The following is a 55,966-nucleotide window of genomic DNA, read 5'->3' as shown; positions in this document are numbered from 1 at the left end:
TCCGGAATCGACAGGATCGAGCTGGCGGGATTTGCGGGCGTAAACGCCGGAAATGTCATGAGCTTCATCTCTGACGCGACCGACGGAGCGATGTTCGATACCGAAGGCACCCGCATCACCTTTTTCGGGTTGGCTGCGACGGCACTGAGTGCAGACGACTTCGTGTTTCTTTGAGTGGGGGATTTGATGATGACAAGGATTTCTACGGTAGCGGTGGCGTTGTCCTGTGTCGCGCTTGTGGCGGGATGCGGCGGAGGCGGCAGCAGCGGCGGCGCGGTGGGCAGCACGGCGACGTCGGGCGGTACGGTAACCACACCGGTCAGCAGCCCGACTCCGGGCACGCCGCCAGCCACGGCCACCTACCAGACCCTGAGCAGCACGGCAGTGGCCACCAGCACACTGGAGGGCGTGGCCTTCCGGTCGGACGGGACAACGACAGGCACCGACATTGTATCGACGCCCGGCACTTTGGCGCATGCGTCGGGACGGACGGAGCTCTCCGTGGGCAGCTACCAGTTCGTCGATCCGGACGGAGTGGATTCGAACGGTCGCCTGAGCAATGGCAGTTCGACCCTACAGCAGGTCGCGACGGCGGGCACGTATGAATACGTGGCGGTGTACGATCATTCCTATGTGGACAACGGCACGGCCTACGACACCGTCGGCGTCTTGGGCGTTGCCACCAGGGCGGCGGACATGCCTACGGCTGGAGGCACCGCTCAGGCGACCTACACGGGAGACGCCGCGGCGCTGGTGGTGACCGGCTCGGATCAATACGAGATGACCGGCGGTGTCAGCAACGTATCCGCGAATTTCGGTAGTGGTACGGTAGATGTGACCATGAATGGCTTTGGTGCGACGCGACACACCGGAGCGGGGTCTGCTGTCGCGCCGATCGACACCATTTCGGTCACTGGCATGACGATCGCGGGCAACGAATTTTCCGGTGGCACAGTGACCACAAGCAATGGCGGTGCGGGTGTTGCGATTACCGGGGCCGGGACGACCTCGGCCGCGCAGGGGAATTTCTACGGCTACGACGCGGCCATTGCCGCTCCGGACGAAGTGGGCGGTGCGGTCCTGCAGCGTGGCAGCTCGGGCTTGGTTTACGGGGGCTTTGTTGCGGATTGACCCGGCGTCCCGCAGCAGGGTGAGAGCCTTGCGGCAGCTCGCGGGACAGGTGGTGATCGGCGGATTGGTCGGGGTGGCGTTTATGGTTGTCGCCACCCGGGCCATCGCGCAGGACGCGGTTGAGGCCGACGCCCAGACGCAGATGTCCCGCCTTATCAGTCTGGGTCAGATCGAGGCCGCGCGGGCCGTTCTGGATTCGCAATCCCCGGACCGCGCGGAGCGGCTTTTCTTCGATGCGCGTGTCCTGAAGGCGCAAAACCGTCTGCCAGAGGCCATTGCCACCTTTCGGCAGGTGTTGCTGGCCGATCCCGACCATCTGAACGCGCGCCGAGAGCTGGCGCACAGCCTGTTGCTTGACAGGCAGTTCGCGGCGTCGCGCCACCAGTTCCGCACGCTTATGGACATTGATGGCAACACGGCCATGAAGGACGGCTATCGTCGGTTCCTGGACACCATCGACCGTGAACGGCCTTTCGGACTGAGTGGGTGGGTGGCGCTTTTGCCCTCCACGAATATCAATCGCGGAACCACGGAAACGACCTTCGATGTGGCGCTTGGCCGGTTCATCATTTCTTCGGAGTCGCGGGCGACATCGGGCACCGGGGTTGAACTGGGCATGGCGGGTTTTGCACGACACGCGGTCGGCGGCGGCGCGCGCGTGTCGCTGGACTGGTCGCTGGCGGGAAGGCGCTACAGGAAAACTGCCTTCGATTCGACGTCCGGGACGCTTGGGCTGTCCCTTGGGCGCGCCGATGCCGGAGGGGCATGGGTCGCGGGGGTCACGTTGCGGAAAACCGCGCGGGCAGATGACAGCGGGCACCGTGCGGTGGGTCTGCGTTTCGGAGCCTATCACAATGTCACGCCGGACATGAGGATCGGACTGGTTGCTTTGCACGAGAGCCGGTCTTTCCCGGAGCGGGCCTATCAGGACGGGACATTCGATCAGGTTCATCTCAATTGGGACAAATGGCTGCGTCCGAGCCTGGCAATCCATGCGTCCGTTGCGTTGGAGCGGGAGACACCGCAGGCGCGTCACCTGCGCTACGATGGCGGCTTCCTGTCGTTCGGGGCGACGCGCAGCTTCGAAGGTGGTCTGAGCGCCCGGATCGAGTCCCGCTTCGGGCTTCGTGATTTTGTCGGAGATTATCCATTGATGACCGACCCGCGCCGGGACAGGTATTCGGCGGTGAGCATCAGCGTCCAGCACAACCGCTTTGAGGTTCGGGGGTTTGCTCCGCGCCTGAGCTGTACGCATACCCGCAACAGGTCGAACATATCGTTCAACGACTATGTCGCCACGGAGTGTGCGGCAGCGCTGTCGCGGAGTTTCTGAATGGAGAGAGTCACGGTGGCGCGATTTTTGTCCCGCGGGTAATCTGCGGACCGAGGGCAGGCAATCCTGAAAGAGTTGGAAACTGAGAGACTTGGAGCGGGTAGCGGGAATCGAACCCGCGCGTTCAGCTTGGGAAGCTGACAGGCTACCATTACATCATACCCGCCGCTCAGGCCACTGATCTATGACGAAGTCCGACCGGGGTCAATCGGTGTTTGCAGGGGAACGTGAGATGGATCTGAAGTTTACGCTCGATGGTGTTCGGAGCCGGTTCCTCGGCTGAGGCAGAAGGTACGGGCGACCAGATCACACGGATGCTACGCTGCCGGGGCCCTTGGACCAGACAAGTGGCCTGACCGAACCGCCGCGATGCTGGGTGGGAGGTGGTGCGCCATCATCTGACGCACCTGTTTCATGCCCCGGAGGTCAGCCCCCTGATGTCATCCCTTGCGGCGGCGTCTGCGGCCGCCATCGTCGCCGCCCCCTGTGGCCGCGTTGAAGCTGACGTCGGGGAGGGTGACATGGGTCAGGAGGTTCGGGAACGGGTCCGTGGCGTGGGGAATCGCGTTGGCGTTGACGAAGTGTTCCTGGAACTTCGGCTCGATGGCGGTTTCGACCTTGGTGATCTGTTTCACCATGGTCTCGATCTCGCGCCGGGCGGCGAGCGAGCACAGCGCGATGCGCGCGCCGTGGCCTGCGGCGTTGCCTGCCGAGGTCACGTTTTCCAGCGGCACGTCGGGGATCATGCCCAACACCACGGCGTGCAGCGGCGAGATATGCGCGCCGAAGGCCCCGGCCAGCGTGACATGGTTGATGGTGTCGACGCCGCGGGCATCCATCAGCAGGCGCGCCCCGGCATAAAGCGCGGATTTCGCCAGTTGGATGGCGCGGATGTCGCCCTGTGTCACGGTGATGCGCGGGCCGCCCTCGGCGGTGCCGTCGTGGATCAGGTATTCATGCGTGCGGCCGGTGGACAGGCAGCGGTCTGTCCCGGTCTGCTCGGCCGAGCCGATCAGGCCCTTGGGGTCGAGAAGGCCCGCGAGGCGCATCTCGGCCACGGCCTCGATGATGCCGGAGCCACAGATGCCGGTGATGCCGGTCTGTGCCGTCTTGGCGGCAAAGTCCGGGTCGTCGGACCAGAGGTCGCAGCCGATGACGCGGAAGCGCGGCTCCTTGGTGGCGGGGTCGATGCGGATGGCCTCGATCGCGCCGGGGGCGGCGCGCTGGCCTGACGAGATCTGCGCGCCCTCGAAGGCGGGACCGGTGGGGGAGGAACAGGCCAGCACGCGCTGGGTATCGCCGAGGAGGATCTCGGCGTTGGTGCCCACGTCGACGACGAGGGTCAGTTCCTCGGCCTTGCCCGGTTGCTCGGCCAGCGCCACGGCGGCGGCGTCGGCGCCCACGTGGCCCGCGATGCAGGGCAGCACGTAGATCTGCGCCGCAGGGGGCAGGGTGGTCAGGGACAGGTCGCGCGCGGTCAGGTTCAGCGCATCCGAGGTGGTCAGCGCAAAGGGGGCTTGGCCCAGCTCGACCGGGTCGATGCCCAGCAGCAGGTGGTGCATCACCGGGTTGCAGACAAAGACAGTCTCGAGGATCAGGCTGGCGTCGATCTGCGCCTCTTCGGCCAGGTTTGCCGCCAGAGTGTCGATGGCCTCGCGGACGGCGCGGGTCATCTCAACTTCGCCGCCGGGGTTCATCATGGCGTAGGAGACGCGGGACATGAGGTCCTCGCCGAAGCGGATCTGCGGGTTCATGATGCCCGCGGATGCGCGCACCGCGCCGGTGTCGAGGTCGGTGAGATGCGCCGCGATGGTGGTGGAGCCGAGGTCGATGGCGAGGCCGAAGAAGCCGCTCTCGTGCAGGCCGGGCCAGAGGGCGACGATCTGCGGCACGGCGTCAGAGGCGGTGCGGTGCAGGGCGACGGTGATCTTCCAAGCGCCTTTGCGCAGGACCTTTTGCAGGGTCGGCAGCAGGGCGGGCGAGAGGGTGACCTGCGGGATATCCCACTGCCCGGCCAGCGCGGCGGCAAGGCGTTGCAGGTCGCCGGTGGGGTCGTGCATGTCCGGCTCGGCCACCTCGACGTAATACAGGCGGGTGGCGGGGTCCATGGTGATGGGCTTGTCCGAGGCGGCCTTGCGCACCACCTGGCGGTGCACCTGGCTTTCGGGCGGCACGTCGATCACCACGTCGGACTGAACGGTGGCCTGGCACCCCAGACGGCGGCCCGGTTTAAGCCCGCGAATGCGGTCGTAGCGGTCCTCGACGGCGTTACGCTCGCCCACGGCACCATCGGCCACGGTGACGCCATGCTTGGGGAAGTCGCCGTAGGAGGGCTGAACCTGGCACTTGGAACAGATGCCGCGCCCGCCACAGACCGAATCGAGGTCGACCCCAAGTTGGCGCGCCGCCGTCAGCACGGGGGTGCCCACGGGGAAACGGCCACGTTTGCCGGAGGGAGTAAAGATGACGAGCGGGTCTTGCGACATTGGGGGACTCCTGAACGCGTTGAGGCGGACCATAGCGTCTGCGGCGGCGAGGAAAAGGCGGGAACGCGGCATGAAGCGACGGGAACGCGGCATGGCCCTGCCAAGGCAATGTCCCGACAGGGCCATGAAATCGCGCCAAACCGGTGCCAGAGCGAGGAAAACGGTTCAGAAGGATCCCGAGACGATGAGCGATATGGACGCAAACGCGCCGCTACAGGCGGATTGGAAATTCGGTATGTTCCGGATCGTGGCATTCATCGAAGGGATCACGACCCTGGCGCTCTTTCTGATCGCCATGCCGATTAAATACGCCCTTGGCGATCCGCTGTGGGTATCCGTTGTCGGGCCGATCCACGGCTATGCCTTCGTGGCCTACGTGATGATGGTGCCGCTGGCGCTCTCGGGGCGCGGCTGGACGGGGCGGGACATCGCGCGCGTGTTCCTTGCGGCACTCATCCCCTTCGGAACCTTCGCAAACGACCCGTGGCTCAAGCGCCGACACGCAGATCAGGTCTGACGCGAGGCCCGCAACCCCGGACCCAACGTCCCCCTTTTCCCTTCATCTTGATAAAAATACCGCGGAGGTTCGGAGGCAGAGCCTCCGGAGCGGCCCTTGGCCGCTTTGCGCGCGGCCCGCAGGGCCGCGCGCGGGTCGTTTTGGCGACGCCAAAACGAAACCCCTCACGACTGTTCCAGCCAGCGCAAAATCTCTCCGCGATTGCCGTCGAGGTCCGGCGCCGGACCGCGCGAGGTCGGATCGGGGGCGTCGGTCATCTTGATCGGGTTGCCGGCAGCCTTGTAGGCCTGCCGTCCGTTTTTATCGAGGATGTCCACCACCATGTTCCGGGCGAGGATCTGCGGGTCCTTCAGCACCTGGTCGATGCTCTGGATCGGGCCGGTGGGGATGCCGGCGGCAGTCAGCTTGGCGATCCAATGGGCGCAGGTGCCATCCAGCGTGACGGCCTCGATCAGGCGTTTCAGCAGGCGGGCGTTCTTGCAGCGCTCGGGGTTGGTGGCAAAGCGCGGATCGTCGGACAGCGGCAGGTTCAGGCAGATGCAGAGCTTCTCGAACAGCTTGTCGTTGCCCGCCGCGATCACGAACAGCCCGTCCGAGGCGTGGAAGGTCTCGAAGGGGGTGATCGAGGGATGGCGTGCGCCAGACGGTCCGGGGGCCTTGCCCGTCACCGTGGTCAGCGCCACGGCGTGTTCCAGCACGGCGAGGATACTGTCCAGCATGGCCACGTCGATCTTGCGCCCTTTGCCGGTGCGGTCGCGGTCCAGCAGGGCGGCGAGGATGCCTTCGGTCAGGAACATGCCCGCGATGATGTCACCGATGGAGGCGCCGACGCGCACCGGTTCGCGGTCCTTCTCGCCGGTGATCGACATGACCCCGCCGCGCGCCTGCACGACCATGTCATAGGCGGGGCGCTTCGAATCCGGGCCGGTGTGGCCAAAGCCCGAGACCGCGCCGTAAACAAGGCGGGGAAAGCGCGCATGCAGGTCTTCCCAACCGTAGCCGAGCCGTTCCATGACGCCCGGGCGGTAGTTTTCCACCACCACGTCGGCGCGTTCCAGCAGCCGCTCGAAGATGGCGCGGTCGCCGTCTTCCTTCAGGTTGAGCGCGATGGATTTCTTGCCGTGGTTGATGGCGGCGAAATAGGCGGATTTGCCATCCTTGAACGGCGGAAAGGCGCGGGTGTCGTCGCCGGTCTTTGGCGGCTCGATCTTGATGACTGTGGCGCCGAGGTCCGAAAGCGTCATGGTGCAGAATGGCCCGGCCAGCACGTGGGTGAGGTCGAGGATTGTATAACCTTTCAGGGGGGCGGTCATCGGGGCGGCTCCTTCGGCTCTTGCTGCTCTGCAACCAGAAGACCGTGACAGGCGTGTGACGGCAAGTGCAAACGGCAGGGGTGCGCTGCGTTGCGGCGAAGTGTGGCCGACGCAGGCGGTGCCTGGCAGAACAGGGCGCATAAGGACCATCTTTACCGGACCCGATGCAGGCTGCGGGCAGTGCTGCAACCAGAAAGGGCATGGCATGACAATATCCTCGATCTCCGGCGCGGGCATGATGGCGGGCAACCGAAGCACTCCGGTGACGTCGACGCCGAACAGGCTCGATTCCGATTTCATCGCGGCTTTCGATGCCTCGGAAGCCCTGAAAGGACTGGATACCGATGGCGATGGCACGGTCAGCGAGGCGGAGTTCGCCTTTTACCAGGCACAGAAGGCCGCGCGGGGCCAATATGTGCCCGGAGAGGGGCCCGCGTCGCGCAGCACGGAAACGGTGCAAGTACAGGTGGCGCGGCAGACGGTTGACGTGCTTTTGAAACGCATATGACCGGGCGCGGGCAGGGCGGCGCGAATAACGGCTTTCCATTCCCGGCCATGCGTGAGAAAGGGACGTGCCAACCGATCCCTCTGCACAGGAGTGCCCTCCATGGAGATTCGCGAGGCCCTGACCTTCGATGACGTCCTGCTTGTTCCCGCTGCATCCAGCGTCTTGCCGTCCACGGCAGACACCCGGACGCGGGTGACGAAATCCATCTCGCTGAACATTCCGCTGCTGTCCTCGGCGATGGACACGGTGACCGAGAGCCGCATGGCGATCACCATGGCGCAGGCGGGCGGCATGGGCGTGATCCACAAGAACCTGACCGTCGAGGAGCAGGCGCGCGAAGTGCGCCGGGTGAAGCGGTTCGAATCCGGGATCGTCTACAACCCGGTGACGCTGACGGCGGATCAGACGCTGGCGGATGCCAAGGCGCTGACCGAGCGGTATGGCTTCAGCGGCTTCCCGGTGGTGGACGAGAACCGCAAGGTCGTGGGGATCGTGACCAACCGCGACATGCGCTTTGCCCAGCGGGACGACACGCCGGTGCGGGTGATGATGACGTCGGAGAACCTTGCGATCCTGACCGAACCTGCGGACCGCGAGGAGGCGATCAGCCTGATGCGCGCGCGCCGGATCGAGAAGTTGCTGGTGACGGACAAGGCGGGCAAGCTGACCGGCCTGCTGACGCTGAAGGACACCGAGAAGGCCGTGCTGAACCCCACCGCCTGCAAGGACCAGCTGGGCCGCCTGCGGGTGGCGGCGGCGACGGGCGTGGGCGATGCGGGCTTTGAGCGTTCGGCGGCCTTGGTCGAGGCCGGGGTGGACATCCTCGTGGTCGACACGGCGCATGGCCATTCCGCCGGTGTCTTGCAGGCGGTGACGCGGGCCAAGGCGCTGTCGAACGAGATCCAGATCATCGCGGGCAACGTGGCGACGGGCGACGCCACCAAGGCGCTGATCGACGCGGGCGCCGATGCGGTAAAGGTTGGCATCGGGCCGGGCTCGATCTGCACGACGCGCATGGTCGCGGGCGTTGGGGTGCCGCAGCTGACGGCGATCATGGATTGCGCCCGTGCGGCGGGCGATGTGCCGATCATCGCGGACGGCGGTATCAAGTTCTCGGGCGACTTCGCCAAGGCCATCGCGGCGGGGGCGTCCTGCGCCATGGTCGGCTCGATGATCGCGGGCACGGATGAATCCCCGGGCGAGGTGATCCTGTACCAGGGCCGCTCGTTCAAGGCCTATCGCGGCATGGGCTCGCTGGGCGCCATGGCGCGCGGCTCGGCGGATCGCTATTTCCAGAAGGACGCGGCCTCGGACAAGCTGGTGCCCGAGGGCATCGAGGGGCAGGTGCCCTACAAGGGTCCGGCGGGCACGGTGGTGCATCAGCTGGTCGGCGGTCTGCGCGCGGCCATGGGCTATACCGGCAACGCGACGGTCGAAGAGATGCGCAGGAATTGCACCTTCGTGAAGATTACCGGAGCGGGCCTGTCGGAAAGCCACGTGCACGACGTGCAGATCACCCGCGAAAGCCCGAACTACCGGATCGGGTAACGCCCGACGCACGGCATTGAGCCGGGTCCTGCCATGGCGCGGGGCCCGGCTTTTTCTTTGGCTGTGGCCGGGCGGGCTGTACCGGGGCCGAGGCCCAAGCTATTGATCCCGATAAGGGGACTGCAAAGGAGAGGCGTGGCCCATGACGGAGGGTGTGGATCGTTACAGCATCGGCGGGGTGGAGGTCATCTGCCTGACTGACGGCGGGACGGTGTTCGGCGAGGAGGTCTTTGCCACGCTGGACGCCGACGCGCGGGCTGCGCGGCTGGACAAGGCAGGGCTGGACGGGATCCGGTCCGAGTTCAACGCCTATGTGTTGCGTCACGCCGGCGGGATCGACCTCGTGGATACGGGCTGCGGCGCGCATTTCGGGGCAAAGGCCGGGCATCTGGCAAGTCTGCTGGCGCACCTCGGGATCGCCGAGGGCGACGTCGGTCGTGTGATCTACACGCACCTGCACCGCGACCATGTGGGTGGATCGATGCGGGAGGGCGCCCTTGTCTATCCGCGCGCCGAGGTGCTTCTGCACGCGGCCGAGGCGGCGCATTGGACCGAAGGCTTGGGCGCCGAGATGCTGGCGGCCTCGGAACGGGTCACGACGCTGAAGGATGGCGCGGACCTGGGCCATGGGATCGCCCTGTGGCATTTGCCCGGGCATACGCCGGGGCATTGCGGGCTGCGCATCGGCAATCTGGCCCTGGTTGGGGACATCGTGCATTCCGAAGCCCTGCAATTGCCCGAACCGGGGCTGTCGCCGGTGTATGATACGGATGGCGCGCAGGCGGCCACGACCCGGCGGGGCGCCTTGGAGCGGATCGCGCGCGAGGGGCTGGTCTGGTCGGGCTCGCATATGCTGGGGCCGCTGAAATTCGCGCGTCTGGCGGCGGTGGGCGAGGGCTTTGCCCGGGTGACGCTGTGACCCCGGCGGCGCGGGTACAGACCGCGATCGAGATCCTGGATCGCGTGCGCGCGGGAGAGGCGGCCGAGAAGGCGCTGACCTCATGGGCGCGGCGGTCCCGGTTTGCCGGGGCAAAGGACCGGGCGGCCATCCGGGACCATGTCTTTGACGCGCTCCGGATGTGGCGGTCGGCGGCGGCGGCGGGGGGCGGTGAAAGCGGGCGGCTGCGGATGCTGGGCCTGTTGCGCCTTCAGGGCATCGACGCGGACACGCTGTTCACCGGGCAAGGCCACGCCCCCGCGGGTCTGAGCGAGGCCGAGCGTGCCGGTGGGCAGACGCCCGAAGGGGCGGAGGCGCTGGACTTGCCGGACTGGATCGCGGACCGGTTCCGTCAGGATCTGGGCGATGGGGCCGAGCCGGCGGCGCTGGCCTTGCGCGCGCGGGCCCCGGTCTTTGTGCGGGCCAACCTGCTGAAGACCACGCGCGACAAGACACAGGCCCGTCTGGCCGAAGAGGGCGTGACCGCCGTCCCGCATCCGCTGGCCGAGACCGCGCTGGAGATCACCGAAGGCGCGCGGGGCTTGACGCGGACCGGTGCTTTTGAGGCGGGGTGGATCGAGTTGCAGGACGCGGCCAGCCAGGCGGTGGTCGAGATGATACCGCTGGAGGGGGCGCGGCGCATTTTGGATTATTGCGCGGGTGGCGGCGGCAAGACGCTGGCGCTGGCGGCGCGGGCGCCGGGTGCGGCGCTGTTTGCGCATGATGCAGACCCACGCCGCATGTCCGACCTTGGCGAGCGGGCGGCGCGCGCCGAGGCGAAGGTGACGCAGGTTGCAAAGCCGGACGGGGTCTTTGACGTGGTGATGGCGGATGTGCCCTGCAGCGGCAGCGGCGCGTGGCGGCGCGCGCCCGAGGGCAAGTGGCGGCTGACCCCGGAGCGGCTGGATGAACTGACCGCGATCCAGTCGGAAATCCTTGACCGTTGCGCGGGACTGGTGGCTCCTGGAGGGTGTCTGGCCTTTGCGACCTGTTCCGTGCTGGCGGCAGAGAACGAGGATCGCGTCGCTGGTTTCCTTGCGGCGCACCCCGGTTGGCGCCTTGGGACGTCGCGGCGGTTTTTGCCGTCCGATGGCGGCGACGGGTTCTTTGTGGCCTGTTTTCTGTCAGATGCCGATTGATGAAAACAACCCTGAGTGGTATTCAGGTCTTGCGGCTTGAGAACAGTTAACGCCTCTTTAACCCTCCCGGATTGAGATGGAAGCCGAGCGAATCGACGGATTCGGGAGGGCCGGAGGATGGTAGGATCGAGGCAGTTTTGAATAAGCAACAAGGGCTGAGCCCGGTACTGGGTGCCGGGGTTCTGATCGTCCTGGCGGGTGCGGCTCTCTGGGTGTCCTACAGCGCCACGACCCAGCAGGTGCAGGTCGCGGCGCTGGCCGCGACGGGCGCGCTGACGGCGGTTGCGGTGGTGTGGTTGCTGTTGGATCTGGCGCTGGGGCGCAGGCAGGCCTACCGCCTGACGCGGCTGTCCGAGTTCATCGAGTCCGAGCCGGCCTTTTGTTTCGTGTGCAACGAGGCGGGCGAGGTGCTGTATGCCAATGCCGCCGCCCGCGCCCGGTTCCAGCCGGGACAGGCCGAAGCGCTGGCCAATGTCCTGCGCGACATCTTTGCCAGCACCGAGGGCATCCTGTACCGTCTTTTGCAAAAGGCGCTGAGCCAAGGTTCTGCGGTCGAGGATGTCACAAGCCATTCCGAGGGCTTCCGGATCTTCGTCCAGCCGTTCTCGCACGATCTGGTGCTGTGGCGGTTCGAGACCGAGGCGCAGCGCGGCGCGGCCCCCACCCGCGCCGACCTCCCGGTGATGTCGCTGGGGCGCAACGGCGCGGTCCTCTACATGAACCCTGCGGCGCGCGACCTGATCGGCGCGCGGGTGAAACGTCTGGAGGATGTGTTCTCTGACCTGCCGCTGCGGCCCGGTGGCGTGCATCAGCTGCGCGGTGCCGACGGCGACCGGCGGGTGCTGGTCCATGCCACGGACATCGGCGCCGGGCGGATGGAGGTGGTGATCTCTCCGATCGTCGAGGAGATGGAGGAGCCGGATCACGTCGGCAGCTTTGACGGTCTGCCGGTGCCGCTGCTGAAGGTCGCGACGGATGGGATGATCCTGCGCGCCAACCCCGAGGCCCGGCGGATGCTGGACCTTGATGCGGGCGCTCCGGGTCACATCGCCGAGCATATGGAGGGCCTTGGCCGCGCGATCAAGGACTGGCTGCAGGAGGCCGCGGACGGGCGTGGCCTGCATCGGTCGGAGTTCCTGCGCCTGACCCGCGCCGACCGCGAGATCTTTGTCCAGGTGACGCTCAACCGTGTGGTGGAGGACGGCGAGAAGTGCCTGATCGCGGTGCTGAACGACGCCACCGAACTGAAGACGCTGGAGGCGCAATTCGTCCAGAGCCAGAAGATGCAGGCCATCGGCCAGCTTGCGGGCGGCGTGGCGCATGACTTCAACAACCTGCTGACGGCGATTTCCGGCCATTGCGACCTGCTGTTGCTGCGCCACGATCAGGGCGATCCGGATTACGGCGACCTGGTGCAGATCAACCAGAACGCCAACCGTGCGGCGGCTTTGGTGGGGCAGTTGCTGGCCTTCTCGCGCAAGCAGACGATGCAGCCCGAGGTGCTGGACCTGCGCGACACCCTGTCTGACCTCGCGCATCTGCTGAACCGGCTGGTGGGCGAGCGCGTGCGCCTGACGCTGCGCCATGACCCGGTCTTGCCGCCCGTGCGCGGCGACCGGCGGCAGCTGGAGCAGGTCATGATGAACCTCGTGGTCAACGCGCGGGACGCCATGCCCGAGGGCGGCGAAATCCTGGTGGAGACCGAAAGCCGCGTTTTGCGCGAACCATTGAAGCGGGATCGGGCCATCGTCGCTCCGGGGACCTACGTGTCGGTCCGGGTGATCGACGAGGGCGTCGGTATCCCGGCGGACAAGCTGCAAAAGGTCTTCGAGCCGTTCTTCACGACCAAGCGCCCCGGCGAGGGGACGGGTCTGGGCCTGTCGACGGTCTACGGCATCGTGAAGCAGACCGGCGGGTTCATCTTTGTCGATTCTGTGGTCGGGCAGGGCACGTGTTTCACCCTGCTCCTGCCGGCGCACGAGGCCGCGCCGGAGGTCACGCAGCCTCCCGTTGCCATCGAGAAGGACAACAAGATTCCGCAGAAGGGGTCGGGCGTGGTGCTGCTGGTGGAGGACGAGGCCCCGGTCCGCGCCTTTGCCGCCCGTGCGCTTCGCCTGCGTGGCTACACGGTGATCGAGGCAGAGACCGCCGAGGACGCCCTGAAGACGCTGGATGACGAGGCACTGGCGGTGGATATCTTCGTCACGGATGTTGTCATGCCGGGCATGGATGGGCCCACCTGGGTCCGCAAGGCGCGGGAGACCCGACCGGATACGCGCGTGGTCTTTGTGTCGGGATATGCCGAGGATGCCTTTGGCGAGGGGGCGGAGGCGATCCCGAACTCGGTCTTCCTTCCGAAACCGTTCTCGCTGTCGGAACTGACCGAAACGGTGCACGAACAGTTGAACTGAGGGGAGAAGGGCTTTCGACGAAAGCCCTTCTGGCGCCAGGATCTTTCGGTCGAAAGATCCTGGCCGCGCCCGGTCAGGTGGCGCGGTTCCAGATGTCGAAGTCGTCCGCGCACTTGCGGCGCAGCTTGTCCTCTGTTTCGGCGGACAGCTCGGTGTCGCGGCGGGGCGAGACGTTTTCACGCGGCAGGTCGATGGCGGTCCCGAGGCGATCTTCGAGGAAGGCGATCAGCCCGGACTGGTTCTCGTATTTGAAGAGATGCGTGACCGCCACGCCATTGGGTCGCGGTTCGACGAATTTTGCCTGGCTGCCGACATTGGCGAAGGGCGGGCGGTCGCCGGTGGCATAGGCCTGGCAGAAATCGTCGAAGGACATGCCGCGGGTCGAGGTGGGTTTGCCCTCGAGAAAGCCGCGCTGGCGGTAGCGATACCAGGAGCCAAGCCAGGAAATCGGCTCGCGGATCACAGCCAGCAGTTCCATGTCCTCGCCGCCGACCTTTTCGAACATCGGCCGGAAGAAGCGGTTGTAGCGGTACACCGGGGCGTGTTTCAGCTCGGGCGGGTCGTTGACCACCATGCTCGCCATCGGTCCCAGGGCCTTTTCATAGGCGGAGGTGCCCGTCTTCGGCACGGCCAGCATCACGAGACGGCTCTTCCAGAACACCAGCATTTTCTTAGAAGCCCCTCTAATTCCTCAACCTTCTTTTAACCAACCTGCGCGACAGTCGGAAAGGAAAGATTTGACTTGAAGTGTTCTTGTTTTGGTCTCATTAATAATTTGAGAACAAGAGGCGAACAAAAGTGCCAATTGCCGCGCAAAGGCGCGTGTGGGATAAGGAGCCAACTGGAATGGCAACGGCAGATCTTCTGAGCATGGATAACAAGAAAAACGCAGACAAGCAGAAGGCGCTCGAAAGCGCGCTGGCCCAGATCGAACGGCAGTTCGGCAAGGGGTCCATCATGAAGCTTGGCGGCGACAACGCGATGAAGGACATCGAGGCGACGTCGACCGGGTCCCTGGGGCTGGATATTGCGCTGGGGATCGGGGGCCTGCCGAAGGGTCGCATCATCGAGATTTACGGCCCGGAATCTTCGGGCAAGACGACGCTGACCCTGCATGTGGTGGCCGAGGAACAGAAAAAGGGCGGCGTCTGCGCCTTTGTCGACGCGGAACACGCGCTGGACCCGCAGTATGCCAAGAAGCTGGGCGTCGATCTGGACGAGTTGCTGATCTCGCAGCCCGACACTGGTGAACAGGCTTTGGAGATCGTCGATACGCTGGTGCGGTCGGGTGCGGTGAGCCTCGTTGTGGTCGACTCGGTGGCGGCGCTGACGCCGAAATCGGAACTCGAAGGCGACATGGGCGACAGCAACGTCGGCGTTCAGGCCCGTCTGATGTCACAGGCCATGCGCAAGCTGACCGGCTCGATCAGCCGGTCGAACTGCATGGTGATCTTCATCAACCAGATCCGCATGAAGATCGGCGTCATGTTCGGTTCGCCCGAGACCACGACCGGCGGTAACGCGTTGAAATTCTACAGCTCCGTTCGTCTGGACATCCGCCGGATCGGGTCGATCAAGGATCGCGACGAGGTGGTCGGCAACCAGACCCGCGTGAAGGTGGTGAAGAACAAGGTCGCGCCGCCGTTCAAGCAGGTGGAATTCGACATCATGTATGGCGAGGGCATCTCGAAGATGGGCGAATTGCTCGATCTGGGGGTGAAGGCCGGCGTGGTGGACAAGTCCGGCGCGTGGTTCTCTTACGGGGACGAGCGCATCGGGCAGGGCCGCGAGAACGCCAAGAACTACCTGCGCGAAAACACCCGTGTTGCGCTGGAGATCGAGGACAAGATCCGCGCCGCGCACGGTCTGGACTTCCACATGCCCGAGGATGACCCGGATATGGTGGATGACGAGGATTGATCCTGTCAGATCATTGAGACAGAACATGAAAAAGGCGTCCCCCGGGGCGCCTTTTCCGTGTTCTGTGGTCTGGCTATGGGCGCAGGCCGAATGGGGAATTGCCCCCATGCCGCGCAGATCGTCCTGTCGGTAGGGTCGTGTCATGGCCCTTAAGGGGTGACTTTGAACCCATCGACCGAAAGGAATTGAAAATGAAAACCTTTGTCTTCTCGACCCTTATCGCGCTGGCTTCTGCCGTGCTGACCCCGGCGTCCGCAGCGGCGGATTACATCGAGATGGCCAGCGTGGGCGGCCTGGCCTTCGGCAGCAATGGCTCGGTTCCGGCGGGGGCGCGTCCGGCGGGGCGTGAAAATGACGGGCGCGCGCTGTTCAGCTGCACGGGCATGTTCAACGGCGCGTTTCATCCCGGCAAGATCCGTCAGGGGCTGCCGGGCTGTCACATCGGTTATGGCGGCAAGGAAGTCATCGTGAACCCCTATTTCGTGACGACCAACGGGGGCGACGCCTGGGTGGCGCCGCGTCAGGTGGGGGATGTGCCGCCGGGGGCCGTGATCGGGGGCGGAGAGAATGGCAGTCCGCTGTATGTCTGTCGCGCCTATGTCAAGGGCGGCGTCCATCCGGGCAAGATCGGCGCGACAACCCGCTGGAATTGCAACGCGGGCCTGGGCGGCAAGGAGTATCCGGTGAAGGACTACGAGGTACTGGTCCGCTGAGGGGCGCACGAGAAAAGAAGGCGACCGTCACCGACGTAAAAGATCGTGGCGTAGAAGCTGCCTTCGACCCAGTAGACGCGGTCGTTCAGCTTTTGCAGCACGTAGTCCTGGGTCATGTTCTTGGAGAACAGGTTTTCGACCTTCTGGCCCGGCTCCAGCGCGGTTTCTGCGCTCTCGGCGACATAGGGGGCGTTGACGGTGGAGGGGACCTCGGCCTGCGCCGTCAGTGGCAGGGCCAGCGCTGCGGCAAGGGCAATGGGGGCGGTCATGGTACGGGGTGTCATAGGCTTTCCTTCCTTGGTTCAGCGGGTGTCTGCCTCCGCTTGAGCCAGAGATGGCGCGTCTGGATTGCCAAGAAAATGGCGATAACCGTGGAACACATTCCACGCTATGTTCCGAAACGGATGCGGACACGATTGGCTAACCGGCTTGCGGCCAAATCGAATGCGCTGGCGGCGCTTATGGACACGCGGCTCCCCAGTGGATACATGTCCTGCCAATTCATTCGCCCCAAAGAGGCCCCCGCACATGGCAAGCCTGAACGACATCCGTTCCACCTTTCTCAACTACTTCGAGCGCCAAGGGCACCAGGTGGTGCAATCCAGCCCGCTGGTCCCGCGCAACGACCCGACGCTGATGTTCGTCAACTCCGGCATGGTGCAGTTCAAGAACTGCTTCACCGGGGTGGAAAAGCGCGACTATGTCCGCGCGACGACGGCGCAGAAATGCGTGCGCGCCGGGGGCAAGCACAACGACCTCGACAATGTGGGGTACACCGCGCGTCACCACACGTTCTTTGAAATGCTGGGGAATTTCTCCTTCGGGGATTACTTCAAGCACGAGGCAATCCCCTTTGCCTGGGAGCTGATCACCAAGGATTTCGGCATCGATCCCAAGCGGCTGTCGACAACTGTGTATCACACCGACGACGAGGCGTTCGAGATCTGGAAGAAGGTCGGCGTGCCCGAGGACCGGATCATCCGGATCGCGACATCGGACAACTTCTGGCAGATGGGTCCGACCGGGCCCTGCGGTCCCTGCACCGAGATCTTTTACGATCATGGCGACCACATCTGGGGCGGCCCGCCGGGATCGCCCGAGGAGGACGGCGACCGCTTCATCGAGATCTGGAACGTGGTCTTCATGCAGAACGAGCAGTTCGAGGACGGCTCGATGAAGGCGCTGGACATGCAGTCGATCGACACCGGCATGGGGCTGGAGCGGATCGGCGCGCTGTTGCAGGGCAAGCATGACAACTACGACACCGACCTGATGCGCGCGCTGATCGAGGCCTCGGCCCATGCGTCGTCCGTCGATCCCGATGGGCCGGGCAAGATGCACCACCGGGTGATCGCGGACCACCTGCGGTCCACGTCTTTCCTGATCGCCGATGGCGTGATGCCTTCGAACGATGGGCGCGGCTACGTACTGCGGCGGATCATGCGGCGCGCGATGCGTCATGCGCATCTGCTGGGCGCGCAGGACCCGATGATGCACAAGCTGGTCCCGGCGCTGGTGCGCCAGATGGGCGAGGCCTACCCCGAATTGCAGCGCGGTCAGAAGATGATCGAAGAGACGCTGCTGAACGAGGAAACCCGGTTCAAGCAGACGCTGGACCGGGGGCTGAAGCTGCTCGACGACGAGCTGGACGGGCTGGACGAGGGCGCGCAGCTGCCCGGCGCCACCGCGTTCAAGCTGTATGACACCTATGGTTTCCCGCTCGACCTGACGCAGGATGCGCTGCGCGAGAAGGGCCGCGAGGTGGACACCGACGGCTTTGACGCGGCCATGGCAGAGCAGAAGGCCCGTGCGCGCGCCGCGTGGTCCGGGTCGGGCGAGGCGGCGGACAATGCCGTCTGGTTCGACATTGCTGAAAAGCACGGCGCGACGGATTTCCTCGGCTATGACACCGAGAAGGCCGAGGGCCAGGTGCAGGCGCTGGTCAAGGACGGCGCGCTGGTGGATGCGCTGGCCGAGGGCGACAAGGGCTGGGTGGTGCTGAACCAGACGCCCTTCTACGGTGAAAGCGGCGGCCAGGTGGGCGACACCGGAATGCTGCGGCGGCTGGAGAACGAGCGCGAGAGCGCCACTGTGGAAGACACGCAGAAAATGGGTGGCGGCAAGGTCTTTGCCCATCTTGTTCACGTGGACAAGGGCGGGATCAAACGCGGCGACGCCATGGCGCTGGAGGTCGATCACGGCCGCCGTTCGGCCATTCGTGCCAACCACTCGGCCACGCACCTGCTGCACGAGGCCCTGCGCGAGGCGCTGGGGGATCACGTGGCGCAGCGCGGATCGCTGAACGCGCCGGACCGTCTGCGCTTCGACTTTTCGCACAACAAGGCGATGAGCGCCGAGGAACTGGCCAAGGTCAGCGCCGACGTGAACACCTACATCCGCCAGAACACCCCGGTGACGACGCGGATCATGACCCCGGACGACGCACGGGCCATCGGTGCGCAGGCGCTGTTCGGCGAGAAATACGGCGACGAGGTGCGCGTCGTGTCGATGGGTGCCAAGGCGGGCTCTGGCAAGGGCACGGACGGGGCGACCTATTCGCTGGAACTGTGCGGCGGTACGCATGTGCGCCAGACCGGCGACATCGGCGCGTTTGTCTGCCTTGGTGACTCGGCGTCCTCCTCCGGCGTGCGCCGGATCGAGGCGCTGACGGGGCAGGTGGCGCTGGACTACCTCGCCGAGCAGGGGCAGCTTCTGGCACAGGTCGCGGGTGAGCTGAAGGCCCCCGTGGCCGAGGTGCCGACCCGTGTGAAGACGCTCATGGACGAGCGCCGCAAGCTGGAGAACGAGGTGGCCTCGCTGCGACGCGAGCTGGCCATGGCCGGTGGCGGGCAGGGTGCTGCCCCCGAGGCCGAAGAGATCAACGGGGTCAAGTTCCTGGCGCAGGTGCTGACCGGTGTGACCGGCAAGGACCTGCCGCCGCTGATCGACGAGCACAAGACCCGAATGGGATCGGGGGCGGTGCTGCTGATCGCGGACACCGGTGACAAGGCCGCCGTGGCCGCAGGCGTCACCGACGACCTCAAGGGCACGGTGTCCGCCGTGGACCTGGTGAAGGCCGCTGTGCCGGAACTGGGCGGCAAGGGCGGCGGTGGCCGTCCCGACATGGCGCAGGGCGGCGGGGCCTCGGCCCAGAACGCCGAGGCGGCCATCGCAGCCGCACGTAAGGTCATCTCGGGCTGACACAGACAGCGGGTTGACCAGACCCGCCTCTGACCTGCATGAAGAAGGCCCCGGACATCGCTCCGGGGCCTTTTACGTTGGAGGACCCATGCCCGCACTCTGGATCGCCCATGTCACCGTGACGGACCCCGAAGCCTACGGCAAATACGCCGAGCTTGCGGGACCGGCCATCGCGGCACACGGAGGCCAGTTCATCGCCCGTGCGGGCCGCTACGTACAGCTGGAGGGCAAGGAGCGCCCCCGCAACGTCGTGGCGCGCTTCCCCTCGGTCGAGGCGGCGGTGGAGTGTTACAATTCCGATGCTTACCAGGCGGCGCTGAACCATGCGCGCGGGGCCTCGGAACGCGAGTTGATGGTGGTCGAAATCACCGACTGACAGGCGGGATTTACCTGTCCTGTGTACTGCGGGGCGACGCAAGCGGCGCCCTGACCCTTGGCCGATGTAGTACCGGCCAAACTGTGTGCCGCCATTAGCGGTAGTTATCCCCAAGTTGAAGAGAGCATTCGGCACCTTCCCGCGCGTTGAAACCGGGGGATCAGCAAGCCTTCGCCATCGGCGGAAACCGGCCTTTGCGCCGTCTTCGAGCCGTGTCTGATTCGAGTCAAACCGCGCCGATTGTCCGGTTATCCACAACAACGTTTTCTTAGCGTGGAATTGTTCCCGTTTCCGAAAATCAAATTCGCCGCACAAACCCGTGGAACCGTTGCAAAAATATGGCACTCGGGCCACAGAATCCTAATTTTCCGCTAGAATCCGGGGGGGTAGGCGGTTTTTGGCCCGGCAAGTACGGAATTCCTGTCGCGTCACCTGAAATTTGTTGGCTAAGGTTCTCTCACCTACAATTTTTCTTGGGAGAAAGATCATGAAAAAAGTTCTTGCTGGCGCCGCTGTTCTCGCAGCTCTCGCAGCTCCGGCCTTCGCTTGGGAAGGTCAAGTCGTGGCGTGCTACGACAAAGTCTGGGTTCCGGCCAAGTACAACACCTCCAAGACCCTGATCATGGCCGCTCACACCGAGTGGGAGCACGCCGCAAACGGTCAGATGGTCCAGATGCACTACCCGGCCGTCTACAAGGAAAACCGTACCCTGGCGACCCCGGGTCACTACGTTGCCGTGAAGACCGCGTGCAAGTAATCCTCGGCTGAGGTGACATTTCGGAAGGGCGCGGGGGCTGCCAACCCGCGCCCTTCTTCCGTTTCAGGGGCTGCATCTTGCGGCTTATGGACGACACAGGACCGGAAAACCGCAAGATGCGGTAGGTGTTGCAAGCCTGTTTCCACATCGGAAATTCACCGGTGCCTGCCTGTGCAAAACTTGTCAAACCACGGAAAATGCTCAAAAGTCTGCTTCAGGGCTGATATTTTGGGGGACTTATGCGCATTATTGGGTGGACCGTGCTGGCTGCGTGCCTGGCGACTTCTGCCGTGGCGCAGGACGACGGGCTGCCGGGACCCCGCTGCTATCGCAAGACCACCGTAGAGGCCGTCTACGAGACCTCTCAGCGTCTTATCCGCAAGGCACGGCTGGAACACGAGGAACGGGAAAACGGCCAGATCGTCATGACCCATTTCCCTGCGATCTACATCGAGGAAAAGACCCTCGTGTCCCCGGAATACGTCCTGCTGCAAGAAGTCCAGTGCACGCGGCGCATCCTGCGCAAGGCAGAGCCGCTGCCGGCCCACGAATGCATCGAAACGAAGGGCTGTACGGAACTGGAGCCACCCGCTCAGCCCTGAGAACTTGCCTCAGAACCGCCCTGACACCACTCTCAAACGAAAAGCGGCGCCGGAGACATCCTGGCGCCGCTTTCGTCTTCTTTGGTTTTCCAAATACCCTCGGGGGAGCGCCGTCAGGCGCGGGGGCAGAGCCCCCTCTGCGCGCGGCCCAGAGGGGCGCGCGCGGGTCGCCCCGGCGTCAGCCGGGGCGAAACCCGATCAGGGCTGCTTGGACATCCGCTTGCGCTCGTGCGGGTCGAGGTAGCGCTTGCGCAAGCGAACCGCGTTCGGCGTCACTTCGACCAGCTCGTCGTCGTTGATGTAGGCGATGGCCTCTTCCAGCGACAGCGTCATGGGCGTGGTCAGGCGGACCGCTTCGTCCGTGCCCGAGGCGCGCACGTTGGTCAGCTTCTTGCCCTTCAGCGGGTTCACTTCCAGATCGTTGTCGCGCGAGTGCTCGCCGATGATCATGCCCGTGTAAACAGGCGCTTGCGCGCCGATCATCATCTTACCGCGATCTTCGAGGTTCCACAGCGCGTAGGCCACGGCCTCGCCGTTTTCCATCGAGATCAGAACGCCCTGACGGCGGCCCGGGATCGGGCCCTTGTGCGGGGTCCAGCCGTGGAACACCCGGTTCAGAACGCCCGTGCCGCGCGTGTCGGTGAGGAATTCGCCGTGGTAGCCGATCAACCCGCGCGAGGGCACATGCGCGATGATCCGCGTCTTGCCCGCACCCGCCGGTTTCATCTCGACCAGCTCGCCCTTGCGGTGGCCGGTGATCTTCTCGATCACGGCACCCGAGTACTCGTCGTCCACGTCGATGGTGGCTTCTTCGACCGGTTCCATGACCTTGCCGTCTTCCTCGCGCAGGATGACCTGCGGGCGCGAGATCGACAGCTCGAAGCCTTCGCGGCGCATGTTCTCGATCAGGACGCCCATCTGGAGTTCGCCACGTCCCGACACCTCGAAGGCCTCTCCGCCGGGGGTGTCCTTGATGCGGATGGCGACGTTGGTCTCCGCTTCCTTGTAGAGGCGGTCACGGATGACGCGGGACTGCACCTTCTTGCCGTCACGGCCTGCCAGCGGGCTGTCGTTGATGCCGAAGGTCACGGTGATGGTCGGCGGGTCGATGGGCTGGGCTTCCAGCGGCTCGTCCACGGCCAGCGCGCAAAGCGTGTCGGCCACGGTTGCCTTCGTCATGCCCGCGATGGAGACGATGTCGCCCGCAAAGGCCTCGTCGATGTCCTGCATCATCAGGCCGCGGAAGGCCTGGATCTTGGTCACGCGGAACTGTTCGATCTTCTGGCCGATGCGCGAGATCGCCTGGATCGACTGGCCGACCTTTACGTGGCCGGATTCGATGCGGCCGGTCAGCAGACGACCCACGAAGGGGTCGGCGCCCAGCGTCACCGCCAGCATCTTGAAGTCGTCATCGATGTGCTTCGCCTGCTTGGGCGCGGGGACGTGGTCGACAATCAGGCGGAACAGTGCGTCGAGGTTCTTGCGCGGGCCGTCCAGCTCGTTGTCGCACCAGCCGTTGCGGCCCGAGGCGTAGAGATGCGGGAAGTCCAGCTGGTCCTCGTCGGCGTCGAGGGCCGAGAACAGGTCAAAGACCTCGTCCAGCGCGCGATCCGGCTCGGCGTCGGGCTTGTCCACCTTGTTCAGCACCACGATCGGACGCAGGCCCAGGGCCAGCGCCTTGGAGGTCACGAATTTGGTCTGCGGCATCGGGCCTTCGGCGGCGTCCACCAGCAGCACCACACCGTCGACCATCGACAGGATGCGTTCCACCTCGGCGCCAAAGTCGGCGTGACCGGGGGTGTCGACGATATTGATCCGCGTGCCCTTCCACTCGACGCTCGTCGCCTTGGCAAGGATGGTGATCCCGCGCTCGCGTTCCAGGTCGTTGCTGTCCATGGCGCGTTCCGCCACGGCCTGATTGGCGCGGAAGGCGCCGGATTGCTTGAGTAGTTCGTCAACCAGGGTCGTCTTGCCGTGGTCAACGTGCGCGATGATCGCGACGTTGCGCAATTCCATATGTCTGTTTCCTCTGTCCGGATTGCCGCCCGCGTAGCCGCACTTGCAGCAAAAGGCCAGTGGCAAACCGTCGCAAAACCCACTGTTGTTGAATTGTCACTGATCTTTGCAGCTGCAGCATCGGGTGGAACCGGCGGCTTTTGGCTGGCCTGCGCGGGGCTGTTCGGCATGGTTTGGCCGTTGACGCGGGGGCATCACAGAAACGGGAACGGAAGTGCGGTTCAGGGGCGTTGTAACCGCAGAAGGGAACGCCACATGGCATCCCGGAACGTCCGAACGCCCAGGAAGGGCAGAGCAGAAACCGGACGTCTGAACGAAAGGAAAGACAGATGAAAACGCGCATTCTGATGATGACCGCAGCTGCCGCAACCGCCCTTGGCACGACCGCCATGGCAGGCAGCCTCGACACCACCGTGGTCGAAGCTACCCCGGTTGTTCCGGTTCAAGTCCCCGCCGTCGTCCCTGCCAACACCTGGACCGGTGGGTATCTGGGTCTCAGCCTTGGCGCCGCCAAAGGCGAAATCGGCGGGTCCGACACCACCGAGCCGGTTTACGGTCTGCACGGTGGTTATGACTACCAGTTCAACAACGGTCTCGTGGCCGGTGGTGAAATCGAATACCAGGGCAACGACGACCTGACCGTTGGCGGTGTGGACGTGGACAACGTCAGCCGCGCCAAGGCCAAGCTGGGGTATGACCTTGGCAACATGATGGTCTACGGCACCGCGGGTGTGTCCAAGGTCAACACCTCGCTGGGCGACGCCACTGCGCCTGTCTATGGCGTCGGTGCGGAATACAAGGTTACCGAGCGCTTTGGCATCGGTGCCGAGTACCTGAACGAGAACTTCAAGAACCTCGGCGCGACCAACACCGACCTGCAGCAGGACACTCTGAACCTGCGCGGCACGCTGCGCTTCTGATCGCGCAGCCGGTATCGGTATCTTAACGAGTGACCTGTCAACTATGGCTTGTCACGAGTGATCGGGCCCCGGGATTTCCCGGGGCCTTTTTATATGCGCACCGTCAATGCGGCGAGGTTTCCGAAAACAGGTGGATTACCAGAATGCCGCCGAGGATCATCGCCATCCCGAGGATCGCGGGCAGGTCCAGCTTCTGCCCGAAGACGACGCGTGCGATCACGGCGATCAACACGATCCCCAGACCGGACCACATGGCATAGGCCACGCCGACCGGCATGGTCTTCAGCACGAGCGTCAGCAGGTAGAACGCGGCGCCATAGGACACGACCACGAGGGCCGAGGGCAGCGGCCGCGTGAACTGCTGGCTGGCTTGCAAGGCGGTGGTGCCGATGGTCTCTGCGGCCACGGCGAGGATGAGGATCAGGTAGGGCATGAGCGGTCTTTCTTCGCGAGTCAGTGCGCAGCATGCCCTGTCCGGAGGGGCGGGAAAACACCCCCCGCGCGCATTGCCGGGGGTCTTGCCCGCAGGTCAGGCGGCGTGCAATCCGTCAGCCCGGCAAGTGGATGCGGAACCGTTCGCGGATGGCCCGATCCGTGGCCGGGTCCAGCCGGGCGCGGGAGCGCGTGGCGAGGATCTCTTCCTTGCGCAGGGTGGCCTGCTGGATCAGGTCCGGCTTGCCTTTCTCTTCCCACTCCTTGGGCGAATGGCGGTTGCCAAGGCGCGGATAGACATGGTCTTTCTGCATCCGCCCCAGCGTCTCGTCGGTGCCAAGGTAATGCCCCGGACCCTCGAGGCAGACGGCGCGCATCTGCTCCAGCGCCAGCGTCTCGTCGTCGACCTCGATGCCGCGCACGCAGCGCAGGGCCTGACCGATCAGGTCGTCGCCAAGGATCAGGCTCTCGTGACAGAAGCCCAGCAGCGAGGCATGCATCCCGGCGGCCTCGTAGATCATGTTGACGCCGGACAGACCGGCCAGCAGGTTGGCCGTCATCTGCTCCCATCCCGCCTGCATGTCAGGCAGTTTGGAATCCGACGCTCCGCCAGTCGAGCCACCGGGCAGGTCATAGAAGCGCGCCATCTGGCCACAGCCAGCCGTCAGCAGCGCCTGCTCGCCAGAGCCGACCGTCATGGCGCCGGACCGCAGGTCCAGTCCGAACGGCCAGGTGCCGAAGATGGCAGGGTGTCCCGGCGCCATGGCATTCACATAGACCACCCCGGCAAGGCATTCCGCGACGGCCTGTGTGATCGCGCCCGCGATGGTGGAGGGCGCGGTGGCCCCGGCCATGCCTGCGGACAGCAACAGCACGGGCATCCCGGCACGGATGCAGGATTCCATGGCCATGCAGCTTTCGGTGGCAAATTTCATCGGCGGCACAACGAAACAGTTCGAATTGGACACGAAGGGCCGCGCGCGCCATGCCTCTTCTCCGCCCGCAATCATGTGCAGCAATTCCATCCCCTCCGCGACATGCGACGGGTCCGAGAACGAGGTGCCGACGTGTTTCAGCGTGCCGGTGCAGCAGGCGTAGATGGTGTTCAGGTCCATCTCGAGGTTGTTGGTGATGTCACGCGCAACCATGGGGCGCTGCAGGAAATGGATGTTGTCCAGCACATCCGCGATTCGGGCCGCATCGTGCAGGTCCTGCACCGTGCTGTCGCGGTAATGCCGTCCCGCGACGTCCACCATATGCACCGCCGCGCCGGCGGTTCCGTAGTGTACGCGCGCGCCGTCCAGAAGCAGGTCGTGCTCGGGCGCGCGTCCGTGCAGGGTGATCCCGCGGGCGGCCTTGGCCAGCATGTCCTCGACCAGCGCGGGCGGAAAGCGCAGGCGTCCGTCATCGCCCAGAATTGCGCCGGCACCGGTGAGGATCTCGATCCCGCTGGGCGGCGCGTCGGCAAGGCCGATTTCTTCGAGGGCGCGCAAGGCGGTGCGATGGATGCGTTGAATGTCCTGTTCGCTCAGCGGGTTGTAGGCCCCGCCGGACATGCCCGGACGGATCGGGCGGAGATCCTCGGCAAGAGAGGCAGCGCGGGCCGCGACGCGCGCGCGCCGCCCCCCGTTCCGACGGCTGAGCGGAGCATTCATGCGGCAAACCTCGACAGTCCAGAGCGTGTGGAAACCATGAACCGATGCTGGGCGGCGCGGCCTTTGGCGTCTGTACCGATTGCGACAGAATGTCGTTTTCAGGCGGTTTCCCGAAATCTGAACAATCATGTGCATTTTTTCGAAGGTCTTAACGGTCGCGTAGGAAGGCGGCTCTAGGCTTCGGGCGGTTGACACAATTCTCGGAGCATTCTCATGCGCGCTGCATTCCTTGCCCTCGGCCTTGCCGTGACCGCAACCATGGCCCCCGCGGCTGAACCCCACGACGCGATGCAGGCCTTTCTGGACACCAATATCAAACCCTGGGCCGAGGATGCCGTGCTCGTCGGCGCCATCCAGGCGCAGAATGGGCAGACCGCCGGTTTTGATGCCGCACATATCGACGAACTGGACCAGCAGTGGCGGGCCGAGGTCGGCACCGGTGCCTCGGCACTGGTGGATGGCGTGCTGACGAACGCGGCGGCGGATTTCCTGCGTCAGCATGTCGAAGCATCCGGCGGCGTCATGACCGAGGTCTTCATCATGGATGCCCAAGGGCTGAACGTGGCTGCATCGGGCGCGACCTCCGATTACTGGCAGGGCGACGAGGACAAGTTCAGCAAGACCTATGGTGTGGGTCCGAGTGCGGTGCATTTCTCGGACATCGAATTTGATGAATCCAGCCAGACCTACCAGGCTCAGATTTCCCTGACGCTGGTCGATCCCGCCACCGGCGCGCCCATCGGTGCGATGACCGTGGGCATCAATGCTGAATCGCTGATGTGATCCTCCGGACCGTTCCCCGTGTCGGGGGGGCGGTCCAGTCCCGAAATCCAAGGATACGACCATGACGAATGCCCCGGTTGAGACCACGACGGATGCGCCCGGTACTTCGCGCCTGCACTCGATCTTTCTGCGCTGCGCTCTTTTGATGGCGATGACCACGATCGTGGTGGCCGGTGTCCTGTCGACCGGGTCGCTGCGGCTCATGAACCGGATGGCAGACGCGGACGTCAGCCGCCAGGTGAGCAAGGCCGTGGTAAGCGGGGGCGAGGCGATTGCAAAACCGCTGCGCTTCAAGGTGATCGAGAAGGTCGACGAAGAAGTGCAAAAACTGCTGGACAGTGCCGATGGCAGCGGGGTGGTGGCGCTTGTCCTGGATGCCGAAGGCACGCTGATCAGCGCAAAGGGCGCAGGTGGCGAGGACCTCTCTCATTTGGAGCAACTCGCCCGCGTGGCGCTGGAGAGCGGTGCGGTCCAGCTGACCGAGGGTGGCAGCCATATGGCGCAACCCATACTGGCGGCGCCGGAGGGGCCCATTCTCGGGGTCGTCGCGCTGGAGGCGTCTTTCGATGCTCATCACGCGCTCGTCTGGGCGAATGCCCAATGGATTTTTCTTCTGGCCGCGGTGACCTTCGTGGTCATGATGGGCCTGACGGTGTTCCTGTTGAGCCGGATGCTGGGAAAACCCTTGAAAGCCTTGGGCGAAGCCGTGGCGCGTGTCTCCGAGAAGGACTACGACACCGATTCGGGCATGGCGGATCGCAAGGACGAATTCGGTGGCATCGCCCGCAACCTGGCCGTCCTCATGACCGTGCTGCGTGAGGGGCGCGCGGCAGAGCAGCGTCGCCTGGCCAAGATGGAGGAACAACTGCGGGTCGTCGAACAGCTGGGACATGCTCTGGACGTGTTGGCGGATGGTGTCCTGCATTGGAAGATCGACGAAGCCTTCCCGCCCGATTACGAAAGCCTGCGCAACAACTACAACCGCGCCGTGTCGCATCTGCGCACGGTGGTGACCGAGGTCGTCAACAGCACCGACAACATCCTTGCGAACTCCGACCAGATTGCGGCGGCGTCCGACGACCTGTCCCGACGCACGGAAACGCAGGCCGCCACGCTGGAGCAATCCGCCGCCGCCATGGAAGAGATGCTCAACGCCGTGAAATCGGCCGCGCGCAATGCCGGTGAGGCAAACAAGACCATGCTGCACACCCGTGAAATCGCGGAGAAAAACGGCGAGGTCATGAAATCCGCGGTGACGGCGATGGACGAGATTGAAAAGAGCTCGGACCAGATTTCCGAGATCACCTCGGTCATTGATGACATCGCGTTTCAGACCAACCTCCTGGCGTTGAACGCAGGGGTAGAGGCGGCGCGGGCCGGCGAGTCCGGCAAAGGCTTTGCCGTGGTGGCGTCCGAGGTGCGCGGGCTTGCCCAACGCAGCGCGGAGGCCGCGCAACAGATCAAGGAACTGATCCTCGGGTCCGGCGAGCAGGTCAAACACGGCGTGCGCCTTGTCGAGGCGGCCGGGTCCGCGCTGGAGGATGTGCTGTCCAAGGTGGCGGATGTGTCCAAGATGGTCGAACATATTGCAGCCAGTGCAGAGGATCAGGCGCAGGGACTGAACGAGATCAACGAGGGGATCGCGAACCTGGACCGGGTGACCCAGCAGAATGCCGCGATGGTCGAGGAAAGCACCGCCGCCGCGCAGATGCTGCATAACGAGGCCGATACGCTCAGCAAGCTGGTGGGGCGTTTCGAAACAGAGGAAAGCGGTCGGTCCGGTTCCGGGGCCAGAGAGTCCCGCGCGGCCTGACGTACTGGCGGCTGGGTGGGATTATCTTAGTGATTTCAGCAGGTCACGGGGTGATGTTGATGCGCATCATCAGCGGTTGCGCGGGCGGCAGGTTCTTTCAAGGTGATCCATCAGAAGGTGAATGTCACTCTGACCCCGTCCTCATGGCCATCGCGCGGTGAGGTGATCTCGAACCTGGCGCCGCTGCGTTCGGCGATGACATGCACGATGGACAACCCCAACCCGGCACCATCCCCGGCACCGCCACCCCGCATGAAGCGCTGGCTCAGGCGGGCAAGGTCCTCACGGTCGATGACCGGCCCGTCGTTCTCGACGGTGAGCACGTGATCCTCGGTCAGAACCACCCTCACGGGGTGTCCGGGCGTCCCATGGCGCAAGGCATTTTCGACGAGGTTCCGCATCACGATCCCGAAGGCATCCGGGTCGAGGTCATTGGTCACCGGTGTATCGGGCAACGACAGGTCAATCTGCGCCGAGGGCACCGAGCGTTGCAGATCCATGGCGACCAACCCTGCCACGTCGCGCAGGTCGGTCCTGTCCGGGACGCGCAGCCGCGCGCCTTCGGCCCGCGCCATCTGCATCAGTTTCTCGGTCAGCCGGTTCAGACGCTTCAGCGTTGCCTCGATATCGGTCGCGCGGGCGCGGGCCTGCGGGTCCTGCGTTTCGGCCCGGAGGCGTTGCGCCTGGGCAATGGCGCCGGCCACCGGGGTGCGCATCTCGTGCGCGGCATTCGCTGCAAAGCTGCGTTCCGCCTCGAACGCGGCATCAATCCGCGTCATCAGGCGGTTGGCCGCAGCGACCATGGGCCGGACTTCGCGCGGCAGGTCGTCTTCGGGCAGCGGGGCAAGGTTGGTCGGGCCGCGCGCCTCCATCTCGGTCTGCAGGGCGCCCAAGGGGCGCAGCCCGCGCCGCACGGCCAGCCAAAGGCCCAGCAGCATGAGCGGCACCACCACCAGAAGGGGCGCGATGAGCGCTGTCGTCACCTTGCCTTCCAACGCGCGCCGTGCCGCCAGGGGTCGCGCCACCGCAACACTCACATCGCCACGCCAGGCGCGGTCGACGTAAAACCGCCAGGTGTCGTCGGCGGCAAAGCCCTCGGCGCCGGGAAAGTCGATATTGGCGGCCCCGGCGCTGCGCAGGATCAGCCCGCGGGCATCCGACCAGACGGCGAATTCGACGTCATCCTCGCGCGCGGCCATGCGGCGCAGGTCCTTTGACCGCCCCAGACGGGAGGGGTCGACGCGCTCGTCCTCGTCGTCGATCTCGTGCAGGACGATGGGCAGGATACGTTCTGCGGCGGCCCGCAGGTCGCGGTCAAAGACCTCGTTGACCTCGTGGAACAGCAACCGGGACGTCACCAGCGCTGCGCCCAGCCAGACCACGCAGATCAGCCCGCCCACCAGCAGGCCAAGCCGGATGACCAGGGACGCGCCTCTCATGGCCGTCCCAGCCTGTAGCCCATGCCGCGTTCGGTCAGGATCACCTCGCGGCCCAGTTTCTTGCGCAGGTGCGAGACATGCACCTCGATCGTGTTCGACCCCACCACGTCGTCGAAGTTGTAGAGGGTCTCTTCGAGTTGCAGCTTCGAGACGACCTGCCCGGGGCGCTGCACCAGCGCCGCAAATATCGCCCATTCGCGCGCCGTCAGCGTGACCGCTCGCCCGTCGCGATGCACGGTCCGCCCGGCGAGGTCGATGTCCACCGTGCCCAGAGTCACCAGCGGGTTCGGGTTGCCGGAGTAGCGCCGCGACACGGAGCCGATCCGCGCCGATAGTTCCTCGAGGTCGAAGGGTTTGACGAGGTAGTCGTCGGCCCCGGCCTTCAGGCCCGCGATCCGGTCAGAGACCTGATCGAGCGCGGTGATGATGATGACGGGAGTCACGTCGCCGTTCGCGCGCATCTCGCGCAGGAAAGGGACGCCGCGCCCATCGGGCAGCATGAGGTCCAGCAGCACGAGGTCGAAGGGAAAGGCCTTCAGCGCCGCCCCGGCCTCGTCCAGCCGCGTCACCCGGTCGACGGAATGGCCGTCCGCCACGACCTGATCGGCGATGGCAGAACCCAGAACGTGATCGTCTTCCACCAGCAATACGCGCATCATCTGTCCCTTTGTCCCCGGCTCTTACACTCTGCCGTGAACCTGAAAGCAAGCTGAAGGCCAGGCGAGGCCGGCTTCAGGGAGGCTTCAGGTGCGCGCGGGACTGTCCGGTCATCACGGGGCGACCGGCCCCACGGTTTATCGACTGGAGACCTGACCATGAAGACCCTTGCCACGATTCTCGCCGCCACGACCGCGCTGACGGCCCCGGGCCTCGCCAATGCCGCGCAGGTGACGCTGGAAACCAAGTTGCGGTCCTACGGGGGAGAGGATGCCTACCTGGCCTATTACATCACGGATGCGCAGGGCAATTATGTCCGCCACCTCTGGGTCGCGTCGGGCAAGACCCGCTGGTGGGATCACCTGCGCAACTGGTACGCGGCGACGGGCGGCTCCTCGGGCGAGATCGCGGGGCTGTCCGGCGCCTCGGTGGGGTCGGGTCGCACGCTGACGGTGACGGTGGATGTCGAGGACGCGCTGATCAACGCGGGCTACCAGATCCGTATGGATGCGGCGGTCGAGCACATGCCCGACAGCCCGGCCGAGATCGTGGTGCCGCTGGAAACGGGCGCAGCCGGGCAGGCGGTGGTCGGGCGCGGCTACGTCGCCTCGTTCACCTTCGACATGTGAGGTGTGGGGATGTTTCGCGTTCTGCACCGCTGGGCGGGGGTCATCGGGTCGCTGATCCTGATCGTTGTTTCGCTGACGGGCTTTGTCCTGTCGATCTTTCCCGTGCTGAGTGCCGACCGGACGGCGGCGCGACTTGACGCCGGGGCGCTGGTGGCGGCGGTCCAGCAGGCGGTGCCGGGCGTGGAGCAGATCCTCGTCGAAGACAACAACCGCGTCAGCGCCGTGGCCTTTGGCGCTGACGGGTTCCAGCAACTAGCCATTGATCCGGCCACGGGGGCGTCGCTGGGTCCGGTGCAACAGGGCGCGGTCGAGCTGTGGTTCGAGAACCTGCACCGTGCGCTGTTTCTGTCGGACACCGGGCATATCGTCGTGCTGGTGGCCTCGGGGATGATGCTGGCGTTGGTGCTGTCGGGCTATGTCCTGGCGGCGCGGCGCATGGGCGGATGGCGCAAGCTGTTCGCGCGCGATCGCGGCGACGGGGCGGGAGGCTGGCACCTGAAGATCGCGCGCATCGCCGGTGTGGGCCTGCTCATTTCGACGCTTTCGGGGCTGTGGATGGGGGCTTCGACGCTGGGGCTGATCCCGGAAACGACGCCCTATCCCGACTGGCCGGTGGCCATCAGCACCGAAGCCCCCGTCGCCGCGGATCAACTGGGGGCGCTGACCGCCATCCCCGGAACGGAGCTGCGCGCCGTGACCCTGCCGCGTGACGGCATGACCGGGCAGGCCTATCTGGTCGAGACCGACGGGGGCGCGGGTTACGTCGATCCGGTCACCGGACAGATGCTGACATGGGACGCGCGGTCCGGCTGGTCGCATGTGATGGACATGATGCATCTGTTGCACACGGGGCAGGGTGCGTCGCTGCTGGGGCTGCTCCTCGGGCTGATGAGCCTGTCGGTGCCCGTCCTGTCCGGCACGGGAGTATTGATCTGGCTGAAGGGCCGGGGCAGCCGCGAGGTGCCGTCCTCACCCCCCGACAAGGCCGAGGTCATCCTTCTGGTGGGGTCGGAAACCGGCACCACATGGCGCTGTGCCAATGCGTTTGCCCGTGTTCTGGTGCAGGCGGGGCGGTCGGTGCATCTGGCAAGGATGTCCGCCTTTGCGCCCGAACGCTACACACAGGCCCGCGCGGTGATTGCCTTTGCCGCCACCTATGGCGAGGGCGATGCGCCCGAGGGGGCGAAGGGCTTCCTCGACCGTCTGGCCGCGCTGGACCGCGCGCCCACCGCGCCGCTGTCGGTGCTTGGCTTCGGCGACACCAGCTATCCGCAGTTCTGCGCCTATGCCCACCGTGTGACGCTGGCCGCGCGTCAGGCGGGCTGGCCGCTGGCGCTGGACACCTTCACCGTGGATCGCCAGTGCCCTGCCGATTTCACGGCGTGGAGCGCCGCCTGGGCCGAGGCCGCGGGCCTCGATCTGCCCAACCCGGCCTTGTCGCTGGATGCGCGTCCGATGCAGGAACTGCGCCTGATCTCGGGCCGGACCTACGGCGAGCAGGCGCAGGCCCCCATGGCGGTGCTGCGCTTTGCCCTGCCGCGGCGGACGCTGTTGGACCGCCTGACGGGGCGCGGCTTTGGTGCCTTCGAGGCGGGCGACATCCTCAACGTCCTGCCCGAGGGCAGCGACCTGCCGCGCGCCTACTCGCTGGCCTCGTCGAACCGCGACGGTTTTGTGGAAATCTGCGTGCGCAAGCAGCCGGGCGGGCTGTGTTCCACGCAGCTTTGTGCGCTGGAAGAGGGCGAGACGATCCGCGCGCAGCTGTCCGTCAACGCCGGGTTCCATGCCGACAGGGGCAAGGCGCCGCTGGTACTGATCGGCGCAGGTGCGGGCATTGGTGCGCTGGCCGGGATCGTCCGGGGCAACCGCCAGCACCGCCCCATTCACCTGTTCTTTGGCCTGCGGTCGGGGGACGGCGGCTATCCCTATGACGCCAGTTTCGAGGAATGGCAGACCGATGGCCGGCTTGGCGGGCTGACGCTGGCCGTGTCGCGGGGCCGGACGCCACGTTACGTGCAGCAGGCACTGAGCGACGAGGCTGACCGCCTGCGGACGCTGGCGCAACAGGGCGCGCGATTCATGATCTGCGGCGGGCGCGAGATGGGCGAGGGTGTGCGCGCGGCGCTGGACGACCTGCTTGCTCCGGTCGCCTTGTCCGTACAGCAATTGAAGGAGGAAGGCCGCTATGCCGTCGATGTGTTCTGATCTGGTCAAGGTGGACCTGAATGGTCCCACCATGGGCACCCGCTGGCACGTACAGTTCTGGACGAGGCCGCGTGAGACGGGGCCGATCCGCGACGCGCTGCAACAGGCGGTGGACGCGGTGGATGCGCAGATGTCGCTGTGGAAGCCCGACAGTACGCTCTGTCGTCTGAACCGCGCCGCGCCGGGCGTCTGGGTGCCGCTGGAGCCGCAAATCGCCGAGGTGCTGGCGGCGTCGCTCGACATCGCGCGGGCCAGCGGCGGCGCCTTCGAGATCGCCTTGGGCGATGTGGTCAAGGCCTGGGGCTTTGGCCCCACGGCCGCCGATCCGCAGGCCATGGCACACCTGATGCAGGCCGAAGCACCGCGCGCCACGGAAGTGCTGGACCTCGACGGCTTGCGCGCGCGGAAACGCGCGCCGGCGCACTTCGACCTGAACGGGATCGCCAAAGGGTACGGGGTCGACCAACTGGTCAAGGCCGCGCAGGCGCAGGGCATCCACGACCTGACCGCCGCCATTGACGGCGATTTGCGCTGTGTCGGCACGCGGCCTGACGGGACGCTCTGGCCCATTGCCGTCGAAGAACCGGACCACAGCCGCCGCGCGGTGCATTCGCTGATGGAGATGACCGATACCGCCATCGCCACCTCGGGCGATTACCGGCATTGGGTGGACCTCGGCGGTCAGCGCCTGTCGCACACAATGCACCCACTGCTGCGCGCGCCGCTGCAATCCCCGCCGGCGTCGGTCAGCGTTCTGGCCGCGGACTGCATGACGGCGGACGCCTGGGCCACCGCGCTGATGGTGCTGGGCCGGGAGCAGGGCACAGCCATTGCCCGCGCCCATGGCATTCAGGCGATGTTCCTCGAACGCCAAGCCGCATAAAGAAAATCGCGCGGAGGTTGCCCCCGCGCGATCCAAACGCAAACCCGGTCCGTCAGACGGTCAGTGGCCGAGGATCTGGCTGAGGAACAGCTTCGTCCGGTCAGACTGCGGGTTGTTGAAGAAGGCCTCGGGCTCGTTCTGTTCGATGATCTGGCCCTGGTCCATGAAGATCACGCGGTTCGCCACCTGACGGGCAAAGCCCATCTCGTGCGTCACGCAAAGCATGGTCATGCCTTCCTCGGCCAGTTCGATCATGGTGTCGAGCACTTCCTTGATCATCTCGGGGTCGAGCGCCGAGGTCGGTTCGTCGAACAGCATCACGCGCGGCTTCATGCAGAGCGAGCGGGCAATCGCCACACGCTGCTGCTGACCGCCGGACAGCTGGCCGGGGTACTTGTTCGCCTGATCGGGGATCTTCACCTTTTCAAGGTAGTGCATCGCCGTGGCGATGGCCTCTTTCTTCGGCACCTTGCGGACCCAGATGGGCGCGAGGGTGCAGTTTTCGAGGATCGTCAAGTGCGGGAAGAGGTTGAAGTGCTGGAAGCACATGCCGACCTCGGAGCGGATCTTGTCGATGTTTTTCAGGTCGTTGGTGAGGCGCGTGCCGTCCACGGTGATCGAGCCCTGCTGGTGTTCCTCCAGCGCGTTGATGCAGCGGATCATCGTGGATTTGCCCGACCCGGACGGGCCGCAGATGACGATGCGTTCGCCCTGGTAGACCGTCAGGTTGATGTCGCGCAGCACGTGGAAGGTGCCGTACCACTTGTTCATGTTGGTGATCTCGATGGCGATCTCGTCCGAGACCTGCATCTGCGAGGGGGCTTTGGCTTGTTCGTTCATTGTCTCAATCCTTCATATCGCGACCGCTGCGCCCCTTGTGCAAAGGGGCGCGGCGTTGCGCTCAGCGGTGCGAGCGGTCGAGTTTCTTTTCCATGTGAACCGAGTACCGGGACATGCCGAAGCAGAAGACCCAGTAGATCAGCGCAATCGTCAGGTAGCCGGTGTAGGCGGTCGTGGGGGTCGCCCATTCCGGGTCCTTCAGGGTGGTCATCAGGATGCCGAGCAGGTCGAAGATCGAGATGATGAGAACCAGCGTGGTGTCCTTGAACAGGCCGATGAAGGTGTTGACGATGCCCGGGATCACGGTGGTCAGCGCCTGCGGCATGATTATCAGCCGCATCTGCTGCCAGAAGGACAGACCGAGGCTCATGCCGCCTTCGTACTGGCCCTTGGGGATCGCCTGAAGGCCGCCACGGATGACCTCGGCCATGTAGGCGGAGGCGAACAGCATGACGCCGATCATGGCGCGCAGCAGCTTGTTGAAGTCGACACCGGGGGCGAGGAAGTAGGGCAGCATCGCCGAGGCGAAGAACAGCACCGAGATCAGCGGGATGCCGCGGACCACCTCGATGAAGATCACCGAGGAATAGCGGATGATCGGCGCGTTGGACCGGCGCCCCAGCGCCAGCAGCATCCCCATGGGCAGCGACACCACGATGCCCGCGATGGCGACGACCAGCGTGATGGTCAGGCCACCCCACTTGTTGGTTTCCACCACCTCGGTGCCAAGCGCGAGGTCCACGACCATGGTCACCAGCGGCAGGACCGCAAAGATGCCCACGACGATCACACCCATCAGCAGCGCCGGGGCAAAGGCCTGCCCGACGTCGCCGAAGGTGCCGGATTGCGCCAGCCACCAGCCTGCGAAAAGCACGGCGGCCACGATGGCCGGGAACCAGACACCGGCAAAGATGTGGCTCAGGTCGCCGTCATCCTCGACCGGCATGCCGTTCAGCAGAACGTAGGCCAGCACCGGGAAGCCGATGAGCATGAAGGCTGCGACCTTGCCCTTGTGCGACGGGCCGAAGATCAGCCAGCCGATGCCAGCCGCGAGGATGGCAAAACAGGTGTTCACGCGCCAGACGTCCTCGGGCGGGTAGAAGCCGTACATGAACTGATACCACTTGGCCTGGATATAGGGCCAGCAGGCACCGGTCGGGTTCGGCAGGCAGGCTTCGCGCTTGATGCCTTCGGGGTCGCCGAAGGTGGCCGAGAAGACGGCAAAGTCCAGCAGCGTCCAGGTCAGCCAGATGATGGCGTAGGCGGTGAAGACCGTGATGATGGTCATCAGCACCGAGGTCACGGCCTTCGGCAGCGACGAATAATCTGCCATGGAGGCGAAGATGTTGCGCCACAGCCAGGCGCGCGGGCCGATCTCGGACGAAGGCGCGGGCAGGCGCGGCGCGTCCTCGGTGCGGATATAGGCCACTTCGCGGTCGACGGCGGGGTATTCTACAGGTCTGTCTACCATGTCTCTTTCCTTACCGTTCGACCAGCTTCACGCGGTTGTTGAACCAGTTCATGAACGCCGAGGTCAGCAGCGAGATCACGAGGTACACGATGATCACGATGGCGATGATCTCGATCGCGCGGCCCACCTGGTTCAGCGTGGTGCCGGCAAAGACGGCGACCAGTTCCGGGTAGCCGATGGCGGCGGCCAGCGACGAGTTCTTGGTCAGGTTCAGGTACTGCGAGGTCAGCGGCGGGACGATCACGCGGAACGCCTGCGGCAGGATGACCTTGCGCATGGCGATACCGGCGGGCAGACCCAGCGCGGCGGCGGCTTCGGACTGGCCTTTCGGCACGGCCTGGATACCGGCGCGGACGATCTCGGCGATGAAGGCCGCGGTGTAGGTGGTCAGGGCGAGGAACAGCGCCATGAATTCCGGAGCGATGTAGCTGCCGATGCCACGCTCGAAACCGCGACGCAGGATCGGGCCTTCGGTCACGAAGTTCGGCCATTCGATCGAGATCGGACGCCCCATGATGAAGTACACCACGACCGGCAGGCCGATGATGACCGCGGCGCTGACCAGCCCGACCGGAGAAGGCTGACCCGTCTGGTCCTGCTTCTTCTTGGCGTATTTGGCGTAGCCGATGGCCGCGGCGATGGCGACGACGACCGAGATCAGGACAACGGTGATGCCGTCATGCACGATGGGGTAGGGACCGTAGATGCCCTTGGCGTCGAATTGCAAAAGGCCGGGAACGAGCGTCGCAAAGGTGCCGCGCTCGGACGGCGCGATGATGCGCAGCACGGCGGTCCAGAAGAAGATCTGCAACAGCAGCGGGATGTTGCGCAGCAGCTCGACGTAGATGGTGGCAAAGCCGCGCAGGACAAAGTTCGGCGACAGCCGGAAAATTCCCAGCAGGAACCCCCAGAACGTCGCGAAAATGACACCTGCAATGGAGATGATGAGCGTGTTGGCGATACCCACCAGGAAAACATCGAAAACGGTACTGGTGCCGGCCTCGTAGCCGGTGATCCAGGTGCCAAAGGTGGTCAGGATCTGGATGTCGGAGGGCCTTCCGAAGAAGTCGAAACCGAATTCCTTGTTCTGGGAGGCAAGGTTGTCGGCCGCGTTGCCGATGGCCACCCAGATCATCGCCAGGATGGCGACGGCCAGGATCGCCTGGAAGAAGAGGGATCGCGCCTTTGCGTCGAAGACCAGGGCGGCGATGCCGCTACGCTCCCCCGATGACTTGCCTCCGGCGGGTGTGCCGCCTTCGCTCATCGAGCTCATGATGTTCCCCACTGTCGTCTGTGTTGTTCTTTTATGTGGAAAGGGACGGGGCTGGCCCGTCCCTTCCGGTTGTTCAGCCGTTTAGCGGATCGGCGGGGCGTACATGAAGCCGCCCTGGTTCCACAGCGCGTTCACGCCGCGCTCGAGCTTGAGCGGGGTGTCCGGGCCGACGTTGCGGTCGTAGATCTCGCCGTAGTTGCCGACAGCCTTGATCGCCTTGGCCGCCCAGTCTTTGTCGAGACCCATGGCCTTGCCATAGTCGTTCTCGCCCGCGCCGAGGATACGCTGCACCGAGGGGTTCTCGGAGGACATCATCTCGTCGACGTTGGCCTGGGTGATGCCGTATTCTTCGGCTTCGATCAGCGCGTTCAGCACCCAGCGGGAGACCTTTTCCCACTGCTCGTCGTCCGAACGCACGGACGGGCCAAGCGGCTCCTTGGAGATGATCTCCGGCAGGACCATGTGATCGTCCGGAGCGGCGAGCTTCAGACGCTCGGCGGCCACGCCGGAACGGTCGGTGGTGAACACGTCGCAGCGGCCCGCGCCGTAGGCTGCGACCACTTCGTCCGAATTCTCCAGCGCGACCAGTTCAAAGGTCATGCCGTGCTGCTTGAAGTAGTCGGTGATGTTCAGTTCGGTGGTGGTGCCGGTGTTGGTGCAGATGGTCGCGCCGTCCAGTTCCAGCGCCGAGGTCACGCCCAGCGACTTGGGAACCATCATGCCCTGACCGTCGTAGTAGGTCACGCCGGTGAAGGTGATGCCCAGGTCGGTGTCACGGGTGATGGTCCAGGTGGTGTTGCGCGACAGCACGTCGATCTCGCCCGAGGACAGCGCGGTGAAGCGGTCCTTGGCCGACAGCGACACGAATTCCACGGCTTCGCCGTCACCCAGGACAGCGGCGGCCACGGCGCGGCAGTAGTCCACGTCCAGACCGGTCCAGCGGCCGGAATCGTCGGGCGTGGAGAAGCCCGGCAGACCCTGCGACACGCCGCACTTCAGCTTGCCAGCGGCCTTCACGTTGTCCAGCGTCGCTGCGGACGCGGCGCCCGCGGCCAGCACGGCGGCTGCTGCAATGGCGAGTGTTTTCGATTTCATGTTTTGCTCCCTGATAGTGAAATCTGGATGTCCGAACACTGATGGCGCGGTGTCTCACGCTCTGACGGCTTGCCGCCGGAGAACGCCTTGTCCCCTGTTTTGCCTCGGTTCTTGAACATCTGATCAAAAGTTTAGTCTGAAAAATTGGCGCGTGTAAATTCACGCGTTGCAGAAGTTTTACGACCCCGCCCCGCACAGTCTGGTGGGATATGTGATAAATTGCTGAAATGCCTATTTAATTTCATTCTTCCAGAAGGGGTGTCACGAGCCGTTAGCGCCTATTTTGTAGGCAGGGACGCCCGTGCGGTTCTTCGAAAAAACCGAAGTGTGACGGACGCCGTTCATCCTTTGGGTTTACATTCGGTGTGCGAATGCAATCGAGGATTGCATAAAAATGCTCCACTCGGATAGATTCTCCGGCTACGGTTTACGCCGGACTCGCTTCTGAATGGGCAAACGGGCGCACCGCCTCACGCAGTCCTTCCTTCGGGCCGTTACGTCCGCTGGTCTGCGACATGGGGGACACTCCCGACCCTTCCGCCTGCATTTCCGGTCGCCATCGGGGTGACACCGCAGTCGAAAGTGTCCGGCACGCGCGGGCGGACGCCCTCGGACGTTTTCCGGCATCGGACAGCAGAACCCCGTGAGGGGGGAAATCATTCGTTATCACGGGATTATGGCGGAGAGACAGGGATTCGAACCCTGGGTGGACTTGCGCCCACAACGGTTTTCGAGACCGCCCCGTTCGACCACTCCGGCACCTCTCCGCGGTCTGGGTAGGGGGCGTTTAGACAATCCGTTCAGCGGGTGCAACAGGGAAAATCACGGAAATCCGCCGTCGCCGAAAATCATTCCACCAACGTGGTTGTTGCCGCGCCTGCGAGGGGCTACCTCTGGCAGAAAGACAAAGCGCGAGGACCAAATGGCGCCCCAGACCGGACACTCCCCGGCACATATCATCCTGCGGGCGCTGCGCCTGCTGTCGGCCTGCTTCATGCTGTCGTTTGCGGCGACCGTACCCGCGCGCGCGGAACCGGTGGACGACCTCATGGAGGCGCTCCAGATCGACGCCATGCTCGACATCATGCGCGAAGAGGGCATGGCCTATGGCGCCGACCTCGCCAACGACATGTTTCCGGGCGGCGACAACACGCGCTGGCAGGCTCTGCTGACCGAAATCTACGATCCGGCCAAGATGCACGTGGTCATGCGCGGTCACTTTGCCGAAGTCCTCGGTCACACCGAAATGCGCACGCTTGTGGCCTTCTTCAATTCCGACATCGGGCAGGAGATCGTGCAGCACGAGCTTTCAGCCCGGCGCGTGCTGATCGAGGATGATGTCGAGGACGCCGCCCGTCAGGCCTTTGTCGAAGCGGACCCCGACACCAAGCGCATGAAACAGCTCGACCGTTTCGTCGAAGTCAATGACCTGCTCGAGGCCAACGTGGCCGGTGCGCTCAACGCCTCGTTCAAGTTCTACAGCGGGCTGGTGGACGGTGGCGCGCTCCAGATGAGCGAGGGGGACATCCTCGCCGATGTCTGGGGCCAGGAGGAAGAGACCCGGCAGGACACCCGCGAGTGGCTTTATGCCTTCCTGATGCTGGCCTACGAGCCGCTGTCTTCCGACGACCTCGACCGCTACATCGACGTGTCCTCGACCCCCGAGGGGCGGGTTCTGAACCGCGCGCTCTTTGCCGGGTTCAATGCCATGTATGACGAGATCAGCTATGCGCTGGGTCTGGCAGCAGCGGACCAGATGCAGACGCAGGAGCTTTAATGCGGAGCGCGAGCCAAGGTTTCGGAAAACCCGCATAGCGTGAAAATCACCTTGGCGAGTCGCGGACTCATCCTCTGGCGTTTCCCTGACCGACGACATCGTGCAGGCTGCTGCAGAAGGTGTGCAGGGCTGGGCCGCCACGAAGGACGGGCAGAAGGCGCTGGAAACCAGCGATCCGGACGATCTGACCGGGTATTTCCAGGACGGCCTCAACTCCGACCACTTCGACAAGCTGCGCAACCTCGTGGCCAGGCTGAACCCGGTCAAGGCGATCTCGCTTGGCGTGATGGGCAATGCCGACCTGTTTGTGGGCGTGCAGGGGGCCTTTGGATATGCCGACGACCTGCACAACTTCGACGAGACCTCGGCGATCTTCGGCGGCGGCGGGCTGATCGAGGGCGTGGACGCGGCCTTCGAGGGCAGTATCGCCGTGGGGATCTGGCTGGAGCCTACAGCCGACATCGGCGGGTTTTACATCGGGGCCGAGGTGGACATCGACGAGGGCATGGGCGTGACCGCGCTGGCCTGTGCTTCCCATGACGACAACGACAAGTTCCGCGACGAGGAGGGCGTGAACCTCGATTTCGCCAAGGTGGTCATGATCGGGTTCCACGTCGGGCTGGGGGACGGCGTCGCGGCGGACGAGAGCTATTTCTTCGCCGGTCACATCACGAAATACCCGTCTTTCCAGACTGGCACGGCCAAGCATCAGGTGAACCTGACGACGATGCATTGTGGCAAGCAGGACGCGCGGGACAATGCGCAGGACAGCGTCACGCTGGTCTGGCGGGTCGATGGCGGCACGCAGCAATACGGTTATCCGATTTGGAACGACATCCAGATGCGCGGCACACCGAACAGCGACATTTACCAGGTGCCGCTGGGCACCGTGATAAAGTTCGACGAAAGCTTCGAGATCGACCTTTACGTCAATGGCCACATGGTGAAGACCCATCGCTGGCACGACCACGACTTCAAGGGGCCGGGGGACGTGCAAACGAAGACCTTCAGCAACGACGATTGCAGCTACGATTTTGGCGCGCGGTTGCAGTTCTAGGGGCGGTGTCCGCTGCGCAAGCGCCTTCGCGGCAGGCTCTTGGCAGGCTCGGGATGGGCCAGTTCTCCCTTGACAGGTAAGGCACACACGCGTAGGGACAGCCCACCAAAGGACGGGGCTTCGGCCCCGCCTTTCGTTTTTTGCAACAGACGTTCCGAAAGGGACGCGCGGTTCGAGGCCGGGGGAAGCCCCGCACAACGCCCGTCAGACGGGGGCCACAGGACGCGGGAAAGAAAAGGATACGCGCATGTTCGCGGTAATGAAAACCGGCGGCAAGCAATACAAGGTCCAGGCGGGCGACGTGCTCCGCGTGGAGAAGCTGGCTGCCGATGCGGGCGAAACCGTCCAGTTCAATGATATCCTGATGCTGGGTGGCGATTCGGTCACCGTTGGCGCGCCCCTCGTGGCCGGTGCCGCGGTTCAGGCCGAAGTGGTCGACCAGATCAAGGGCGAGAAGCTCATTCACTTCGTGAAGCGTCGCCGCAAGCACAGCTCGCAGCGCACCAAGGGCCACCGCCAGAAGCTGACCCTCGTCAAGATCACCGAGATCCTGGCATCGGGCGCAGACGCCACCGGCGTGAAGGCCGCGATCGGTTCGGGTTCCGCACCGAAGGCCGCGTCCTCCGCAGCAGCAGCCCCCAAGGCCGCCGCCGCAGGTGACGACCTGACCCAGATCACCGGTGTCGGCCCCGCCGCCGCCAAGAAGCTGAACGAAGCCGGCATCAACACCTTCGCCGACCTCGCCGCCGTGAACCCCGAGACTTTCGAGGGCGCAAAGGTGAAGGCCGAGTGGGTCGAGCAGGCAAAGACGCTGGCGTAAGCCGCGATAGGTAAGGAGAGAGACACATGGCACATAAAAAGGCAGGCGGTTCCTCCCGCAACGGTCGCGACTCTGCTGGTCGTCGTCTTGGTGTGAAACTGTACGGTGGCCAGGCGGCCATCCCGGGCAACATCATCGTGCGTCAGCGCGGCACCAAGTTCTGGCCGGGCCAGGGCGTCGGCATGGGGCGCGACCACACCATCTTCGCCACCGTCGAGGGCGCCGTGACCTTCAACAAAGGTCTGAAGGGTCGCACCTTCATTTCGGTCCTGCCAGTGGCCGAGGCTGCGGAGTAAGCCGTTCTTCACGTTTGAAGAGTATTCAGACAGGGGATCGGCCAACCGGCCGGTCCCCTTCGCATTTTTTGCACCGAGACATTGATTTCGGGTCGAAAATTCCGGGGTTGGCCATACATCGGACAAGAATGTCCGCTACCCCAGACCCTCGCGTTACCGAGGGAGTGCACAGAGGAGAGTGCAGATGGGCCTTGATACCACCACCGTAAAGGTGCCGCATCAGGCGGCGCCCTGTCCCTCGCGTCAGCCGACCGTGGAAACCGAACGCTTTGACCTGCGTCCGGTGCGCCGCGCCGATATGGGCTTGTGGGAGATGTACGCCAAGGACGAGCGCGTCGCGACCATGACGCCGACGATCCCGCATCCGCTGCCCCCCGGCGCGTCCGAGGCATTCGTGACCCGCGCCATGGCCGAAGACCGCGATACGGACTTCTGGGCAATGGACGGCACGAAATCGCACAAGTCCGAATTCATGGGCGTCATCAAGCTGCTGCGCATGGACCGCAACCAGTCCGAGGTCCGCTACTGGGTGGCCCCGGCGTTCTGGAACACGGGCCTCGCGTCCGAGGCCGTGCGCGCGCTGGTCGAGGCCAACCCGATGGGCAACAAGACGGTGTTCGCCTCGGTCTTCCAGGACAACCCGGCCTCGGCCCGTGTCTTGGTCAATTGCGGCTTCGAATACATCGGCGACGCCGAATCCTATTCCATTGCCCGTGCGGCCAAGGTCCCAACCTGGACCTACCTGAAGAAACTCGGCTGAGGAAACGCCCATGCTCCGATCCGAGCGGCTGGTCCTCCGGCCGCTCACCGGGGCGGACGCGGACTGGATACACACACAGATCACCCGACCTGAAGTGCATCGCCGGCTGGCCGGCGTGCCCTTTCCCTGCGGGCGTGCCACCCAAGGCGCGCCGATCACCAGCGGCTGTGTCGAGGCCGACGCCGCCTCAGAAAACGTCCTGCGCAAGCGGGGCTCTACCGTGACCGGCCGTGTCACCCGCCAAGCGCCGTTGCCTGGCCGGGACGACACGGCCCTCCGCTCTCGGCTGGACCCCGAAACACCTATCCCGCAAGCCCCTGCGCAGCCTGCCGCTTGAGAACCCGCCGATTCCCGGCTACATGCCGCTTACCCTTTCGAAAGCATGCCCCATGAAATTCCTCGATCTCTCCAAGGTCTACATCCGCTCCGGTTCCGGAGGGAACGGCTGCGTCTCTTTCCGCCGCGAGAAGTTCGTCGAATTCGGCGGTCCCGATGGCGGTGACGGTGGCAAGGGCGGCTCGATCTGGGCCGAGGCCGTGGACGGCCTGAACACCCTCATCGACTTCCGTTACCAACAGCATTGGTTCGCGCAGAACGGGCAGGGCGGCATGGGCCGCGTCCGCACCGGCAAGGACGGCGAAGACCTCGTGCTCAAGGTTCCCGTCGGCACCGAGATCTTCGAAGAAGACGAGGAAACCGTCGTCGCGGACCTGTCGAAACTGGGCGACCGCGTGTTGCTGGCCAAGGGCGGCAACGGCGGCTGGGGCAACCTGCATTTCAAGACCTCGACCAACCAGGCGCCGCGCCGCGCCAATCCCGGGCAGGAGGGCATCGAACGCACCCTCTGGCTGCGGCTGAAGCTGATCGCCGACGTGGGTCTCGTGGGGCTGCCCAACGCGGGCAAATCCACCTTCCTCGCCGCCACGTCGAACGCGCGGCCGAAGATCGCGGATTACCCCTTTACCACGCTGCACCCGAACCTTGGCGTGGTGAACGTGGACAACACCGAATTCGTCGTCGCCGACATCCCCGGCCTGATCGAAGGCGCGCACGAGGGCCGTGGCCTGGGTGACATCTTCCTCGGTCACGTCGAACGCTCGGCCGTGCTGCTGCACCTGATCGACGGCACCTCCGGCACGCTGATCGAGGATTGGCAGACCATCTGCGATGAACTCGACGCCTATGGCGCAGGGCTGGCGGAAAAGCCGCGCGTCACTGTGCTGAACAAGATCGACGCCATGGACGCCGAGGAACGCGCCTTCCTCAAGGACGAACTGGAGGCCGCCGGGGCCGAGAACGTCATGCTCATGTCCGGCGCGACCAAGGAAGGCGTGACCGAGGTGCTGCGCGCCCTGCGCCCGCATGTGGACGCCCGCCGCGCTGCCGACAAGCCCGTCGATCCCGAAGCCGAGTCCGAGGGGGACGCGCCTTGGAAACCCTGACCGCCTCGCACAGCGACCAGTCCGACGCGCTGGCCTCCGCGACCCGCGTGGTGGTCAAGATCGGCTCGGCGCTGCTGGTGGACCGCAAGACCGGCGACCTGCGCACCGACTGGCTCGCCGCCATCGCCGAGGACATCGCCGCGCAAAAGGCCGCTGGCAAGGACGTGATCCTCGTGTCCTCGGGGTCCATCGCGCTGGGGCGCGGGCTGCTCGGCCTGCCCCAGACCGCCCTGCCGCTGGAACAGTCGCAGGCCGCCGCCGCCTGTGGCCAGATCCGCCTTGCCCACGCCTGGGCCGAGGCGCTGGCCAAACACGGGCTGACCACCGCGCAGGTTTTGGTGACGCTGGAGGACAGCGCCGACCGCCGACGTTATCTGAATGCGCGCGCCACCATGTCGACGCTTCTTGCCCATGGCGCGGTGCCCATCGTCAACGAGAACGACACCGTCGCCACCGATGAAATCCGCTACGGCGACAACGACCGCCTCGCGGCGCAGATCGCCGTCACCACCGGTGCCGACCTGCTGATCCTGCTCTCGGACGTGGACGGGCTCTACACCGGCAACCCCAACGACGACCCCACGGCGCAGCACCTCGCCATCATCGACGACATCACCCCCCAGATCGAGGCCATGGCCGGTGACGCCGGATCCGGTCTGTCCAAGGGCGGGATGAAGACCAAGGTCATGGCGGCCAAGACCGCCACCGCCTCGGGATGCGCGATGATCATCATGCACGGGGCCGACAACCACCCCCTGCAACGCCTGACCAGCGGTGCGCGTCACACGACCTTCACCGCCACCACCGACCCGCATGCCGCCCGCAAGCGCTGGATCGCGGCGATGAAATCCCAAGGCACGCTGCATGTGGACGAGGGCGCCAACCGCGCGCTGCACAACGGGAAATCCCTGCTGCCCGCCGGGATCACCCGCGTCGAGGGCAGCTTTGGCCGGGGCGACCCGGTGACTCTGCGCGCGCCTGACGGCACCACGCTGGGGCAGGGCCTTGCCCGCTACACCGCCGAAGAGGCCCGCCTGATCGCCGGTCATCAATCCCGCGAGATCGAGGAAATCCTCGGCTACCCGGGCCGCGCCGTGCTGATCCACCGCGACGACATGGCGCTCTGACGCGACCAGGGCAGGGGCCGGAACCTCCAGCTTTGCACCCCTGCTTCTTCTTGGTAAAAATACTCAACTCCAACCCCTCAACCAAAGGCCAGAGCCATGAAGGATCTCACCGATATCCCCGCCCTGATGCACGACATCGGACGCCGCGCCCGCGCGGCTGCGAGCGAGTTGGCCTTTGCCCCAGCCGCCGCCAAACAAAAGGCGCTGGAAGAGGCGGCCAGACACCTCTGGGACAACCGCGCCGCCGTGATCGAGGCCAATGCCGAAGACCTGAAATACGGCGAGGAAAAAGGCCTGAGCGCGGCCATGATGGACCGCCTCAGACTGACCGAGGACCGCATCGCCGCGATCCGCGACAGTCTCAACACCGTCGCCGCCCAGAACGATCCCGTGGGCGAGGTCATCACCGAATGGGACCGCCCGAACGGCCTGCATATCAAGCGCGTGCGCACGCCGCTGGGGGTGATCGGCGTGATCTATGAATCGCGCCCCAACGTGACCGCCGACGCGGGCGCGCTGTGCCTGAAGGCCGGGAATGCCGTGATCCTGCGCGGCGGCTCGGAATCCCTGCATTCGTCGCAGGCCATCCACGCCAGCCTCGTCCACGGCCTGCAGGCAGCGGGCCTGCCCGAGGATGCGATCCAGATGGTGCCGACCCGCGACCGCGCCGCCGTGTCGGAAATGCTGTCCATGGTCGACTACATCGACGTGATCGTGCCGCGCGGGGGCAAGGGTCTCGTGGGGCTCGTGCAGCGCGAAGCCCGTGTGCCGGTCTTTGCCCACCTCGAAGGCATCGTGCACATCTACATCGACAAGGACGCCGATCCTGTGAAGGCGCTGAGCGTGGTCAAGAACGCCAAGACCCGCCGCACCGGGATCTGCGGTGCCGCCGAATGCCTGCTGATCCACCGCGACGTGGTGGACACGATTGGGCAAGGGCTTGTGAAGGCGCTGATCGAGGCCGGCGTCGAAGTGCGCGCCGACGCGACCTTGCAGGCCATCGTGGGCACCGAAGCGGCGACCGAGTCCGACTGGGGCAAGGAATATCTCGACATGATCATCGCGGCCAAGGTCGTGGACGACATCGACGCGGCCATCGCGCATATCCGACAGTATGGCTCGAACCACACCGATGCCATCATCACCGAGGACGACGCCGCCGCGGCGCGCTTCTTCCAGCGGCTCGATTCCGCGATCCTGATGCGCAACGCCTCGACCCAATTCGCGGACGGCGGCGAGTTCGGCATGGGCGCGGAAATCGGCATCGCCACCGGCAAGATGCACGCCCGTGGCCCGGTGGGCGTCGAGCAGCTGACCTCTTTCAAGTATCTCGTCGAAGGCGACGGCGCGATCCGCAGCTGAAGGAGCCCGTCGGCTTGCGCGCTGTCGCGGCGGTCCGGCGGGTAGGTTGTCGAGATGTGTCGCCCTCGCGGCGCTCGGGCGGGGAGTTCATCAAGATATGTCGCCCTCGCTGCGCTCGGGCGATCGGCCGGGGGGCTTTGCCCCCCGGACCCCCCAAGGGTATTTGGAAAACCAAAGAAGCAGGTGACGGGACCGGGCTGGAGACGGCTTTGTCTGTGACCACGGGCGGGGAGACGCGCCGTCAGGCGATCTTGACCGTCAGATTGTCCGGGCCTACCTGTGCCAGAAGTTGACGGCCATGGGCCTGGGCGAGGATGGGCAGCAGGGCGAAATGCACCTTGTCGGCGGGCGGTTCCGGCAGCTCCCCGACGCCGTTGAGGTGATCCCAGAGAGCGCGGTCGGCGTTTACGCGTGGTCCCGAGGCCCGCACTGTCCAGCCCGCCGCATCCCGGTCGAAATACACGTGGCCGCCCATAGGCAGCGCGCTTTCGCAGCACAGATGTGCCAGGAAACACAGCTGGACGTCCGTGCGGGCATGATCGCCCTCTTCGTTCCAGTCGGCTTTCAGCCGCCCGCCCTTGGAAATGGCGGACAAGGTGCTGCCGATCTCGCGCTTTGACATGCTGTGGCCTTCGCTCGCATGGCCAAAAGCCACCCGGAAGAAGCGGATCCGCGCCGCGGCGCTTTCGCAGCTGTCCTGGATCAGCGTCAGTTCGGGACTGTTCTTGCCCACGTCCCCGGTCAGTGACATCAGTTCCAATCCGTTCTGGATTGCGCCGATCGGACTGATTAGATCATGACACAGCCGCGAGCCGACCAAGGCGGCCAGGGTGGCACTGACATTTTGCATGGGCAATTCCTCCTGGAGGCGATGATATGACTGACCTGAACGCTTTTCTAGAACCTGGAATGCTGGTGCGCCATCCGGGACAGCCTGATTGGGGTCTGGGCCAGGTGCAATCCAACATCAACGGACGCATCACCGTCAACTTCCGGGATCAGGGCAAGGTTGTTCTGGATGGCTCTGTCGTCGCCCTTCTGCCTGTTTTCGAAACCTAAATTATTGGTTCAGGCGTTGAGAAATGGTTAACCAAGCTCAAGGGGCGCAGGCCCGGCAGGCAAACGGGCCGGAAAATGGATGGGTAAGGGTATGAGTGACAGCTTCACGGTGCATCTGGCCCGCGACGAGAGCGATGTTCGGGACGCGCAGCGTCTGCGGTACGAGGTCTTCGTGGCCGAACTGGGCGGCGACGGCGCCCTCGTGGATCACGAGAACCGGCTGGAGCGGGATCGGTTCGATCCGTATTTCGATCACCTGCTGGTGCGCGATCCTGCGCGGGACGAAAGGGTCGTGGGCGTCTACCGCCTGTTGCGCGATGACCGCGCCCGCGAGGCTGGGCAGTTCTACTCCGAAGACGAATACGACCTGACGGCCCTGCGGCGCTCCGGGCGGCGTCTACTGGAACTTGGACGCTCCTGCCTGCATCCCGACTATCGCGGCGGTCCGGCCATGTTTCACCTCTGGCAGGGGCTGGCCGATTACGTTCTGGATCACGGCATCGAGGTGCTGTTCGGCACGGCTTCCTTCCACGGCACCGACGTGGCGCAGCTGGCGCCCTCGCTGTCGCTGCTGCATCACCGCCATCTCGCGCCCGAGGACTTGCGGGTACGGGCGCGTGCCTTTCAGTCCATGGACCTTGTCCCCGAGGCCGAGATTGACCGCGTACAGGCCATGCTGGAGGTGCCCGCGCTGATAAAGGCCTACCTGCGGCTGGGGGGCTGCGTGGGCGAGGGGGCCTTTGTCGATCACGCTTTCAACACGACCGACGTCTGTCTTGTCATGGACACCGCGAAGATGACAGAGCGTCAGCGCGCGCTTTACACGCGGGAGCGTGCGACGTGAGCCCGACCTGGGACGACGGCGCTGCCCCGCCGCAGCATCCGTCCTTCACTCTGGCGGACAAGCTGCGCATCGTGGCGCGCGGTGTGCCGGTCCTGCTGGTGCTGGGGTTTGGTCTTGTGCTGCTCGGGCTGACGCGCCTCATTGAGGCACCGCTGTTTGGCCCGGAACGCCCCGTGTCAGCGGGCATCGTCAAGGGGGTCTGTCGCATCGTCCTGCGCCTGATGGGGCTGAGGGTGCGTATCACGGGGCCGCGCATGACCGGCCCCGGGGCCATCGTGGCGAACCATTCGTCTTGGCTGGACATCTTTGTGCTGAACGCCTGCCGCACGGTGTTTTTCGTATCCAAGGCCGAAGTCGCGGGCTGGCCGGGCATCGGGCTTCTGGCAAGGGCCACGGGCACGGTCTTCATCTCGCGCGACCGCCGCGAGGCCGGGGCACAAACCGCCGTGTTCCGCGAGCGCCTGTCTCACGGCCACCGCCTGATGTTCTTCCCCGAGGGCACCTCGACCGATGGCCTGCGTGTGCTGCCGTTCAAGTCGACGCTCTTTGCGGCCTTCTTTGACGAGACGCTGGTGCACGAGATCCAGTTGCAGGCCATGAGCGTGATCTACCATGCGCCCGAGGGCACGGATGCGCGGTTCTACGGTTGGTGGGGGGATATGGATTTCGCCCCGTCGATGCTGCGCGTTCTGGCGCAGCCTCGGCATGGCTTGGTCGACCTGATCTGCCATGCGCCGGTGCGTGTGGATGATTTCGCGAACCGCAAGAGCCTCGCCAGCCACCTTGAGGAGCAGGTACGGGCGGGACACGCGATGGGGCTTGTCGGTCGGACCTGATCGGCGGGATCAGCGCGTGACTTGGTTCGTCGCGCGCGGTCTGCGCCCGCGTGGGGGCTCTGCCCCCGTCCTGCGGACTCCCCCGAGGGTATTTGGAAAACCAAAGAAGGAGGGGGCGGTCCGGGACAGAGCGTGGTCGTCCGGGACCAGGCCGGTCAGCCTGCCATGGCTGCCTGAAGGCGCTTGAGCGCGGCGAGCGGGTCGTCCTGCGACCAGATCTCCTCGCCGATGGCGAAGAAGTCGGTGACGGGGGTCAATTGGCGGACGAGGTCCTCGGTCAGCCCGCCTTCGGCAACGACGGGAACCTCGATCATCTCGGACCACCACTGGAACAGCTCGTGTTCGGCCAATGCGCCGTCGCCCAACGCGCCGCCCACCGGGCCGAAGCTGACGTAATCCGCGCCACCTTCGCCGGCGGTCATGCCGTCGTGGCGCGACTGGGCGCAGTAGCTGCCTACGATGGCATCCGGCCCCAGCGCCTTGCGCGCAGCGCGTACCGAGCGGGACCCGTTCAGCAGGTGCACGCCGTCCAGCCCCAGCCGTTCGGCCAGCACCACATGGGTGTCGATCACCAGCGCCACGTCCACCTGATGTGCCACCTCGCGGATCGCATCCGCCGCGCGCATCAGCTTGTCCTCGTCACGGGTGGCGAGGCTCAGGCGCAGGCAGGCGGTTTCGACCTCGTTCATCAAGCGCGCCAGCTGGCCGGGAAAGCTCGAGAGTTCGAACTCCGGCGGGGTGACGAGGTAGATCTGCGGCGTCTGCGCTTCGGTGGTCATGTCGGTCCTCCTGACAGATCGGTGTCTTAGCCGAGGGATTGCCGTTTGACCATGGGGATTTGGCAGCAGGCCGAGGGGCAGGTGGCAGGGACGGATGCCTTTGGCGGGCGTCTTTGCACAGCACAGAAACAAGGGCGCGGGGCTTGTCCCCCGGTGTCTGCCGCTTTAGGCGGGGGCGGAACTGCAAGCGGAGGGCTTCATGCCGACAGGAACACCGCAGCCGGCCATCGTGCTGGTGCGCCCGCAGATGGGCGAGAACATTGGCGCCGCCGCGCGCGCCATGTGGAACTTCGGCCTCGACCGGATGCGCGTCGTCGGCCCGCGCGACGGCTGGCCGAATTCCAAGGCCGTGGCCATGGCCTCGGGGGCGGGTCGTCTGCTGGACGAGGCGCAGCACGTCGACACCCTGCCCGAGGCACTCGCCGATTGCCATTTCGTGCTGGCCACCACGGCGCGCTCGCGCGACTTGACGAAAACCGTTTACGAGCCGCGCGAGGCCATGCAGGAAGCCGCGCGACGCATCGCCGCTGGTCAGAAGGTCGCTGTCATGTTCGGCCCGGAGCGCGCCGGGCTGGAAAACGAGGACGTGGCGCAGGCCAATGCCATCGTCACGGTCCCGGTCAACCCAGAGTTCTATTCCCTCAACCTCGCGCAATGCGTGCTGCTGATGTCCTACGAATGGCAGCGCGCCGTGGCCGAGATCGCCCCGAAGGTCGACGCGCTGGCGGGGACCGAGATGGCGCTTGGCCATGAGGTCGAACACCTCGCGCGCCATTACGAGGACCGGCTGGACGAGGCGGGGTTTTTCTTTCCGGAAACCAAGGCGCAGGGCATGAAGACCAACCTGCGCAACATGTGGTCGCGGATGCCGCTGACCCGCGCTGACGTCCAGATGCTGCATGGCATGATGCGGCAGGTGGTGCGTTGGGCCGGAAAGGCCGAGGGACAGAAAAAGGCCGACTGACGGGGACGCGCCAGTCGGCCAGGAGCCGGACCGGCCAGGGAGGAAGCCGGTCCTTGCGGGGGCAGGGGCCGCGCAAGGGCGGCGGCTGCCCGAAATGCCCCGAGGTCTGCCGTCCTGCTGCCCGCACGACTGGCGACCCCGGGTCAAGCCGATCCCTGTCCGACAAACGCGAAGCGGCTGGCCCGGCGGATCGGATCGGCTTGGTGTACCGGGTCCGGGCGTCGGCATCGTTGCCGGATCGCACCACCGGTGACGGCGGGGCGACTTGGCCGGGACCCGGCCATGTTCGTATTCAGGATGCGCGCGGACCCTTGGGGAATGCGGGCGTTGCGCACAGGGCGGCAGATGGCCTGCCGGGAAATGCTGTGTTCCGAAAGGTCCGATGCTCCGGCCCTTGGTAGGTATGGGTTCAGTCTATCAGCCTCAAGTTGCGCCCGTAAGTCAGGAATGCCTGACGTTCTCAGCCTCAGCCGCGAAAGATCCCGGTCATGTACTTCGGCACCATGACACCGCGCGGAATCGCCGGACTGCTGCGATACGTCGGGCTTGGCTGCACCGGCCGGGGGGCTGGCGACGGGCGTACCACCATCGGCGGCTCTGCCTGAACCCGGCGCGTGCTGCACCCGCTGGGCCGCAAATACCCGGCCGAGACCCAGGCCGTGCCGCCCCCGGAGCGGACCATGGCCCAGCTGCCTTGCCAGCGCAGCACCTCCACGCGGGCGCAGGGCGACAGGGTCGCCACCTTGGGATAGGTGACGCCGGGGCCACTGCGCACGTTCAGCGCGCTTTGTCCGACCCAGGCTGTGTCGGCCTCCGCCACGGAGGCCATCAGGAAAACAGATGCAACGATACCGGAAAATGTACAGGTCTTCATGGTCGGTCCCTCGTCCATATGCCCCGTCAGGTGCCGAGGCGCGTGCCTGTCTTCCTGCTCCGTACATTTCAAATAGGGATGCGGGCGGCATGTTTCAGGTCAGGCATTCCTGACCCTGCGTCAGTCACGCGATGCGGATTTCCCACTCAAGCACGCCACCGTGATCCGCGCGCTTTCGACGCCACGCTCTGCCTTGCAGCCGGGGCCGCGCACACTATTGTAGCGCCCGACGAACAGACGACCTGAGAGGGAACCCGGGCATGGCGGAAAAACGCAAGCTTTTCGAGGAGGTAGGGGCCGAGACGCCCAAGGCCGCGCCGAAGGGTGGCATGATCGACGCGGGCCGTGGCGGCGCGCGCGGTGCCATCCGTGCCTGGCTCATGGTGCTTTTCGCCCTCGTCATGGCGATGATCGTCGTGGGCGGGCTGACCCGTCTGACCGACAGCGGCCTGTCCATCACCGAATGGAAGCCGCTCACCGGCGCGATCCCCCCGACCAGCGCCGAGGCCTGGGAGGCGGAATTCGCCCTCTACCAGCAGATCCCGGAATACCAGTTGCAGAACAAGGGTATGACGCTGGAAGAGTTCAAGGGCATCTACTGGTGGGAATGGGGCCACCGTCAGCTGGGTCGCGTCATCGGTCTGGTCTGGGCGCTTGGCTTCTTTGGCTTCCTGATCGCGCGCAAGATCCCGACCGGCTGGACGGGTCGCCTGCTGATCCCCGGCGTGCTTGGCGGCGTGCAGGGAGCGGTGGGCTGGTGGATGGTGTCCTCGGGCCTTGGGCACGGGATGCTGGACGTGGCCTCCTACCGGCTTGCCACGCACCTTGGCCTTGCCTTCGTGATCCTTGGTTTCATCGCGTGGTACACCTACGCGCTGGCCCGGCCCGAGCGTGACCTCATGCAGGCCCGCCGCAGCGCCGAGCCAAAACTGTTTTCCATGTCCACCGGCCTTCTGCACTTTGCCTTCCTGCAAATCCTGCTGGGCGCACTGGTGGCGGGCATCGACGCGGGCCGCAACTATCCCAGCTGGCCGCTGATGGAAGGCGGGCTTTGGCCGTCCGGCATGTTCGAGATCGAACCGCTCTGGCGCAACTTCTTTGAAAACTCCGGTCTCGTGCAATTCTTGCACCGAATGGCGGGCTACCTGCTGTTCGCCTTCGGCGTGGTGGTCTGGCTGCGTGGGCGGCGCTCTGCCAATCGCGATACGCAATTCCGCTTCAACGCGGTCTTTGCCATGTTGCTCCTGCAAGTGGTGCTTGGTATCGTTACGGTTGTATACTCCGCGCCCGTTCAGATCGCCATCGTGCACCAGCTGGGCGCCGTACTTCTTTGGGCATTGATCCTGCGGGCACGCTTTGCCGCCCGTTACCCTCTGCCGCAATCTGTTCGAGGATAACCAGATGGTTCAGGCGTTTAATGAGTTGATGGCCTTCCAGCGCGACACCGAGGCGCTGGGGCAGGTGGCCGGTCGCCTTGGCTGGGACCAGGAAACCGTGATGCCGCGCGGCGCCAGCGACCAGCGCAGCGACGAAAGCGCCGCCATGGAAAGCGTGCTGCACCAGCGCCGCATCGACCCGCGCATTCCCGAATGGCTGGCGCAAATCGACGCCGAGGCATTGGACACGGTCGGGCAGGCGCAACTGCGCCGCATCCGCCGCGACTACGACCGCACCGCAAAGGTGCCGGAACGGCTCGCCATGGCCCTGGCGCGCACCACCAGCCGCGCCCATGTGATCTGGGCCGAAGCGCGCGCCGACGACGATTTCGCCGCCTTCGCACCGATCCTGCAAGAGGTCCTCGACCTGCGCCGCGAAGAGGCCTCGGCCCTGGCCGATGGCGGCGACCTCTACGAGGCGCTGCTCGACGGCTATGAACCGGGCGCAAAGGTCGCCAATCTCGACGCCATGTTCGGCGCGCTGCGCCCGCGCCTCGTCGCCCTGCGCGAGGCGGTTCTGGCCAAGCCCGAACTCCCCGGCCTGAGCCAGTCCTTCGACGAACACGGCCAGATGAAGCTAGCCCGCCTGCTGGCCAAAACCTTTGGCTACGATTTCAAACGCGGCCGCGTCGACAAGGCGGTGCATCCCTTCAGCTCCGGCTCGGGCGACGATGTGCGCATCACCACCCGCACCGAACCGCTGGACCCGTTCAACTGCCTCTATTCCACGATCCACGAGGTCGGCCACGGCTGTTACGAACAGAACGTCGATGCCGCCTACCGCCTGACGCCGATCGGGCAGGGCGCGTCCATGGGTGTGCATGAATCCCAAAGCCGGATCTACGAGAACCAGCTTGGCCGTTCGCGCGCCTTCACCGGCTGGCTCTACGGCCAAATGCGCGACACCTTTGGCGACTTCGGCATCGCCGACGAAAACGCGTTCTACGCCGCGGTGAACCGGGTCAAGAACGGCTACATCCGCACCGAGGCAGACGAGCTACAGTATAACCTTCACGTCCTCCTGCGCTTCGATCTGGAACGCGCCATGGTCTCGGGCGACCTCAACGTGGGCGATCTCGAAACCGCGTGGAATGACCGGTTCAAGGCCGACTTCGGGTTCGAGGTGGACAAACCGTCCAACGGCGTCCTGCAAGACGTGCACTGGTCGGCGGGGCTGTTCGGCTATTTCCCGACCTACACGCTGGGCAATGTCTACGCGGGCTGCCTGTACAAGGCGCTCACAGCCGCGGTGCCAGACCTCGACGCTCAACTGGCAAAGGGCGATACCGCTGCTGCCATCAGCTGGCTGCGCGACAACCTACAGCAACACGGCGGGCTTTACGAGCCGCGCGAGATCGTCACCCGCGCCATCGGCGAAGCCCCGTCAGAAGAGCCGTTGCTGAACTATCTCGAAGAAAAATTCCGTAACCTCTATGCTTTATAAAGGGCTGGCGAGAACCCACCGGTGAAAATCGGCGTCTTCAAGCCGTAGGTCATGAAACGGGTTTCGCCTCCTTCGGAGGCGATCCG

52 protein-coding genes and 2 tRNA genes (1 of these 54 cut by a window edge) are annotated in these 55,966 nt (G+C 65.1%); 36 read left to right on the top strand and 18 right to left on the bottom strand.

The genetic code is table 11. The annotated features are described in order from the left end of the window. The 3 genes in view from ACP16H_RS23350 to ACP16H_RS23340 are tightly spaced (at most 28 nt apart) and all read left to right on the top strand, a layout consistent with a single transcriptional unit that may run on beyond the window. Positions 1–174: the 3' portion of a nidogen-like domain-containing protein gene (locus ACP16H_RS23350; protein ID WP_425074634.1), read on the top strand. The gene continues 3,693 nt to the left of window position 1, outside the view; only the last 174 of its 3,867 coding nucleotides appear in the window; the start codon falls outside the window, past its left edge; its stop codon occupies positions 172–174. Positions 175–186: 12 nt separating this feature from the next. After that, complete coding sequence (locus tag ACP16H_RS23345) at positions 187–1,131, top strand: hypothetical protein (RefSeq protein ID WP_425074633.1); 945 nt, start codon at positions 187–189, stop codon at positions 1,129–1,131. A gap of 28 nt (positions 1,132–1,159) precedes the next feature. Continuing rightward, positions 1,160–2,464, top strand: a complete 1,305-nt coding sequence (locus ACP16H_RS23340) for a surface lipoprotein assembly modifier (RefSeq protein ID WP_425074632.1) — start codon at positions 1,160–1,162, stop codon at positions 2,462–2,464. Between the two features lie 92 nt (positions 2,465–2,556). Here ACP16H_RS23340 and ACP16H_RS23335 read toward each other — a convergent pair. Continuing rightward, positions 2,557–2,630: transfer RNA gene (locus ACP16H_RS23335), tRNA-Gly, on the bottom strand. Positions 2,631–2,904: 274 nt separating this feature from the next. Beyond that, complete coding sequence (locus ACP16H_RS23330) at positions 2,905–4,950, bottom strand: ASKHA domain-containing protein (protein ID WP_425074631.1); 2,046 nt, start codon at positions 4,948–4,950, stop codon at positions 2,905–2,907. A 184-nt stretch (positions 4,951–5,134) separates the two neighbouring features. Here ACP16H_RS23330 and ACP16H_RS23325 point away from each other — a divergent pair, with 184 nt between their 5' ends. After that, positions 5,135–5,467 (top strand): DUF3817 domain-containing protein, encoded by a 333-nt coding sequence (locus tag ACP16H_RS23325; protein WP_425074630.1) that lies wholly within the window; start codon positions 5,135–5,137, stop codon positions 5,465–5,467. Between the two features lie 164 nt (positions 5,468–5,631). Here ACP16H_RS23325 and ACP16H_RS23320 read toward each other — a convergent pair whose 3' ends face one another. Then, on the bottom strand, positions 5,632–6,780 hold the full coding sequence (locus ACP16H_RS23320) for a CaiB/BaiF CoA transferase family protein (protein WP_425074629.1): 1,149 nt from the start codon (positions 6,778–6,780) through the stop codon (positions 5,632–5,634). Positions 6,781–6,985: 205 nt separating this feature from the next. On the opposite strand from ACP16H_RS23320, the gene ACP16H_RS23315 reads away from it, so the two are divergent. The 5 genes from ACP16H_RS23315 (at position 6,986) to ACP16H_RS23295 (ending at position 13,323) form a co-directional block, all read left to right on the top strand. Beyond that, positions 6,986–7,288 carry a hypothetical protein gene (locus ACP16H_RS23315; RefSeq protein WP_425074628.1) on the top strand — a complete coding sequence of 101 codons (303 nt, stop codon included), beginning with the start codon at positions 6,986–6,988 and terminating at the stop codon, positions 7,286–7,288. 99 nt (positions 7,289–7,387) lie between these two features. Continuing rightward, positions 7,388–8,836, top strand: coding sequence for an IMP dehydrogenase (gene guaB / locus ACP16H_RS23310; protein WP_425074627.1), 1,449 nt, complete (start codon positions 7,388–7,390; stop codon positions 8,834–8,836). A 142-nt stretch (positions 8,837–8,978) separates the two neighbouring features. Then, the gene (locus ACP16H_RS23305; RefSeq protein ID WP_425074626.1) at positions 8,979–9,755 is read left to right on the top strand and encodes an MBL fold metallo-hydrolase; all 777 of its coding nucleotides are present in this window, start codon (positions 8,979–8,981) and stop codon (positions 9,753–9,755) included. Then, positions 9,752–10,912, top strand: a complete 1,161-nt coding sequence (locus ACP16H_RS23300) for an RsmB/NOP family class I SAM-dependent RNA methyltransferase (protein ID WP_425074625.1) — start codon at positions 9,752–9,754, stop codon at positions 10,910–10,912. The genes ACP16H_RS23305 and ACP16H_RS23300 overlap by 4 nt, the downstream gene beginning before the upstream one ends. Positions 10,913–11,049: 137 nt before the next feature. Then, the gene (locus ACP16H_RS23295; RefSeq protein WP_425074624.1) at positions 11,050–13,323 is read left to right on the top strand and encodes an ATP-binding protein; all 2,274 of its coding nucleotides are present in this window, start codon (positions 11,050–11,052) and stop codon (positions 13,321–13,323) included. Between the two features lie 73 nt (positions 13,324–13,396). On the opposite strand, the gene ACP16H_RS23290 is transcribed toward ACP16H_RS23295, so the two are convergent. Continuing rightward, the gene (locus tag ACP16H_RS23290) at positions 13,397–13,990 is read right to left on the bottom strand and encodes a gamma-glutamyl kinase (RefSeq protein WP_425074623.1); all 594 of its coding nucleotides are present in this window, start codon (positions 13,988–13,990) and stop codon (positions 13,397–13,399) included. Positions 13,991–14,169: 179 nt separating this feature from the next. Between ACP16H_RS23290 and recA the strand changes: the two genes are divergently transcribed. Further along, positions 14,170–15,243 (top strand): recombinase RecA, encoded by a 1,074-nt coding sequence (gene recA / locus ACP16H_RS23285; RefSeq protein WP_425074622.1) that lies wholly within the window; start codon positions 14,170–14,172, stop codon positions 15,241–15,243. Between the two features lie 191 nt (positions 15,244–15,434). Beyond that, on the top strand, positions 15,435–15,956 hold the full coding sequence (locus tag ACP16H_RS23280; protein ID WP_425074621.1) for a DM9 repeat-containing protein: 522 nt from the start codon (positions 15,435–15,437) through the stop codon (positions 15,954–15,956). On the opposite strand, the gene ACP16H_RS23275 is transcribed toward ACP16H_RS23280, so the two are convergent. Next, positions 15,935–16,240: a hypothetical protein gene (locus ACP16H_RS23275; protein WP_425074620.1), complete on the bottom strand. Its 306-nt coding sequence runs from the start codon at positions 16,238–16,240 to the stop codon at positions 15,935–15,937. The genes ACP16H_RS23280 and ACP16H_RS23275 overlap by 22 nt on opposite strands. A gap of 244 nt (positions 16,241–16,484) precedes the next feature. Here ACP16H_RS23275 and alaS point away from each other — a divergent pair, with 244 nt between their 5' ends. From alaS to ACP16H_RS23255, 4 genes are all read left to right on the top strand, one after another. Further along, the gene (gene alaS, locus ACP16H_RS23270) at positions 16,485–19,157 is read left to right on the top strand and encodes an alanine--tRNA ligase (RefSeq protein WP_425074619.1); all 2,673 of its coding nucleotides are present in this window, start codon (positions 16,485–16,487) and stop codon (positions 19,155–19,157) included. Between the two features lie 88 nt (positions 19,158–19,245). Then, complete coding sequence (locus ACP16H_RS23265) at positions 19,246–19,533, top strand: DUF1330 domain-containing protein (RefSeq protein WP_425074618.1); 288 nt, start codon at positions 19,246–19,248, stop codon at positions 19,531–19,533. Between the two features lie 487 nt (positions 19,534–20,020). Beyond that, positions 20,021–20,290, top strand: a complete 270-nt coding sequence (locus ACP16H_RS23260; RefSeq protein ID WP_425074617.1) for a hypothetical protein — start codon at positions 20,021–20,023, stop codon at positions 20,288–20,290. 239 nt (positions 20,291–20,529) lie between these two features. Then, the gene (locus ACP16H_RS23255; RefSeq protein ID WP_425074616.1) at positions 20,530–20,892 is read left to right on the top strand and encodes a hypothetical protein; all 363 of its coding nucleotides are present in this window, start codon (positions 20,530–20,532) and stop codon (positions 20,890–20,892) included. 198 nt (positions 20,893–21,090) lie between these two features. On the opposite strand, the gene typA is transcribed toward ACP16H_RS23255, so the two are convergent. Then, positions 21,091–22,908: a translational GTPase TypA gene (gene typA / locus ACP16H_RS23250; protein ID WP_425074615.1), complete on the bottom strand. Its 1,818-nt coding sequence runs from the start codon at positions 22,906–22,908 to the stop codon at positions 21,091–21,093. A 329-nt stretch (positions 22,909–23,237) separates the two neighbouring features. Between typA and ACP16H_RS23245 the strand changes: the two genes are divergently transcribed. Further along, positions 23,238–23,828 carry an outer membrane protein gene (locus ACP16H_RS23245; protein ID WP_425074614.1) on the top strand — a complete coding sequence of 197 codons (591 nt, stop codon included), beginning with the start codon at positions 23,238–23,240 and terminating at the stop codon, positions 23,826–23,828. A gap of 103 nt (positions 23,829–23,931) precedes the next feature. Here the strand turns inward: ACP16H_RS23245 and ACP16H_RS23240 are convergent, their stop codons facing one another. Beyond that, on the bottom strand, positions 23,932–24,261 hold the full coding sequence (locus ACP16H_RS23240) for a DMT family transporter (RefSeq protein ID WP_425074613.1): 330 nt from the start codon (positions 24,259–24,261) through the stop codon (positions 23,932–23,934). Positions 24,262–24,376: 115 nt separating this feature from the next. Then, positions 24,377–25,915, bottom strand: coding sequence for a trimethylamine methyltransferase family protein (locus ACP16H_RS23235; RefSeq protein WP_425074612.1), 1,539 nt, complete (start codon positions 25,913–25,915; stop codon positions 24,377–24,379). Between the two features lie 213 nt (positions 25,916–26,128). On the opposite strand from ACP16H_RS23235, the gene ACP16H_RS23230 reads away from it, so the two are divergent. Together ACP16H_RS23230 and ACP16H_RS23225 are read left to right on the top strand one after the other, a co-directional pair. Beyond that, positions 26,129–26,698, top strand: coding sequence for a hypothetical protein (locus ACP16H_RS23230; protein WP_425074611.1), 570 nt, complete (start codon positions 26,129–26,131; stop codon positions 26,696–26,698). Between the two features lie 61 nt (positions 26,699–26,759). Beyond that, positions 26,760–28,511 (top strand): methyl-accepting chemotaxis protein, encoded by a 1,752-nt coding sequence (locus ACP16H_RS23225; protein WP_425074610.1) that lies wholly within the window; start codon positions 26,760–26,762, stop codon positions 28,509–28,511. 110 nt (positions 28,512–28,621) lie between these two features. On the opposite strand, the gene ACP16H_RS23220 is transcribed toward ACP16H_RS23225, so the two are convergent. Next, entirely contained in the window at positions 28,622–29,950 is a 1,329-nt protein-coding gene (locus ACP16H_RS23220; RefSeq protein WP_425074609.1) for an ATP-binding protein, read from the bottom strand. Next, entirely contained in the window at positions 29,947–30,606 is a 660-nt protein-coding gene (locus ACP16H_RS23215) for a response regulator (RefSeq protein WP_425074638.1), read from the bottom strand. The genes ACP16H_RS23220 and ACP16H_RS23215 overlap by 4 nt, the downstream gene beginning before the upstream one ends. 159 nt (positions 30,607–30,765) lie before the next feature. Here ACP16H_RS23215 and ACP16H_RS23210 point away from each other — a divergent pair, with 159 nt between their 5' ends. The 3 genes from ACP16H_RS23210 to ACP16H_RS23200 are packed head-to-tail and all read left to right on the top strand — an operon-like array spanning position 30,766 to position 34,324. Next, positions 30,766–31,236: a DUF2271 domain-containing protein gene (locus ACP16H_RS23210; RefSeq protein WP_425074608.1), complete on the top strand. Its 471-nt coding sequence runs from the start codon at positions 30,766–30,768 to the stop codon at positions 31,234–31,236. A 9-nt stretch (positions 31,237–31,245) separates the two neighbouring features. Beyond that, a complete protein-coding gene (locus ACP16H_RS23205) occupies positions 31,246–33,441 on the top strand; it encodes a PepSY domain-containing protein (RefSeq protein ID WP_425074607.1) in 2,196 nt (731 codons plus the stop codon). After that, on the top strand, positions 33,422–34,324 hold the full coding sequence (locus ACP16H_RS23200; RefSeq protein ID WP_425074606.1) for an FAD:protein FMN transferase: 903 nt from the start codon (positions 33,422–33,424) through the stop codon (positions 34,322–34,324). Before ACP16H_RS23205 ends, ACP16H_RS23200 begins: the two co-directional genes overlap by 20 nt. A 60-nt stretch (positions 34,325–34,384) precedes the next feature. On the opposite strand, the gene ACP16H_RS23195 is transcribed toward ACP16H_RS23200, so the two are convergent. The 5 genes from ACP16H_RS23195 to ACP16H_RS23175 all read right to left on the bottom strand — a co-directional run bounded on the left by ACP16H_RS23195 (position 34,385) and on the right by ACP16H_RS23175 (position 39,770). Beyond that, on the bottom strand, positions 34,385–35,164 hold the full coding sequence (locus tag ACP16H_RS23195) for an amino acid ABC transporter ATP-binding protein (protein ID WP_425074605.1): 780 nt from the start codon (positions 35,162–35,164) through the stop codon (positions 34,385–34,387). Between the two features lie 61 nt (positions 35,165–35,225). After that, a complete protein-coding gene (locus ACP16H_RS23190; RefSeq protein WP_425074604.1) occupies positions 35,226–36,635 on the bottom strand; it encodes an amino acid ABC transporter permease in 1,410 nt (469 codons plus the stop codon). A gap of 10 nt (positions 36,636–36,645) precedes the next feature. Then, positions 36,646–37,908 carry an amino acid ABC transporter permease gene (locus ACP16H_RS23185; RefSeq protein WP_425074603.1) on the bottom strand — a complete coding sequence of 421 codons (1,263 nt, stop codon included), beginning with the start codon at positions 37,906–37,908 and terminating at the stop codon, positions 36,646–36,648. Positions 37,909–37,989: 81 nt separating this feature from the next. Then, a complete protein-coding gene (locus ACP16H_RS23180; RefSeq protein WP_425074602.1) occupies positions 37,990–39,003 on the bottom strand; it encodes an amino acid ABC transporter substrate-binding protein in 1,014 nt (337 codons plus the stop codon). 677 nt (positions 39,004–39,680) lie between these two features. Continuing rightward, positions 39,681–39,770: transfer RNA gene (locus ACP16H_RS23175), tRNA-Ser, on the bottom strand. Positions 39,771–39,925: 155 nt separating this feature from the next. On the opposite strand from ACP16H_RS23175, the gene ACP16H_RS23170 reads away from it, so the two are divergent. From ACP16H_RS23170 to ACP16H_RS23130, 9 genes are all read left to right on the top strand, one after another. Continuing rightward, complete coding sequence (locus ACP16H_RS23170; RefSeq protein WP_425074601.1) at positions 39,926–40,780, top strand: DUF2059 domain-containing protein; 855 nt, start codon at positions 39,926–39,928, stop codon at positions 40,778–40,780. A 100-nt stretch (positions 40,781–40,880) separates the two neighbouring features. After that, on the top strand, positions 40,881–41,837 hold the full coding sequence (locus ACP16H_RS23165) for a hypothetical protein (protein ID WP_425074600.1): 957 nt from the start codon (positions 40,881–40,883) through the stop codon (positions 41,835–41,837). Between the two features lie 247 nt (positions 41,838–42,084). Then, positions 42,085–42,657: a 50S ribosomal protein L21 gene (locus ACP16H_RS23160; protein WP_425074599.1), complete on the top strand. Its 573-nt coding sequence runs from the start codon at positions 42,085–42,087 to the stop codon at positions 42,655–42,657. A gap of 26 nt (positions 42,658–42,683) precedes the next feature. Then, a complete protein-coding gene (rpmA, locus tag ACP16H_RS23155) occupies positions 42,684–42,953 on the top strand; it encodes a 50S ribosomal protein L27 (RefSeq protein ID WP_425074598.1) in 270 nt (89 codons plus the stop codon). A gap of 184 nt (positions 42,954–43,137) precedes the next feature. Further along, positions 43,138–43,713, top strand: a complete 576-nt coding sequence (locus ACP16H_RS23150; RefSeq protein ID WP_425074597.1) for a GNAT family N-acetyltransferase — start codon at positions 43,138–43,140, stop codon at positions 43,711–43,713. A gap of 10 nt (positions 43,714–43,723) precedes the next feature. After that, positions 43,724–44,050 carry a hypothetical protein gene (locus ACP16H_RS23145; protein WP_425074596.1) on the top strand — a complete coding sequence of 109 codons (327 nt, stop codon included), beginning with the start codon at positions 43,724–43,726 and terminating at the stop codon, positions 44,048–44,050. A gap of 52 nt (positions 44,051–44,102) precedes the next feature. After that, entirely contained in the window at positions 44,103–45,155 is a 1,053-nt protein-coding gene (gene obgE / locus ACP16H_RS23140) for a GTPase ObgE (protein WP_425074595.1), read from the top strand. Further along, the gene (gene proB, locus ACP16H_RS23135; protein ID WP_425074637.1) at positions 45,152–46,282 is read left to right on the top strand and encodes a glutamate 5-kinase; all 1,131 of its coding nucleotides are present in this window, start codon (positions 45,152–45,154) and stop codon (positions 46,280–46,282) included. The genes obgE and proB overlap by 4 nt, the downstream gene beginning before the upstream one ends. A gap of 96 nt (positions 46,283–46,378) precedes the next feature. Further along, positions 46,379–47,644: a glutamate-5-semialdehyde dehydrogenase gene (locus ACP16H_RS23130; protein ID WP_425074594.1), complete on the top strand. Its 1,266-nt coding sequence runs from the start codon at positions 46,379–46,381 to the stop codon at positions 47,642–47,644. 241 nt (positions 47,645–47,885) lie between these two features. Here ACP16H_RS23130 and ACP16H_RS23125 read toward each other — a convergent pair whose 3' ends face one another. Next, positions 47,886–48,494 (bottom strand): histidine phosphotransferase family protein, encoded by a 609-nt coding sequence (locus ACP16H_RS23125; protein ID WP_425074593.1) that lies wholly within the window; start codon positions 48,492–48,494, stop codon positions 47,886–47,888. Between the two features lie 26 nt (positions 48,495–48,520). On the opposite strand from ACP16H_RS23125, the gene ACP16H_RS23120 reads away from it, so the two are divergent. From ACP16H_RS23120 to ACP16H_RS23110, 3 genes are all read left to right on the top strand, one after another. Further along, positions 48,521–48,703, top strand: coding sequence for a DUF3553 domain-containing protein (locus ACP16H_RS23120; RefSeq protein ID WP_425074592.1), 183 nt, complete (start codon positions 48,521–48,523; stop codon positions 48,701–48,703). 91 nt (positions 48,704–48,794) lie between these two features. Next, positions 48,795–49,547, top strand: a complete 753-nt coding sequence (locus tag ACP16H_RS23115; RefSeq protein ID WP_425074591.1) for a GNAT family N-acetyltransferase — start codon at positions 48,795–48,797, stop codon at positions 49,545–49,547. Beyond that, positions 49,544–50,383 carry a lysophospholipid acyltransferase family protein gene (locus tag ACP16H_RS23110; RefSeq protein ID WP_425074590.1) on the top strand — a complete coding sequence of 280 codons (840 nt, stop codon included), beginning with the start codon at positions 49,544–49,546 and terminating at the stop codon, positions 50,381–50,383. The genes ACP16H_RS23115 and ACP16H_RS23110 overlap by 4 nt, the downstream gene beginning before the upstream one ends. Before the next feature lie 155 nt (positions 50,384–50,538). On the opposite strand, the gene ACP16H_RS23105 is transcribed toward ACP16H_RS23110, so the two are convergent. Beyond that, the gene (locus ACP16H_RS23105) at positions 50,539–51,162 is read right to left on the bottom strand and encodes a thiamine phosphate synthase (protein WP_425074589.1); all 624 of its coding nucleotides are present in this window, start codon (positions 51,160–51,162) and stop codon (positions 50,539–50,541) included. A 199-nt stretch (positions 51,163–51,361) separates the two neighbouring features. Between ACP16H_RS23105 and ACP16H_RS23100 the strand changes: the two genes are divergently transcribed. Continuing rightward, positions 51,362–52,126: an RNA methyltransferase gene (locus ACP16H_RS23100; protein ID WP_425074588.1), complete on the top strand. Its 765-nt coding sequence runs from the start codon at positions 51,362–51,364 to the stop codon at positions 52,124–52,126. A gap of 466 nt (positions 52,127–52,592) precedes the next feature. Here ACP16H_RS23100 and ACP16H_RS23095 read toward each other — a convergent pair whose 3' ends face one another. Beyond that, positions 52,593–53,000 (bottom strand): SH3 domain-containing protein, encoded by a 408-nt coding sequence (locus tag ACP16H_RS23095; RefSeq protein WP_425074587.1) that lies wholly within the window; start codon positions 52,998–53,000, stop codon positions 52,593–52,595. 260 nt (positions 53,001–53,260) lie between these two features. Between ACP16H_RS23095 and ctaA the strand changes: the two genes are divergently transcribed. Together ctaA and ACP16H_RS23085 are read left to right on the top strand one after the other, a co-directional pair. Next, positions 53,261–54,397 carry a heme A synthase gene (ctaA, locus tag ACP16H_RS23090; RefSeq protein WP_425074586.1) on the top strand — a complete coding sequence of 379 codons (1,137 nt, stop codon included), beginning with the start codon at positions 53,261–53,263 and terminating at the stop codon, positions 54,395–54,397. A gap of 4 nt (positions 54,398–54,401) precedes the next feature. Continuing rightward, complete coding sequence (locus ACP16H_RS23085; protein WP_425074585.1) at positions 54,402–55,880, top strand: carboxypeptidase M32; 1,479 nt, start codon at positions 54,402–54,404, stop codon at positions 55,878–55,880. Positions 55,881–55,966 lie beyond the last annotated feature (86 nt).

Origin of the sequence: Sagittula sp. S175 (assembly GCF_049800975.1) — a bacterium.
Classification (GTDB): Bacteria; Pseudomonadota; Alphaproteobacteria; order Rhodobacterales; family Rhodobacteraceae; genus Sagittula.
Note: the sequence above shows the minus strand (reverse complement) of the source record. Positions and strands in the feature narration are given on the sequence as shown.

Excerpts from the sequence above, each read along its gene's own strand:
- ACP16H_RS23345 (WP_425074633.1), top strand. The coding sequence starts at position 187 with ATGATGACAAGGATTTCTACGGTAGCGGTGGCGTTGTCCTGTGTCGCG.
- ACP16H_RS23255 (WP_425074616.1), top strand. The coding sequence starts at position 20,530 with ATGCGCATTATTGGGTGGACCGTGCTGGCTGCGTGCCTGGCGACTTCT.
- ACP16H_RS23290 (WP_425074623.1), bottom strand. The coding sequence starts at position 13,990 with ATGCTGGTGTTCTGGAAGAGCCGTCTCGTGATGCTGGCCGTGCCGAAG.
- obgE (WP_425074595.1), top strand. The coding sequence starts at position 44,103 with ATGAAATTCCTCGATCTCTCCAAGGTCTACATCCGCTCCGGTTCCGGA.
- rpmA (WP_425074598.1), top strand. The coding sequence starts at position 42,684 with ATGGCACATAAAAAGGCAGGCGGTTCCTCCCGCAACGGTCGCGACTCT.
- ACP16H_RS23145 (WP_425074596.1), top strand. The coding sequence starts at position 43,724 with ATGCTCCGATCCGAGCGGCTGGTCCTCCGGCCGCTCACCGGGGCGGAC.
- ACP16H_RS23320 (WP_425074629.1), bottom strand. The coding sequence starts at position 6,780 with ATGACCGCCCCCCTGAAAGGTTATACAATCCTCGACCTCACCCACGTG.
- alaS (WP_425074619.1), top strand. The coding sequence starts at position 16,485 with ATGGCAAGCCTGAACGACATCCGTTCCACCTTTCTCAACTACTTCGAG.
- ACP16H_RS23265 (WP_425074618.1), top strand. The coding sequence starts at position 19,246 with ATGCCCGCACTCTGGATCGCCCATGTCACCGTGACGGACCCCGAAGCC.
- ACP16H_RS23260 (WP_425074617.1), top strand. The coding sequence starts at position 20,021 with ATGAAAAAAGTTCTTGCTGGCGCCGCTGTTCTCGCAGCTCTCGCAGCT.
- ACP16H_RS23190 (WP_425074604.1), bottom strand. The coding sequence starts at position 36,635 with ATGGTAGACAGACCTGTAGAATACCCCGCCGTCGACCGCGAAGTGGCC.
- ACP16H_RS23170 (WP_425074601.1), top strand. The coding sequence starts at position 39,926 with ATGGCGCCCCAGACCGGACACTCCCCGGCACATATCATCCTGCGGGCG.
- ACP16H_RS23120 (WP_425074592.1), top strand. The coding sequence starts at position 48,521 with ATGACTGACCTGAACGCTTTTCTAGAACCTGGAATGCTGGTGCGCCAT.
- ACP16H_RS23330 (WP_425074631.1), bottom strand. The coding sequence starts at position 4,950 with ATGTCGCAAGACCCGCTCGTCATCTTTACTCCCTCCGGCAAACGTGGC.
- ACP16H_RS23160 (WP_425074599.1), top strand. The coding sequence starts at position 42,085 with ATGTTCGCGGTAATGAAAACCGGCGGCAAGCAATACAAGGTCCAGGCG.
- ACP16H_RS23305 (WP_425074626.1), top strand. The coding sequence starts at position 8,979 with ATGACGGAGGGTGTGGATCGTTACAGCATCGGCGGGGTGGAGGTCATC.
- guaB (WP_425074627.1), top strand. The coding sequence starts at position 7,388 with ATGGAGATTCGCGAGGCCCTGACCTTCGATGACGTCCTGCTTGTTCCC.
- ACP16H_RS23085 (WP_425074585.1), top strand. The coding sequence starts at position 54,402 with ATGGTTCAGGCGTTTAATGAGTTGATGGCCTTCCAGCGCGACACCGAG.
- ACP16H_RS23205 (WP_425074607.1), top strand. The coding sequence starts at position 31,246 with ATGTTTCGCGTTCTGCACCGCTGGGCGGGGGTCATCGGGTCGCTGATC.
- ACP16H_RS23240 (WP_425074613.1), bottom strand. The coding sequence starts at position 24,261 with ATGCCCTACCTGATCCTCATCCTCGCCGTGGCCGCAGAGACCATCGGC.
- ACP16H_RS23115 (WP_425074591.1), top strand. The coding sequence starts at position 48,795 with ATGAGTGACAGCTTCACGGTGCATCTGGCCCGCGACGAGAGCGATGTT.
- ACP16H_RS23235 (WP_425074612.1), bottom strand. The coding sequence starts at position 25,915 with ATGAATGCTCCGCTCAGCCGTCGGAACGGGGGGCGGCGCGCGCGCGTC.
- ACP16H_RS23280 (WP_425074621.1), top strand. The coding sequence starts at position 15,435 with ATGAAAACCTTTGTCTTCTCGACCCTTATCGCGCTGGCTTCTGCCGTG.
- ACP16H_RS23325 (WP_425074630.1), top strand. The coding sequence starts at position 5,135 with ATGAGCGATATGGACGCAAACGCGCCGCTACAGGCGGATTGGAAATTC.
- ACP16H_RS23195 (WP_425074605.1), bottom strand. The coding sequence starts at position 35,164 with ATGAACGAACAAGCCAAAGCCCCCTCGCAGATGCAGGTCTCGGACGAG.
- ACP16H_RS23220 (WP_425074609.1), bottom strand. The coding sequence starts at position 29,950 with ATGAGAGGCGCGTCCCTGGTCATCCGGCTTGGCCTGCTGGTGGGCGGG.
- ACP16H_RS23200 (WP_425074606.1), top strand. The coding sequence starts at position 33,422 with ATGCCGTCGATGTGTTCTGATCTGGTCAAGGTGGACCTGAATGGTCCC.
- recA (WP_425074622.1), top strand. The coding sequence starts at position 14,170 with ATGGCAACGGCAGATCTTCTGAGCATGGATAACAAGAAAAACGCAGAC.
- ACP16H_RS23180 (WP_425074602.1), bottom strand. The coding sequence starts at position 39,003 with ATGAAATCGAAAACACTCGCCATTGCAGCAGCCGCCGTGCTGGCCGCG.
- ACP16H_RS23225 (WP_425074610.1), top strand. The coding sequence starts at position 26,760 with ATGACGAATGCCCCGGTTGAGACCACGACGGATGCGCCCGGTACTTCG.
- ACP16H_RS23210 (WP_425074608.1), top strand. The coding sequence starts at position 30,766 with ATGAAGACCCTTGCCACGATTCTCGCCGCCACGACCGCGCTGACGGCC.
- typA (WP_425074615.1), bottom strand. The coding sequence starts at position 22,908 with ATGGAATTGCGCAACGTCGCGATCATCGCGCACGTTGACCACGGCAAG.
- ACP16H_RS23315 (WP_425074628.1), top strand. The coding sequence starts at position 6,986 with ATGACAATATCCTCGATCTCCGGCGCGGGCATGATGGCGGGCAACCGA.
- ACP16H_RS23105 (WP_425074589.1), bottom strand. The coding sequence starts at position 51,162 with ATGACCACCGAAGCGCAGACGCCGCAGATCTACCTCGTCACCCCGCCG.
- ACP16H_RS23245 (WP_425074614.1), top strand. The coding sequence starts at position 23,238 with ATGAAAACGCGCATTCTGATGATGACCGCAGCTGCCGCAACCGCCCTT.
- ACP16H_RS23100 (WP_425074588.1), top strand. The coding sequence starts at position 51,362 with ATGCCGACAGGAACACCGCAGCCGGCCATCGTGCTGGTGCGCCCGCAG.
- ACP16H_RS23125 (WP_425074593.1), bottom strand. The coding sequence starts at position 48,494 with ATGCAAAATGTCAGTGCCACCCTGGCCGCCTTGGTCGGCTCGCGGCTG.
- ACP16H_RS23230 (WP_425074611.1), top strand. The coding sequence starts at position 26,129 with ATGCGCGCTGCATTCCTTGCCCTCGGCCTTGCCGTGACCGCAACCATG.
- ACP16H_RS23130 (WP_425074594.1), top strand. The coding sequence starts at position 46,379 with ATGAAGGATCTCACCGATATCCCCGCCCTGATGCACGACATCGGACGC.
- ACP16H_RS23215 (WP_425074638.1), bottom strand. The coding sequence starts at position 30,606 with ATGCGCGTATTGCTGGTGGAAGACGATCACGTTCTGGGTTCTGCCATC.
- ACP16H_RS23095 (WP_425074587.1), bottom strand. The coding sequence starts at position 53,000 with ATGAAGACCTGTACATTTTCCGGTATCGTTGCATCTGTTTTCCTGATG.
- ctaA (WP_425074586.1), top strand. The coding sequence starts at position 53,261 with ATGGCGGAAAAACGCAAGCTTTTCGAGGAGGTAGGGGCCGAGACGCCC.
- ACP16H_RS23185 (WP_425074603.1), bottom strand. The coding sequence starts at position 37,908 with ATGAGCTCGATGAGCGAAGGCGGCACACCCGCCGGAGGCAAGTCATCG.
- ACP16H_RS23275 (WP_425074620.1), bottom strand. The coding sequence starts at position 16,240 with ATGACACCCCGTACCATGACCGCCCCCATTGCCCTTGCCGCAGCGCTG.
- ACP16H_RS23150 (WP_425074597.1), top strand. The coding sequence starts at position 43,138 with ATGGGCCTTGATACCACCACCGTAAAGGTGCCGCATCAGGCGGCGCCC.